This window comes from Citrobacter sp. CFNIH10, from assembly GCF_002934585.1.
Taxonomy (GTDB): domain Bacteria; phylum Pseudomonadota; class Gammaproteobacteria; order Enterobacterales; family Enterobacteriaceae; genus Citrobacter_A; species Citrobacter_A amalonaticus.
Genome location: NZ_CP026216.1, coordinates 2651743 through 2709413, shown reverse-complemented (window position 1 = coordinate 2709413; position 57671 = coordinate 2651743). Strand labels below are relative to the sequence as shown.

The 57671-nt window shown below is 52.6% G+C and carries 33 protein-coding genes, 1 tRNA gene and 4 pseudogenes (2 of these 38 only partly in view); 24 read left to right on the top strand and 14 right to left on the bottom strand.

Annotated features, from left to right (window positions below; translation table 11 throughout):
- Positions 1-81, top strand: the end of a protein-coding gene (locus C2U53_RS16390) for a DUF1158 domain-containing protein (protein ID WP_043001486.1). Its footprint begins 168 nt before the window's first position; only the last 81 of its 249 coding nucleotides appear in the window; its start codon lies beyond the left edge, outside the window; it ends in the stop codon at positions 79-81.
- Positions 82-416: 335 nt separating this feature from the next.
- Positions 417-854 carry a fimbrial protein gene (locus C2U53_RS16385; RefSeq protein WP_104446127.1) on the top strand — a complete coding sequence of 146 codons (438 nt, stop codon included), beginning with the start codon at positions 417-419 and terminating at the stop codon, positions 852-854.
- A gap of 122 nt (positions 855-976) precedes the next feature.
- Here the strand turns inward: C2U53_RS16385 and C2U53_RS16380 are convergent, their stop codons facing one another.
- Both C2U53_RS16380 and C2U53_RS16375 read right to left on the bottom strand, forming a co-directional pair.
- On the bottom strand, positions 977-1318 hold the full coding sequence (locus C2U53_RS16380) for a RamA family antibiotic efflux transcriptional regulator (protein ID WP_043001487.1): 342 nt from the start codon (positions 1316-1318) through the stop codon (positions 977-979).
- Entirely contained in the window at positions 1315-2448 is a 1134-nt protein-coding gene (locus tag C2U53_RS16375; RefSeq protein ID WP_104446126.1) for an MBL fold metallo-hydrolase, read from the bottom strand. The genes C2U53_RS16380 and C2U53_RS16375 overlap by 4 nt, the downstream gene beginning before the upstream one ends.
- Before the next feature lie 191 nt (positions 2449-2639).
- On the opposite strand from C2U53_RS16375, the pseudogene C2U53_RS16370 reads away from it, so the two are divergent.
- The 6 genes and pseudogenes from C2U53_RS16370 to C2U53_RS16345 all read left to right on the top strand — a co-directional run bounded on the left by C2U53_RS16370 (position 2640) and on the right by C2U53_RS16345 (position 10951).
- Positions 2640-3220 (top strand): annotated as a pseudogene (locus tag C2U53_RS16370) (TetR/AcrR family transcriptional regulator).
- Positions 3220-3588, top strand: a complete 369-nt coding sequence (locus C2U53_RS16365) for an MmcQ/YjbR family DNA-binding protein (RefSeq protein ID WP_043001490.1) — start codon at positions 3220-3222, stop codon at positions 3586-3588. The pseudogene C2U53_RS16370 and the gene C2U53_RS16365 overlap by 1 nt, the downstream one beginning before the upstream one ends.
- A 98-nt stretch (positions 3589-3686) precedes the next feature.
- Positions 3687-4340, top strand: a complete 654-nt coding sequence (gene nfsB / locus C2U53_RS16360; protein ID WP_043001491.1) for an oxygen-insensitive NAD(P)H nitroreductase — start codon at positions 3687-3689, stop codon at positions 4338-4340.
- 397 nt (positions 4341-4737) lie between these two features.
- Positions 4738-7353, top strand: a complete 2616-nt coding sequence (locus C2U53_RS16355) for a filamentous hemagglutinin N-terminal domain-containing protein (RefSeq protein WP_044269035.1) — start codon at positions 4738-4740, stop codon at positions 7351-7353.
- Between the two features lie 99 nt (positions 7354-7452).
- On the top strand, positions 7453-9132 hold the full coding sequence (locus tag C2U53_RS16350; RefSeq protein WP_044256669.1) for a ShlB/FhaC/HecB family hemolysin secretion/activation protein: 1680 nt from the start codon (positions 7453-7455) through the stop codon (positions 9130-9132).
- 241 nt (positions 9133-9373) lie between these two features.
- A complete protein-coding gene (locus C2U53_RS16345; protein ID WP_172740575.1) occupies positions 9374-10951 on the top strand; it encodes a PglL family O-oligosaccharyltransferase in 1578 nt (525 codons plus the stop codon).
- Positions 10952-11589: 638 nt separating this feature from the next.
- On the opposite strand, the pseudogene C2U53_RS16340 reads toward C2U53_RS16345, so the two are convergent.
- Positions 11590-12530, bottom strand: a pseudogene (locus tag C2U53_RS16340) (IS481 family transposase).
- A gap of 476 nt (positions 12531-13006) precedes the next feature.
- Here C2U53_RS16340 and C2U53_RS16335 point away from each other — a divergent pair.
- Entirely contained in the window at positions 13007-13615 is a 609-nt protein-coding gene (locus tag C2U53_RS16335; RefSeq protein WP_104446124.1) for a helix-turn-helix domain-containing protein, read from the top strand.
- 66 nt (positions 13616-13681) lie between these two features.
- Positions 13682-14929, top strand: a complete 1248-nt coding sequence (locus C2U53_RS16330; protein WP_043001497.1) for a mechanosensitive ion channel family protein — start codon at positions 13682-13684, stop codon at positions 14927-14929.
- Positions 14930-14973: 44 nt separating this feature from the next.
- Here C2U53_RS16330 and pheP read toward each other — a convergent pair whose 3' ends face one another.
- From pheP to C2U53_RS16315, 3 genes are all read right to left on the bottom strand, one after another.
- Positions 14974-16365, bottom strand: a complete 1392-nt coding sequence (gene pheP / locus C2U53_RS16325) for a phenylalanine transporter (protein WP_043001498.1) — start codon at positions 16363-16365, stop codon at positions 14974-14976.
- A gap of 116 nt (positions 16366-16481) precedes the next feature.
- Positions 16482-18665, bottom strand: coding sequence for a TonB-dependent siderophore receptor (locus C2U53_RS16320; RefSeq protein WP_104446123.1), 2184 nt, complete (start codon positions 18663-18665; stop codon positions 16482-16484).
- A gap of 63 nt (positions 18666-18728) precedes the next feature.
- Complete coding sequence (locus C2U53_RS16315) at positions 18729-19814, bottom strand: YncE family protein (protein ID WP_054176104.1); 1086 nt, start codon at positions 19812-19814, stop codon at positions 18729-18731.
- 296 nt (positions 19815-20110) lie between these two features.
- Here C2U53_RS16315 and C2U53_RS16310 point away from each other — a divergent pair, with 296 nt between their 5' ends.
- The 3 genes from C2U53_RS16310 (at position 20111) to C2U53_RS16300 (ending at position 31929) form a co-directional block, all read left to right on the top strand.
- Positions 20111-21286, top strand: coding sequence for a DnaJ family molecular chaperone (locus tag C2U53_RS16310; RefSeq protein ID WP_104446122.1), 1176 nt, complete (start codon positions 20111-20113; stop codon positions 21284-21286).
- A gap of 555 nt (positions 21287-21841) precedes the next feature.
- Entirely contained in the window at positions 21842-22414 is a 573-nt protein-coding gene (locus tag C2U53_RS16305; RefSeq protein WP_044269022.1) for a LuxR C-terminal-related transcriptional regulator, read from the top strand.
- A gap of 194 nt (positions 22415-22608) precedes the next feature.
- Positions 22609-31929 (top strand): autotransporter outer membrane beta-barrel domain-containing protein, encoded by a 9321-nt coding sequence (locus C2U53_RS16300; protein ID WP_104446121.1) that lies wholly within the window; start codon positions 22609-22611, stop codon positions 31927-31929.
- Between the two features lie 108 nt (positions 31930-32037).
- On the opposite strand, the gene C2U53_RS16295 is transcribed toward C2U53_RS16300, so the two are convergent.
- The 6 genes from C2U53_RS16295 to C2U53_RS16270 form a co-directional block, all read right to left on the bottom strand.
- Positions 32038-32625, bottom strand: coding sequence for a LuxR family transcriptional regulator (locus tag C2U53_RS16295; RefSeq protein WP_044269019.1), 588 nt, complete (start codon positions 32623-32625; stop codon positions 32038-32040).
- Between the two features lie 15 nt (positions 32626-32640).
- Positions 32641-33336 carry a flagellar brake protein gene (locus C2U53_RS16290; protein ID WP_104446120.1) on the bottom strand — a complete coding sequence of 232 codons (696 nt, stop codon included), beginning with the start codon at positions 33334-33336 and terminating at the stop codon, positions 32641-32643.
- 535 nt (positions 33337-33871) lie between these two features.
- Positions 33872-37018 (bottom strand): CusA/CzcA family heavy metal efflux RND transporter, encoded by a 3147-nt coding sequence (locus C2U53_RS16285; RefSeq protein WP_104446119.1) that lies wholly within the window; start codon positions 37016-37018, stop codon positions 33872-33874.
- A gap of 11 nt (positions 37019-37029) precedes the next feature.
- On the bottom strand, positions 37030-38292 hold the full coding sequence (locus C2U53_RS16280) for an efflux RND transporter periplasmic adaptor subunit (protein WP_104446118.1): 1263 nt from the start codon (positions 38290-38292) through the stop codon (positions 37030-37032).
- A gap of 32 nt (positions 38293-38324) precedes the next feature.
- On the bottom strand, positions 38325-38669 hold the full coding sequence (gene cusF / locus C2U53_RS16275) for a cation efflux system protein CusF (RefSeq protein WP_104446117.1): 345 nt from the start codon (positions 38667-38669) through the stop codon (positions 38325-38327).
- A 26-nt stretch (positions 38670-38695) separates the two neighbouring features.
- Complete coding sequence (locus tag C2U53_RS16270; protein ID WP_104446116.1) at positions 38696-40078, bottom strand: efflux transporter outer membrane subunit; 1383 nt, start codon at positions 40076-40078, stop codon at positions 38696-38698.
- Positions 40079-40248: 170 nt separating this feature from the next.
- Between C2U53_RS16270 and cusR the strand changes: the two genes are divergently transcribed.
- Together cusR and C2U53_RS16260 are read left to right on the top strand one after the other, a co-directional pair.
- Entirely contained in the window at positions 40249-40932 is a 684-nt protein-coding gene (gene cusR / locus C2U53_RS16265; RefSeq protein WP_044256698.1) for a copper response regulator transcription factor CusR, read from the top strand.
- Positions 40922-42361, top strand: a complete 1440-nt coding sequence (locus tag C2U53_RS16260) for a Cu(+)/Ag(+) sensor histidine kinase (RefSeq protein ID WP_104446115.1) — start codon at positions 40922-40924, stop codon at positions 42359-42361. The genes cusR and C2U53_RS16260 overlap by 11 nt, the downstream gene beginning before the upstream one ends.
- A gap of 235 nt (positions 42362-42596) precedes the next feature.
- Here C2U53_RS16260 and C2U53_RS30340 read toward each other — a convergent pair.
- Positions 42597-42752: pseudogene (locus C2U53_RS30340) on the bottom strand (restriction endonuclease subunit M); the annotation flags it as partial.
- Positions 42753-42768: 16 nt separating this feature from the next.
- On the opposite strand from C2U53_RS30340, the gene C2U53_RS16245 reads away from it, so the two are divergent.
- The 4 genes and pseudogenes from C2U53_RS16245 to hha all read left to right on the top strand — a co-directional run bounded on the left by C2U53_RS16245 (position 42769) and on the right by hha (position 52746).
- Positions 42769-43116 carry an HAD family hydrolase gene (locus C2U53_RS16245; protein ID WP_224267574.1) on the top strand — a complete coding sequence of 116 codons (348 nt, stop codon included), beginning with the start codon at positions 42769-42771 and terminating at the stop codon, positions 43114-43116.
- A gap of 1396 nt (positions 43117-44512) precedes the next feature.
- Positions 44513-44638: pseudogene (locus tag C2U53_RS30755) on the top strand (ESPR domain-containing protein); the annotation flags it as partial.
- A 1290-nt stretch (positions 44639-45928) separates the two neighbouring features.
- Complete coding sequence (locus C2U53_RS16240) at positions 45929-52435, top strand: autotransporter outer membrane beta-barrel domain-containing protein (protein WP_246876123.1); 6507 nt, start codon at positions 45929-45931, stop codon at positions 52433-52435.
- 101 nt (positions 52436-52536) lie between these two features.
- Entirely contained in the window at positions 52537-52746 is a 210-nt protein-coding gene (gene hha / locus C2U53_RS16235; RefSeq protein WP_043001997.1) for a hemolysin expression modulator Hha, read from the top strand.
- Between the two features lie 158 nt (positions 52747-52904).
- Here hha and C2U53_RS16230 read toward each other — a convergent pair.
- A tRNA-Arg gene (locus tag C2U53_RS16230) sits at positions 52905-52981 on the bottom strand.
- Positions 52982-53223: 242 nt separating this feature from the next.
- Between C2U53_RS16230 and folD the strand changes: the two genes are divergently transcribed.
- From folD to C2U53_RS16205, 5 genes are all read left to right on the top strand, one after another.
- Positions 53224-54090, top strand: coding sequence for a bifunctional methylenetetrahydrofolate dehydrogenase/methenyltetrahydrofolate cyclohydrolase FolD (gene folD / locus C2U53_RS16225; protein WP_043001513.1), 867 nt, complete (start codon positions 53224-53226; stop codon positions 54088-54090).
- 1 nt (position 54091) lies between these two features.
- Complete coding sequence (gene ybcJ, locus C2U53_RS16220) at positions 54092-54304, top strand: ribosome-associated protein YbcJ (RefSeq protein WP_043001514.1); 213 nt, start codon at positions 54092-54094, stop codon at positions 54302-54304.
- A 250-nt stretch (positions 54305-54554) separates the two neighbouring features.
- Positions 54555-56054 (top strand): PTS transporter subunit EIIC, encoded by a 1500-nt coding sequence (locus tag C2U53_RS16215; RefSeq protein WP_043001515.1) that lies wholly within the window; start codon positions 54555-54557, stop codon positions 56052-56054.
- Positions 56055-56138: 84 nt separating this feature from the next.
- Positions 56139-57155 carry a Mal regulon transcriptional regulator MalI gene (gene malI / locus C2U53_RS16210; protein ID WP_043001516.1) on the top strand — a complete coding sequence of 339 codons (1017 nt, stop codon included), beginning with the start codon at positions 56139-56141 and terminating at the stop codon, positions 57153-57155.
- Between the two features lie 72 nt (positions 57156-57227).
- On the top strand, positions 57228-57671 hold the 5' portion of the coding sequence (locus tag C2U53_RS16205) for a metal-dependent hydrolase (RefSeq protein ID WP_044328451.1). It continues 81 nt past the right edge of the window; only the first 444 of its 525 coding nucleotides appear in the window; its start codon is at positions 57228-57230; its stop codon lies beyond the right edge, outside the window.

Genomic DNA, 57671 nt, shown 5'->3' with positions numbered 1-57671 from the left:
CTGTGGTTCTTAGCGCTTGGCGCTGTTGAATATTTCGTGATTCGCTACGTGTGGCGTCGTTGGTTTTCGCTGGCTCACTAAGCCGGTGAATCAACCGGGCGCCACTTCTTTTGGCGCTCACTAACAGGAACCCGAGAGACTCACCACATTACCAATCAGGCGTGATTTGTTAATTTAAATATTAGAACAATAAATATTCTTATCTATGCGCCTTCCACACATTCCATCTTTCCGGCACAGAGATCATTTACTAATAAACCCGAAAGCAAGATACGCCTGCGGGCACCGTCCTGAAAGCCCATTATCTGACGTTCCCGGAAGTGAGCGCGTATTGTGATAACGGCATGATAATGAGCTGGGCAGTGGGCGATGGTCCCGGCTCTGCCTATACCCTGCCAATGGGGAAATGAAATCTTATCAATGGCAGTATCACTGTGCTCGCCTGCGCCATACCGTCCGGTACTAATCTCGCGTTCCCCATTGGGGATGTGCAGGCCGACCAGTTTACCCAGTTGGGTACCCATTCACAGCAAAGCAGCACGGCCAACCTGAAACTCGACTGTGACTCGGACGCCAATATCAATGTGACGTTAACCGGCGCACAAAACCCTGATACCACGGACGACAGCGTGCTCGAGCTCAGTAACCAGGGTGACGAAAGGGTTGCCGCGGGGATCGGCGTGCATTTACTGTACAACGATACGCCACTGGAACTGAATAAGATGCTTAATCTTAAACGCTCGGCTGGCGGCCAGGAGTCGTTCCCCATTACCGCCCGCTATATTCAGACCAAAGATAAAGTACGGGCCGGACAAGCAAATGCGACGGCGACACTCAATCTGACGTATCAATAAAACCCCACAGGCTATATATAGTAAATCGCCCATTATTGGCAAAAATCCTTCATACCCCTCACCTATGTTTTTTAATCCACAGTGAGGAGATGTTTTGCCAAAGAAAGCGTTTTTCCGGGAGATCAGTGTGCCCGACTGTGATTTTCTTTGCGGTAGGCGCCCGGCGGCTGGTTAAACGTGCGGGTGAAAATGCGAGTAAAGGTCTGTTGAGAGTCAAACCCGTAGCGCAGACAAATGTCATACACTTTTTCGTCGGACTCGCGCAGATCCCGCGCCGCGAGCAGCAGTTTACGCTCACGAATATAACGTCCCAGACTCTCCCCTTTGTACTGTAAAAACAGACGCTGCAGATGCCATTTGGAATACCCCGCGTGGCGCGCAATGTCGTCAATGCGCAGCGGCTGATTCAAATTATCATCTATCCACTCGACAATCGTGTCGATAACCTGAGCAGAAATGGTCATTCGGAACTCCTCTCCTGCAAATGTGAGGTCTGCTCCCACCAGACGGTGAACGGCTGCGCCAGATCGTCCAGTTTTACCGGTTCACCCTGCATTGGCGTGAGCAGACGGTACGCTTTATGTCGACTGGCCAGCGCCAGCCGTTTGTAAGGGTCATCCCAGGTATGTTTAGCCAGCACAAAGCGTCCGGCATGACCGGGCAATATCGCTTTTGCCCGCAAATCCTGAGCGGCCTGAGCGGTCTCTTCTGGCATCATATGGATGTACTTCCAGTCCTGGTCATATTGACCGTTCTCCATAATGGCAAGATCGATGCCGCCAAACTGCTCGCCGATGGCCCGGAAATGAGGCCCGTAGCCGGAGTCACCGCTGTAATAAATTTTCTGTTCCGGCGTTTCGAACAGAAAACTCGCCCACAGCGTCTGGTTGCGCTTAATGCCGCGGCCGGAAAAATGCCGCGCAGGCAGAACGTGAATCATCAGCGAATCGTCAATTCGCACGGACTGATTCCAGTCGCGCTCTTCAATGATGTCGCTATTCATTCCCCAATAACGCAGATGCGAACCGACACCCAGCGGTGTAAGCACGCGCTTCACTTTGGGCATTAACGACTTGATGGTGGCGTAGTCCAGATGGTCATAGTGGTCGTGCGAAATGATCAGCAGATCGATCGCCGGCATCGCCTGCGCCGTCCACGGATAATCGCCTGCGAAAGCCTTATTGAGGAAGGAAAACGGCGCGGCATAACTGCTGAGCACCGGGTCAATCAGAATACGTTTGCCGTCCAGTTGCAGATACCACGACGAATGCCCGAGCCAGATTAGGATGTCTTCAGTGACCGGCAGACTGGCAAGATCGGTCGCAACCAACGGCAGGGGCTGATCGGGGCGCGCATTCTCACGCTTCGCGACCAGAAACTCCCACCACGCCGCGAGCATACTTTTGTTTCCGGTATAGCCCGGCGTCGGTATCTGATTATGGAATTGCCCGTCCCGGTAGTTTGCAGATTGTTCAACCTGGCTAAGCTGAGCGCCCTGTGGCGCCTGGCCGAAGCCAGCATTGAGGACAAACGGTAACGTTGCTGCACTGGTAATGAGCATAATAACAACCACGCAAACTGTGAGACGCTTCATATCCTGACCTGAAAACGCGCGCCTGTCCGATGGTTTGCGCGACGCACCCTTGATTATGAGTGAGTAAGCACTCATTATAGAAATCAGACGTTTCTCGTCAAGATGATTTTCAATCTATGACATTCACCGTTGCGGCGCTGCATACGCCGTGTTTCAATCACATTTTTAGACCACATTAAGGGTAAAGTGTAGTGGCTCGTCCGAAGAGTGAAGACAAAAAAAAGGCATTACTGGAGGCAGCAACCACGGCGATTGCGCAGTCCGGGATCGCGGCGTCAACCGCAGTGATTGCCCGCAATGCTGGCGTGGCGGAAGGGACATTGTTTCGCTATTTCGCGACCAAAGACGAGTTAATCAACGAACTGTATCTTCATCTTAAACAGAGTCTCTGCCAGTCGATGATCGCCAATCTGGATCGTTCACTGACCGATGCCAAAGCGCTGACCTTTTATATCTGGCGCAGCTATATCAGTTGGGGGATAAACCACACGCAGGGGCATCGCGCGATACGCCAACTGGCCGTCAGCGAAAAAATCACCAAAGAGACGGAACAAAAAGCCGACGATATGTTTCCTGAACTGCGCGATCTCTGTCACCGCTCAGTGCTACCGGTCTTTATGTCCGATGAATATCGCGCCTTCGGCGATGCGCTGTTTTTAACGCTGGCAGAAACGACAATGGAATTTGCCGCCCGTGAACCGGCTCGCGCTGAAAGTTTATTTCTCTGGGTTTTGAAGCCATGTGGCGCGCCCTCACCCGCGAGGAAAAGTAATGGACGAAAAAACGCTGCACGAGTGCGCAAAACGCCTGGCATTAGCCTTCCCCTTTACTGAGCACTGCTGGCCGTTCGGCCCGGAGTACGACGTGTTTAAGGTCGAAGGAAAGATTTTTATGATCGTCACCGAATTTAACCGCCGTGCGGTAATAAACCTGAAAGCCGACCCGGAAAAATCCCTGTTAAATCAGCAGATTTACCCCAGCATAACCCCCGGTTATCACATGAACAAAAAGCACTGGATTTCCGTCTCGCCCGGTGACGATATTACCGAGTCGTTACTGGAAGAGCTGGTGAACGACTCGTGGAATTTAGTGGTCGATGGCCTGCCTAAACGCAGCCAGAAACGAATCCGCCCGGTCTGATTAGTCTCAAATAATGAAAACTGTGTTCGCCATTTCTCTCTTATCATCTCCGGGAGAACCCTGTAACCTGCGAAGATTAAAACCAACCGGGAGTCGTTATGGATATCGTTTCAGTTGCCTTAAAACGTCATTCAACCAAGGCATTCGACCCAGCTAAAAAGCTGACCGCTGAAGAAGCCGAAAAAATCAAAACACTGCTGCAGTTCAGCCCGTCCAGTACTAACTCTCAGCCGTGGCACTTTATCGTCGCCAGCACAGAGGAAGGCAAAGCGCGCGTGGCGAAATCTGCCGCCGGTAACTTTGTCTTCAACGAGCGAAAAATGCTTGATGCCTCGCATGTCGTGGTGTTCTGCGCCAAAACGGCAATGGATGATGCATGGCTGGAACGCGTGGTTGATCAGGAAGAGGCCGATGGGCGTTTTGCTTCCGCGGAGGCGAAAGCCGCTAATCACAAAGGCCGCACTTTTTTTGCCGACATGCACCGTAAGGAGCTGAAAGACGATGCACACTGGATGGCAAAGCAGGTGTATCTGAACGTGGGTAACTTCCTGTTAGGCGTCGCCGCACTGGGTCTGGACGCGGTGCCAATCGAAGGTTTCGACGCCGCCATTCTTGATGCAGAATTTGGCCTGAAAGAAAAGGGCTTCACCAGCGTGGTGGTGGTGCCTGTCGGTCATCACAGCGTGGAAGATTTTAATGCCTCGCTGCCAAAATCTCGCCTGCCGCTGAGCACGATTATTACTGAGTGCTAATGTCTTCAGGCACGTTGCTTCGCGACGTGCCTGTTCTCATTACCCTTCCACTCGTTAAGGTTTTTTCAAGTTTCTTACACATTGTGTAACACCTCAGAAATATCTTGAACAGAAATTATCCATATCATTTATCAATCGATTTTCCCATTTTCGACGACGCCTCTCTTTCATATTAATGAATTACCTAATAAACACATTTTTATAATAAATAATTGCGATATTTTTTTGTGCAATTATCAATGTGTTACTTTTCGCACCCAGCCAACAATTGCTGTTAAAAAAAACGAATCGTTACAAGTCCTTTTCTGGATTAAAGGGATTGCATGGTTTCATACCCCCCCCATTTTTCACCAATGAAATGGGGAATTTATATTCAAGGAAATACAAGGATCAGTAAATGAAAAGCAAAAATATTAATATCGTGCGCAATAATCGTCAGGTTTTACACGCAAAGCTGGCTCCAACCTGCTTTGCAACGATGCTTGCGCTTGGAATGATTATGCCAGCTCACGCTGCGGTTGTAGCAGGTAATACTAACCAACCGGGTATTCATACCAACGCAAATGGCACTACCGTTGTTGATATTAATAAAGCCAGTGCGGGTGGCGTTTCACATAACGTTTATTCTGAGTTCAACGTAGACAGTAACGGCGTTATTCTGAACAACAGTAGCAGCAATTCGAACACTCAGTTAGCCGGCCAGATTAATGGCAACGCTAATATGGCGAGCGGCAGTGCAAAAGTGATTCTTAACGAAGTGCGCTCCTCCGATCCGAGCCAGCTTAACGGCATGATCGAAGTCGCCGGTCAGTCCGCTCAGGTCATTATTGCTAACCCATCAGGCATTACCTGCGACGGTTGCGGTTTTATTAACACCAACCACGCAACGCTAACCACGGGGACGGCCACCTACGATAATCAGGGCAACGTAACCGGACTGGACGTCAGCAAAGGCCAGGTGTCTATTACCGGTAAAGGTATGGACACCCGCTCTACTCAGTACACCGACATTATCGCTCGCTCCGTGAAGGTCAATGCGAAACTGCAGGCGAATGAGCTGAACATCATTACCGGTAATAACCGTATTGATAAGAATGGTCGCGTACAGAAAAAATATGACGACAGCACCAGCCCGGAAGTCGCGCTGGATGTATCTGCGCTGGGTTCCATGTATGCCAATAAAATTTACATGGAAGGGACAGACAGTGGCGTCGGCGTGCGTATTGATCACGCAGACCTGACCGCGACGGATACCTTGTCTCTCAATGTTGATGGCGTGATTGAAAACAACGGCGGCCATATTAGCGGTAAAAACTCCACTGCTGTAATGGGATCATCTGTTCTGAACCATAATGGCCAGATCACGTCTGATGGGATGGTCTCCGTTTCTGCCGACGAATTACTGGACAACAGCAATGGTCAAATCAAAGGCAATTATGTTGATTTGTCTGGCAAAAACACAGTAAACACCCATGGCAAGATTCAGGGAAACCAGCAGACCACCATCATGGCGGATTCGCTGAATAACACCCAAGGTGAAATCACCAGCGAAGGCGCCCTGAGCATCGCTCGCTCTTCTAACAGCTATAACTCCTGGGGAGCGACCGGCGTCAATAATACAAACGGTCGTATCAATGCTAAAGGCTCGCTGACCGTGGACTCAGCAAATCTGGACAACACGTCTGGCAGCCTGACAAGCAACGGCTCGATGAGTGTTAACGTCGATACGCTGACCAACAATAACGGGGTTATTTCCGCAGGTAATGGCTGGAATATGATTAACGCCTCCATGTTGAATAATGATAACGGCGTTATTCAGACTCAGGGACGTGACAGCCAGTTGCAGGTAAGCGGCAATAACATGCTCTCTAACCATAACGGCACAATTCATAGCGACGGTTCCGTTTCTATCAATGGCGCACTGGATAACATGTCCGGCACGATTTCAGCCGGCAATGATATCTTCATGTATGGTTCGTCTTATTATTCTGATCTTGCCAGCAAGCTGGAAGCGGGTCACAACATTGATATGACGGTGACAAATACTTTCCAGAACGCAGGGACTCTCGCTGCGGGACAGGATATGTCTTTAACCATCGGTTCCAATGGTTGGGGCAGCTACGGTGGCCCAGCCCAGAACAGTGGTTCTATTACCGCCGACGGTAATCTGAATCTGCAGATGAATAGCAGCGTGTTTAATAACAGCGGTGCAATCCACGCTAATCAAATGAATCTGCAACTGTCCGATCTTGCTAACAGCGGTACGATCTCCAGTAACAATGACATCAACGTTAACGCCAACAATGTCTATAACCTGATGTATGGCAACATGAATGCTGGCCATAACATCTACATCACAACCTCTTCTCTGATGACTGACGCAGGAAGCGCTATTCAGGCAGGGGAAGATGCTAGCCTGTCTGTGATGAGCAACCTGAACAATACCGGTGATATCCGTGCCGCGCATGATATCAACCTCAATGTGATGGGAAGTTACGGTTATTCACAGAGCACCTCTTATAACAACGGTACCATTGCCGCTGGTAATAAATTGAATGCCCAGATGGATCGCGTAACGTTGATGAATAGCGGTACGCTGAGCGCGGAAAACGGTATTACGCTGACCACTAATTACCTGAACAACAGCGGCAACATCTCCAGCACCGGTGATGTTAAGCTGAATACGTCTAACGGTATGTTCAACGAAAGCACCGGTACGATTACGGGCGATCACGTTTATACCACGGGTTATGTCACTAACATGGGCGTTATTAATGAAACGGGTTCGGCTAATCAGGATGATGGCGCGAATACCCCTGACAACAATAATACCGATAATGGTGGTTCAACCAATAACGATGATAACACCGTGGTACAGCCTAATGGAACACCTGCAGGTAACGGTGTCTGGGAAAATGGCGTCGTTTATAAACCAGGTGACATGTATTACGGCTACGTCGTGGTAGATATCATCTATTATCCTGGCGGTTATGTTATCTGTACTGGGATTTAATATATTTTAGTTCCAAAGCCCCATGAAGTTATGGGGCTTTATTAATTTATTTTAGAAATGCTTCTGAGGTTCAGTACCTACAGGGAAGAGTTAAATATCATGATTGTTTATCGTACCAGCCTCAGTCTCATTCTTTTCTCACTGTTCGCGATACGCCCTGGCATCGTGGAAGCTGAGCCCGTCTCAGGCCAAGGTGCCACCAGTCAACAACAGGATCAGGCAAGGCATAATCAGCTTGCTCCTCAAAGTAAGACATTGCTCACGGCAGAAAATGTACAGGATAGCGATACACTGATCCTGCCCAAAGAATCCGTCTGCTATGACATGAAACACGTAGTTATCGATAAAACGGTCGCCCTCCCCCACTGGCTGACCTTTAACGATCTTATTCGCCAGGTTGAAAAGCATTGTATCGGAATACAGGGGATCACGGCTCTACATAAAGCCGTCCAGAATCGGTTAATCTCCCATGGATATATTACCAGTCGGGTGTTAGTTCCAGACCAAAATTTAAAAGAGGGAACATTAACCCTGCGAATTTTGCCCGGTCGTATCAGTGAATGGCTGTTACAAAATCAGGAAGGCCGCACCGTTCATCGCTGGAATAACTTCCCGGAAGCTGAAGGCGACGTTCTTGATTTACGCGGTCTGGAACAGGGACTGGAAAATTTGCAGCGTATTCCCGGATCGCAGGCAAGTATTCATCTTGTTCCCGGTGAACATCCTGGCGATACTCGCGTAGAAGTCAGTCGCAGCCAGAATAAAGCATGGCGTCTGGGGACGTGGATGGATGACGCCGGAAGTAAAAAAACGGGGCGTTATGAAGGCGGTCTGGCCTTTTACCTTAATAACCCCACGACGCTGAATGACATTTTTTATGTTGCTTATGGCGGCGGTTTTAAAAATGAGTATGGACGTCGCAACGACAACACTTCCGCCTTCTACTCCGTCCCGTGGGGCTACTGGCTGCTTGAACTCTATGGCAGTAAATATCGCACGGTTCAGACAATCCATAGCGGTGATTACCACTATCAGTACAGCAGCAGTGAAAAATTACTGACTGCAGAAATCAAACGCGTTATCTACCGCAGCGCCAGCCAAAAAACAACGCTGGGTTTTAAAGGCATTAAACGTGATTCACACTATGAGCTCAACGATGTTGAAGTGGAAGTACAGCGCCGGGACACCAGCAGCTGGCAACTCAACCTGGAACATTTAGCTTATCTGCCCTTTGGGCAACTCACCTCCCGACTGGGCTATCAACATGCCGCGCACTGGTTTGGCGAACAAGCCGATGCCGAAGAAATGGTAGGTAGTGCCGATCCCCTGGCACGCATTATTACCCTGAGCGTCGACGGCACATTTCCGTTTAAGGCAGGCGATCTGTCGATGAGCTATGAGCCGCATTTCATGCAGCAAACGTCACCGGATAAACTGACGCAGCCGGATAAATTTACTATCGGTAACCGCTGGACGGTACGTGGCTTCGACGGTGAATCTTCCATTTATGCTGATAAGGGTTGGTATCTGCGTAACGACATTAACCTGAATCTCCCCAGGTGGGGGATGCAGCCCTATCTTGGCTTTGATTACGGGGAAGTCAGCGGTTCGAAAAATGACTACTGGAGCGGCACACGCATCGCCGGTGCGGTTGCCGGTGTGCGAGGTGTTAAAGGCAACGTTGGCTATGATCTTTTCGCCGGCGTTCCGGTGATGAAACCTGATGATATGCAGACCAGTCCGTTTACACTTGGTTTTTCAGTGCAATGGCAATATTAAATCGATGCCTGAATGGATCAGTCTTAGAATGGACAGGACTTAAATAGCGCCATCTTGAGTGGGTAAATACAACATCGATTTACCCACTCAAGAATATTATGCCCGCCCGAATGCTCGCGTTTTGCAAATCTGGGGAAACCTTCACGTCTTCCCGCCTTATGCCGCTTTTTTATACTTCCTGCTCAGTTTTTACTGGTTAGTGCTGATACATATTCCCTGGCCAAACAGCGGCGATTACGGCATGAATTTACCGATGAACCTGCTGTCGTGGGCTGCGATTTTGCTTCAGGCGCTGATCGTCTGGCTATCGCTGCAAGCGGATAAAATACGTCTGACACCCACGTTTTTATGCCTGCTATTCAGTGCGATAGCATTTACGTTACCCGTCTTCTGGTCGCCTGATCAGGGACTCGCCATCGCTCTTCCTCGACTAACAGGGATCTGGGGAGGCGTGTTTACCTATCTCACCTTACTTCAGTACCCACCGCGGGAAAAAGAAATTGTTGCTCTGAGCTATATGATCGCTGCGGCAGCTTGCATTGAAACCGTTTATTCTCTGATGGGTTTCTGGTGCCCACAATGGCTTCCCTTCCCGCTTAACGCACTGGCTGAAAATTATTCCGGTGGCGCACCGGGTATTTTTCAACAGCGTAATGTCACCGCCACATTTCTGGCGACAGGTTTATCTCTTCTGCTGGTGTTGATGGCGGACAGGCAGCGAACGCTTAAATCGTTTCGTGCGGAAACTGCGCGGAGGTTCGCAATCTGTTTTGCAATTATCCTCATCTCTGCGACGCTAGTATTATGTCGTTCCCGAATTGGCTGGCTGGGCGGTCTGTGTGGAATTGCCTGCGCGTCGCTTCTTTTCTGTCAACAATGTTGGCGAGATAGAACCACGGCTTGCCAACGCCTTGCGATTATTTTCTTACCGTTCATCGGTGGTCTGTTGGGTTCGGTTTTACTCCAGGGTTCCGTATTAAATTCGTTGGCTCATGAAGGGTCAAATCAACAACGACTCCTGACGCTGGAATACACCGTGCGCCTTATCATGACGCATCCCTGGAGAGGGATTGGTTTAGGCATGTTTGAATCGGTGTATCAAAATTTTATGGCCGATCTTCCTTTCGCGAATCCTGGCCGGGAAATGATGCAGCATCCACATAATGAGACGTTATTTATTCAGGCGGAAGGCGGAATTGTCGCCTTCCTGGGCGGGCTGATTCTTTTATGGGGTTGGATTATTTTATTTCGCCGCCCAAAAAGCTTGTGGCAGTGGGTGACGCTGTTAACCACCCTACCGATTTTGTTACACACTCAGGTCGAGTTTCCTCTTTATTACTCCGTTGCGCACTTTTTTCTCATCCTGCTACTGATGAGTGCAACTGAAAGCCGTAAATCCACGTTCACCTTGCCGGTAAAATATCTGCGTCCAGCCCTGGCCGCGACCGCACTGTACGGTATTGTGCTGTCAATGCAGCTCTTTCGCGCCAGTGTGACACTGGGAGAATTCGAAACGAGCCGACTTGAACCACCGGAAAGTATTCGTCAATTATCCGTTCCCTGGCTGATGCAAATACGCTGGCAGCGGGATCTCTCCCGCTTACATCTGATGCATTTTAATCAAAGCGGTAATATTAATGAGCTAGATTTATTTGCTCAGGAGAATGCCAAGTGGATCACAATGCATATGGAAGAAGATGCCTGGAGCGACCAGATTAATATTCTGATGTTTCTGCAAAAGCGGGAAGAGGCACTGGCGCTAAGGCTGCGGGCTCATCGCTTAATGCCATGGGATGAGCGCTTTAATCCGGGTGAGTAAAAATAAAAGAAGCTGGCATCATAGTCGGCTTCCTGCATCATTTCACTGATAAGTCAGGTTTAGCATTGCCGTGGCGTTGGCAGTAGCGGCTTTCACTTTATCTTTAGTCTGAATATCACTGACCGCAACTGTCGCCATCATCGTCGTTGATACAGTTGATTAAGAGTGACAATCTACGCTGGATTCATACACTGTCAGCGCCTGTCAGATAGGTTGATCGCGCTGTACAATTATCTGGGAGCGTTTATCTGTAACGAAGAATGGAATAAGTGCAGGTTATCGATATGGTCGCATAACAGTTTGTGGCACCCAAAAAGAGCATGTCCAACAGAAGGTTCATTCTTCGCCCCCAAACTGATTTTAAAATTGTGTACACACCGAACCTATCTACACACAGTTTTTATCAGGCATAGTTCACCACAAAGGTCACAGAAACATTTGCCCTTCCTGGCGTCACATCATCAACTACAGACTGATAACTCGCTGAAAATTTAAGTTCAACGGAGTCCTCACCTCCTTTTAAGGGGATGCCTTCAGAAGGTTTATCGGGGGGGAGTAATTTCCCCTTACTGTCATAAATTGTATTAGCTCAGACCTGATCTGACAGTTACCGGTTATTTATACAGGTATCTGTCAGATTACATCTGGTTTAAGTTTTTCTCAGCCCAGATGCGTTTTCCATCAAGTAATGTTTCCACTGGCGTCCGGCCACAGCACATTTTCCCTGATGAGTTCGCTCATTATTATAGTGAGCCAGCCATTCATCAAGATCCGATTGTAATGAAGCAAGATCACCATATAACTTTTTGCGGAACGTTACCTGATAAAACTCGTTCAGGATCGTTTTATGGAACCGCTCGCAGATACCATTGGTTTGCGGTGACATTGCCTCCGTTTTCGTATGCTCAATGTCATTTATCGCCAGATAAAGCTGGTAATCGTGCTGCTCCACTTTACCGCAGTATTCGGTGCCTCTGTCAGTATCCTCAGCATCGGCAGGCCATGAGACTCATAAAACGGCAGTACACGATCATTCAGTAAATCAGCCGCTGTAATCGGCGTTTTAGTGACATAGAGCTTGCAGTGAGCCACTTTCGAGTACGTATCAACGGACGTCTGCTGATAGATACGCCCGACGCCTTTCAGATTGCCCACATAGAACGTGTCCTGTGACCCCAAATAACCCGGATGAGCGGTTTCAATCTCACCACAGGCCTCGTCATCGCTGGCTTTACGTTCCAGCGCGGCGATCTGGCTGTCGGTCAGTTCAATACCATCGCGGGCCATTTTCTCTTCCAGCGCATGCAGGCGTTTTTTGAAGTTCTCAAGGTTATGGCGTAACCAGACGGAACGGACACCACTGCCGGAGATAAAACGCCCTGTTTACGTAACTCGTTACTGGTCCGGTGCTGACCGTGAGCCAGGAATTCGACAGCATAATCAACAACGCTCGCTCAGTGGCCTCATCGGTACGGTTCTTTAGGTTAGGAGCACGACGGCTACGATTTAGCAGTGCATCTACGCCACCTTCATCGGCCAGTTCGCGATAACGGTAAAATGCATCGCGCGAGACGCCCATGATTTTTCAGGCTTTCGACACGTTACTGAGTTCTTCAGCCAGATTGAGCAAACCGGCTTTGTGTTTGATGACGGGATTGGTAGTATGAAGCATGAGAGTTACCTCGTGTTTTGTATAAGGATTCGACACCCATATCAAAACCGGTAACTCTCAACCTTTCAAGGCCATGTGTCAGATCAAGTCGCGACTAATACAACTTACTTTTGTGAGAACTGATACTATTGAGTCAGCGCTGTCGGTTGCTTAAGTCTGCAGCAAGAATACTGAGGTCAGTTATTTGCGACCTTTTAGACACATAATCCGTACGTACAGCACGTACTACGATCTGTGCAACTTTATCAATTTTAATTAGTTTCATGAATTATTCGCAGTCGTAAACTTTAACGCCAAATAAGCTCTTACACTTTCCTCATATAATATTCACCTTATAATATAATATAATCTTCAGATACCTTAATTAGAATTGCTATGCCATTATGAAGCCAGACACTCATGTCATCAATATAATCAATGCCGTTTCCGACACTTCTCGCATTTTGCATGCCCGGGAGCGGCAAATCATATCTCTCGGACACCATGCCGAATCGATGACTTTTGTATTACATAAAGGCACGGTAAGTGTTTACCGTAGCCACGACCAACTGCTACTTAAGCATCTTAAAGCACCTATGATTGTTGGCATGAACTCGTTAATGAATACGAATGCTGATTTCTTCTACAAAGCCAACGGGGAAATCCTTTTCGAAATCATTCCGACATTACACGTAATGAGTGTCATTGCGGAGAAAAACCTTTGGCTGGACGCATCCTATACCTATATGTATGCCATAGATAAACTTCTCGAAGCACATCGTACCTCTGCTGGCCTCTCAACCTACGAACTGATCCGCACCAATCTTATTGCATTGATAGCAGAGAAAGAAGAACTGCGTCTTGCGGTTAACGCGAGTGACTACATCCAGGAAAAAACGCATCTTTCGCGTAGCCGCGTGATGAAGATTTTGAGCGACTTGCGGCTGGGTGGCCATATCGAGATGGCGCGCGGTATTCTTACTAAGATCAATCGTCTTCCCGAACAGTACTGACCTGGCTCATTTGCATAATTTCCTTACAGCAGTCATCATAGGTCACTGTTTTGTAAAGGAGAGGTTATGCAGGAATTAATTACTCAGGTCGAGGATTTAGCGGGTATTGAAATGAATCACACCACCTCGCTGGTGATGATTTTCGGTATTATTTTTCTCACAGCCATCATTGTGCATATTATTTTGCACTGGGTGGTATTGCGCACCTTTGAAAGGCGCGCCGTTGCCAGCTCCCGTCTGTGGCTACAAATTATTACGCAGAATAAGTTATTTCACCGTCTGGCATTCACCCTGCAGGGTATTATCGTCAATATTCAGTCCGCACTGTGGTTGCAAAAAGGCAGCGAAGCCGCAGAGATTCTTACTGTCTGCGCACAATTGTGGATCATGATATATGCCCTGCTTTCATTATTTTCGTTACTCGATGTCATATTAAATCTGGCGCAAAAGTTCCCCTCTGCCTCTCAGCTTCCTCTCAAGGGGATATTTCAGGGTATAAAACTCATTGGCGCGATTATTGTCGGTATATTAATGATATCGCTATTAATCGGCCAATCGCCCGCGATTCTGATTAGCGGCCTGGGCGCGATGGCCGCCGTGCTGATGTTGGTATTTAAAGACCCGATTCTGGGGCTGGTTGCGGGCATTCAGCTTTCTGCTAACGACATGCTGAAACTGGGTGACTGGCTGGAGATGCCGAAATACGGTGCTGATGGCGCGGTCATTGATATTGGTCTGACGACGGTGAAAGTCCGCAACTGGGACAATACTATCACTACGATTCCGACCTGGTCGCTGGTCTCTGATTCGTTTAAAAACTGGAGCGGCATGTCGGCATCAGGTGGTCGGCGCATTAAACGCAGTATCAATATTGACGCCACCAGTATTCATTTTCTGGATGATGATGAAAAGCAGCAACTGTATAAAGCGCGCCTGCTGAAACCTTATCTGGAGACGCGCCATCAGGAGATAGATGAATGGAATCAACAACTGGATGCGCCGGAATCGGTATTGAACCATCGGCGGATGACCAATATTGGGACTTTTCGCGCCTACCTGAATGAATATCTGCGCAACCATCCACGCATTCGCAAAGATATGACCTTAATGGTACGTCAGCTGGCGCCAGACGATCACGGTCTCCCCCTCGAAATTTATGCTTTTACCAACACCGTCGTCTGGCTGGAATATGAAAGCATTCAGGCCGATATTTTTGACCATATTTTTGCTGTCGTAGACGAGTTTGGATTGCGCATTCACCAGTCACCTACGGGCAACGATATTCGCTCGCTGGCGGGAGTATTTCAACGATAACGCAAAAGCGCCGATCTCATTACGCGAATGAGATCGGCTTCCTCTCAGCGTACTTTGCGAGAAAGTTTAAACGCAACAAACAGGAAGATGACCCATACCGGCAGCAACATGGCTGACAAACGCATGTCGTCGATGGTGCACATCAGCACAAGGATCATCGCCAGGAAGGCGATGCAGATATAGTTTCCTGCCGGGTAGAGCAACGCTTTGAACTGGGTATCACGCCCTTTGCGACGCATCGCGGCACGAAAACGCAGATGCGCCAGACAAATCATGATCCAGTTCAACAGCAGCGTCGCCACCACCAATGCCATCAGCAGACCGAAGGCCTCTTTCGGCAGCAGGTAGTTGATGAGCACCACCAGCGAAGTGATCGCACCAGAGAGCAGTAATGAATTCACCGGCACGCCACGACGGCTGACACGGGTCAGAAACTTCGGTGCATTGCCCTGGACTGATAGACCAAACAGCATACGGCTGTTGGAGTAAACGCCGCTGTTATAAACCGACAAAGATGCCACCAGAATCACGAAGTTCAGCGCTGAAGCCACGACGTTACTGTTCAGATCGTGGAAAATCATCACGAACGGGCTGCTGTCGGATTTCACTTCCACCCACGGGTAGAGCGCCAGCAAAACCACCAGCGAACCGATGTAGAACAGCAGGATACGGTACACCACCTGATTAACCGCTTTCGGAATGCTTTTGTGCGGGTCACGCGCTTCCGCTGCGGTGATGCCGATAAGTTCCAGCCCACCGAAGGAGAACATGATCACCGCCAGCGACAGAATCAGCCCTTTCCAGCCCGTCGCCAGAAAACCACCATGCTGCCACAGGTTATCGATGGTCGCCCGCTCACCGCCGTTCCCCGAGAACAGCAGCCATAAACCAAAGCCGATCATGCCGATGATCGCCAGCACTTTGATGAGCGCAAACCAGAATTCGGTTTCACCGTACAGACGGACGTTCACCAGGTTGACGGCGTTAATGATGATAAAGAAGGACGCGGCCCAGACCCAGGTGGGAACCTCGGGTAACCAGTACTGCATGTAGATACCGGCGGCCGTCAGTTCAGCCATCCCGACCAGCACAAACATGACCCAGTAGTTCCAGCCTGACAGGAAGCCCGCAAACGGTCCCCAGTATTTATAGGCAAAGTGAGCGAAGGAACCCGATACCGGCTCTTCGACAACCATTTCGCCGAGCTGGCGCATGATCAGAAAGGCAATAACCCCGGCGATGCCGTAACCCAGCAGCACCGCTGGACCCGCCATCTGAATCGCGGGCCCGATGCCGAGAAACAGCCCGGTACCAATCGCGCCACCCAGGGCGATTAATTGAATATGTCGATTTTGCAAACCACGTTGCAGCGTCGGACTCTGTTCCGACGACGCTTCAAAACGGCCGTTGTCTGAAGCGGATGACGCGTCTTTCACGCCCTACCCCTGTCTCTTTTTTAGAAGGGGCACGTTTTAACACTTCATGCTGGAGGTAGCAAGTTAAAGGCACTGGAATGGAGGGGGCATCCTTGCCCCTGATAACGAGGTGGAACTCAGAACTCGTAACCAACGGACACTTTAAAGGTGCGCGCTTCTCCCTGGGTGACGTACGTGCCGGAATCATCAACACTGGCCCAGTAGTTTTCGTTGGTAATGTTGTCGATGCCCGCGCGAACGGTCATCTGATTTTGGTTCTGGTTAAGCGCGAAGCGATAGCGCATACCCAGATCCAGAGTAGTGTAGCTGTCGAGCTTTTTGCTATTAGCCAGATCCGCATACTGAGAACCGGAATGGTTCACGCGCGCGGTAGCGGTCAGACCTTCAATCGGCTTGATGTCGTACTCGGCACCCAGCACGGCGTAAAAATTCGGCACGCCGATCGCATCATTGCCCTGGTTCAAACCGTTGTTGGTTTTGGTCATCTCGGCTTGCAGCCAGGTGGCGCTGGCGTTCAGACGCATGCCCAGCATCGGTTCGCCGAAGATGTTCAGCTCAACGCCACGATTACGCTGCTCGGCATCCAGACCATAATGTTTGGTTTCACTGTCAAGAATTGCCGATGGCATTTTGATTTCAAACAGCGCCAGCGAACCGCCAACACGCCCGAAGTCCGCCTTCACGCCCACTTCATTCTGCTTAGAATGGACGATACCGGTGCTCTGACCATAGTTGGTTGCCGTGTTGGGCGCTGCTTTACCCGGCTGTAACGCTTCGGTGTGGTTGGCGTAGAAAGATATCTCTTCCCAAGGCTTGTAGACGACGCCGTAAGTCGGCATCCAGCGGCTACCGTCAAAACCGTCGGCGGCGTTTTCTGCGCCGGTAATTTTGTCATAACTCCGAATCACCACTTTCTGATGGCGTGCCCCGACGGTAAATAGCAGTTTGTCATCCAGCACGCCCAACGTATCGCTTAGCAACCAGCCCTGAGTCCGGGTGCGCCCGCTGGTCAACGGATCGCTGTAGTTACCGCCTTTACCGTTCGAGCTAGTACTGGCCGGCGCGTCAACGCCGCGGTTGTGATAGATGTTGGTATACGGGTTATCCGCCGCTTTAGACATTTTCCACGCGATTTTTTCGTTTTTGCTTTGTGCCGAGTAGCCAACGTTCACCTTGTGCGAGACAAAGCCCGTAGCGAAATTGCCGCGAATTCCCGCCATGCCGCTGACCGTGTCGCTGATACGGTTGGTATCAAGACGACTGGCGGTGGCCGTCCCGCTCTTATCCAGCAGTTTCGGCGCGCTGTAGAGACCTTCCTCGTGCGCGTGCTGAGCGCCAAGTGCTGTGTAGGCAGTCCAGTTGTCAGTGATGTCATATTCGCTACGCCACATGCCGAACTCGTTTTCAATGTCGCTATACGCCCATTTCTGCGAGAAGTTACGGTCATTTTTTGGCGGCGCGGGAACGAAATCGACCAGAGAAATGTTGACGCTGGTTGGGCTGCCGTGGAAGGTTTTTTTCTGATAACCCACGTCCAGTGAGGTGCGGAAGTTATCGCCTCTGTAGTCCAGACCGGTGGAAAGCAGCGTAGTACGACGGCGATCGTCCTGAATCCGGGTTTCGCCTTCACGGTGGACCAGATTCACCCGCGCACCAAACTGATCGTTGTCGCCAAAGCGACGACCCGCATCCAGCGTGGTGCCAATCTGTGAATCCGACGTGTAGTCCACGCCGACTTTAGCCTGCGGGATGTCGCCTGCATGTTTCGGTTCAAGGTTGATCATCCCGCCGACGGCAGAACTCGCGGCGCCGTTCATCAGGGCGTTTGCCCCTTTGAAGATTTCGATGCGATCCACCATCTGCGCATCCACCACCTGACGCGGCAGAACACCAGACAGCCCGCCAAAGGTCATATCATCGCCGTCAAATTTCAAACCACGAATGCGAAAGCTTTCCGCGCTGTTGCCGTAGCCCTGGACATACTGCACACCCGCATCGTTTGCCACGACGTCGGCGATGGTTTTCGCCTGTTGATCTTCAACCAGTTTAGAGGTGTAGCTGATGACATTGAACGGTACGTCCATCGCACTTTGTTGACCAAGCATGCCGAGTCTGCCGCCGTTGGCGACTTGTCCATCAAGAAACGCCGCCAGCGGCGTGTCGCCACCCGGTTTGAAATCATTTTGGGTTGTCGCCTGGACCACAATGGTGTCCTCCGCTTTTTTCGCGGTGTCTGCCGCCCAGGCCGAGCCAGAGATTGCGCCCATCGTCAGCGCCAGAATAGTTTTGGTGTTGTTCATGTGAATGCCATCAAAAAGAGTCAATGTGGCGGGGGACAACATCCGTCCCCCGACTGATTTTTATTATTTATTCAGCTCAATACGTACAACGCTGTCCGGCGCATTGGTTGAGTGGTCTTTATTAAATTTCTGTTTCACAGTGACATACAGCGTCTGGCCGTCAGCAGAGAGCAACAGGCTGTTTGGATTCGGCGGCAGGTCCCAGCTTTTTTTCACGCTGTAATCGCTCGCGTTGAGACTGAGCAGCTTCCCGGAATCACGCTGGGTGATGTAAATTTCGTTGCGTTTGGCGTTGAATGTCACCGCCAGAGAATCCCCAACGTCCAGTTGCTTCAGCACCTTGCCGGTGTGGATATCGAGCACCAGCGTGGTTTTCGCTTTGGCGTTATCGGTCACGAACAGACGTCCGGTTTGTGGGTCTTCCGCCATATTCAGCAGCAGCGCCGGCTTGTCGCCCAGCGGCTTCCAGCGTTTCTCAACGTGCTGGTTACGCGGGTTGATTACCAGGATTTCACCACCGCCATTCACGGCGTAGATGCGCTGGGTCGTTTCGGAGTAGTGCAGACCGGTCATCCATTTGCCCGTATTTTTAATGCGCGTTTTCAGCTTCAGCGTTTCGGCATCAACCACCCAGATCACCGCAGGATCGGCGACCGCGCCGATATACAGCAGGCCGTTATGCAGCAACACCTGACGAGCGCCATACGGGAAACCTTCCGCGTTCCGCTCAGGAAACAGGACGCGATTTTTAACTTTGCCATCCGCAGTGTTCAACGCGCTCAGGCCACCGTCCAGCGAGTTGGTGACGTACACCGTTTTGCCATCAGGCGAAATCGCCATACCAAAGTTTTTCAGATCCGTGTGGCTGCGACCGATCGTCTTAAGGGTTTTGGCATCCAGTTTGTAGATCACCCCGCCCTGAACATCTTTAAAGCCTTCGGCACTGGCGACATACAACGCGTCCCCGGCAGGATTTAATGCCATCTCATACAGGCCATCCGCCAGATCGCGTTTTAACGTATCGGTCGCCACCGCGGGCGTCGCCGCTTTTTCAACGGTATTTGACGGTGTAGTAGCGGGCGTAGTGGTCGCGCAACCGCTTAATGCCGCGGCGATCAGCACGGCCAGCGCCGTAATATTTTTTTTCATCCTGGGTTCCTTACCAAAAAAGACACGCATTAAATAATAAAGAGAATGAGAACTATACTTATTCTCTTTTTCGAAGCAAGCGTCTTTCGCGCAAAAAATACCCTTAATGAAACAGAGGTTCGAATTGTGAGAGCGCAAACGAAAATGGCGAGTGAATGATAATTTCTGCGAATTATTCTGGACGAACAGGCTCCGCAGGCCACAGAATGCGATTTGCACTTTTTTTATATTTTTCAAACGAATGACTTAACCTAAATATCGTCATTCATGTGTCGGTCACGCCAGGCAACGGTGTCATGAATAAAATCATCAAACGACTCGAAATCATTAAAAGCGCCATCGAACTTGAGGATGAGGAGATCATCCAGCAGCAGCTTGTGCATCTGCAGCGGGAATCTGGCGATCCTGTAATAACGGCAATTGCCCAGGCTATCGAGACGCGCCGCTTCAGTGATGCAATGCGTGAAATTGCTACCTGGCTACAAAATCAGCGCGCCATAACCAACTGGCAGGATCCGGCGATTGCCGCCAGCAAGCTGGAACTTAAGGCGCTGGAAAATCAGTTGCGTGAGCTGATTGACACCCGTAATACCCGCATTCAGATTCTGGATGAGTTTAACGACCAGTATCATCTGCGCCTCGGGCCATTAATGAGCCGTATTCTCGAGCTGCGTAAACAGCTCGCAGCCAGCGCCCTGCGTCGGCAGGAAGCGGAACGCAGACGTCGCGAGAAAGATTACCTCTCCTGTCAGCAGTACATCTCACTGGCGGTCGATCGGTTAGCCCAGCTTAAACAGCAGTGGATGGGCATGGATTCAGCCTCTCGTGCCGCAGTCGACATCCGTCAGCGCATCCAACAGCAAACGGAGCTGATTACCGACCTGCTCGCCGAGATCCGTGAACTGGAAGCAGATTTTTCCCGCCAGGATGACAGCGACACGCGGCAGGCACAGGAAGAGGCAGCGCATGAATATGAGGAGTATCAGGAACAGCAGCAGGATGCTCAGCACCGTTTCGCACGCGATCAGCGCCTTTCACCGGATGAGCGTAATGAGCTTAAGCGCCTGTGGCGTCAGGCCAGCCGTTTGTGTCACCCGGACGTTGTCGCTGATGAACTGAAAGAGAAAGCGCACCAGATGATGGTGCAGCTCAATCTGGCGCGGCAAAACGCCGATCTGGCGGCCATTCGCGCCCTGCTCACTCAGTTGCAAAGCGGTCTGGAGCCAATGATGGCCAGCGACCGGTTGAACAATCTCGACCATCTGCGGCAGAAAATCCAGCAGTTGCGGATCCAGATTGACGCGCTGATGAAAGAGATCGCCGGGCTGGAAGCAGAAAATGCCTGGCGTCTGGCGACCTCGGTTCGCGATAAAGAAGCGTACTTTGCAGAACAAGAACGCGCGCTGGCTGAGCTTCGCGATACGCTGGAGACCCAGGTTAAACACGTTGAACAGGATCTGCTGGCAGGTTAAGTTTTTTTGTAACAAAAGGGTGGCGAAGGAGTGCTGGCCAGTTGACCGGTCCACAAACAGCACAAAAAAACAAAAACAACATTTAATCATGTTAATTTAAAAAATTATAGAGCTTAATTCTGCGAAACCATCAACAAACCAGTTTTATTCACTTAAATCACGTTAACCTAAAGAGTATTACGCAGAGGGAGTGTTTTTACGGTGACATTACCCAGGAATATTCTTAACTCCCGATTCCGCACATCATCACGTTTATCCCCTACCTCCATACTGCACGCCTTTACCTCCGATTGTCTCCGCTATTTTTTAAGACTTTCCCGCAAACGTTCCATTATTTTCCTACCTGTTTTCATCAATCCATAAGTGAAATCTATCAATCATTCTTCAGGAGGTGAAATAAACGATTTATCTTAAATTTTAACAAAGCGTAATATTTCAATTGAGAATAATCCCAATACAGGTTGTGGATTTAAACAGATTCCCAGGCTGGGAAAGAACCCTTTTTTAAAATGTTAAAGAGGGGCAGGATGCTATTGCCGACTCAAGGAGAATTTAATGTCAAAAGCTATTTTTATGGGTGATGATTATTACACCTGGCTTGGCATGAAAAATATTCTGCGCGGCACATCACTCTATTATGGCATGCAATATTATGCAGCCAGTTCACCGCCCTCTTCTCTCCCGGTTGTTCAGAATAATGATTACCTCATTATTCATCCCGAAGAGACGGATATTCTGAAATACGCCAGCATCATTCGCCGTCTCTCCTCGCGTGCGTCATTGATGCTTTTTGTGCTGACGAATGTCGAAACCTTTGCGGTATTCCAGACCATTTGCGGCATGCAGATGCACTTTCTTGACCGCACATTGAGCCTTGACGCACTACACGGCCGGGTGATTCAACTCATCAACTGCAAGAACACAAGTGTGAACCGACCGCTGGATAATGCCATGAGCGTTAATGAATTTAACGTCATGATGATGTATTCCCGTGGCTGGTCACTGTCCAGAATTGCCACTATTGCGCATAAAAGCGAAAAAACTATCGGTACCTATAAAAGCAATATTGCCAAAAAACTGGGGCACAACAATACCCATCTGAAATATATATTCTCCCATTATCGCTAACAACCACTAAGGAAATACAACACGGACGACTGAGCATTAATTAAGACGTTATCAATCACTAAAAATTATTCCGCCCTGCGGAAGGGACTCCTGTTTTCGAAATTTGACAACCCAGGCCAACTCATCGTGAGCCACCCCTAACCACAAACGCAACGTGTCAACCAACTAAAAACAGAAATGCAGACGAGGTTATTATGAATAAGGTTTACAACATCATATGGAATGCGACACTCGGGCTTTGGGTTGTCGCCTCCGAATTATCAAAAGGGAAGAAAAAAAGCAGCTCGCGTAAAACAGGACTGCGTGTTGTTTCCGGTTTAGTTGCTGGCGTTTCTTTCACGGCCGCCGCCATACCGATCGTGACCGATGGCACACGCGATATTACCGTGGATTACCCGAATGTCATCTCCGCCGGCGTCCATCAGGACGTATTCAACTACGGTTTTTTATATGAAAACAAAAACAACGCCAGTGAACTGAATATCACCGGCGCGATCCCCAACATCGCCTACGGACAGACCGGCATTGTGGAATCGTCTACCATCCGGGATCTGTTGGAAAACGGCAAAATTATTATTACCGCGACCAACCTCGACCACGAACCAAAACCTATCACCACCATTGAAGAACTGGCGGAATACCTGAGCCATACACAGTCGTCTACGCCGCAGCAAAGCGTGGAATTTCAGGTGATTGACCCGGCCGATCCCGAAACAACCTCCACACTGAAGGTGTTTGATACCACAAGCCTGGCAAACTTTATTAGCGTTTCGCAGATTGGCGATGCAGTGCTTAACACGTTTGATGCCAATGTGTCGCAAATCTATAAGCAGTTTGGCTTTGCCCTTGCCAAAGATGGCGCAACCGCCAATCTCAATATTGGCGATCATTCACTGAACGTAAGAGAAAATGCTATTCGTCTGCTGGCAAAAGACTCTTCTCTGCTCAAAGCGCAAGACCCGAACAGCAAGGTTAACTGGCAATCCGATAACTATATCCAGTTTGGTGCTGCACCAGTCGTTCCGAGCAAAACCTTTGCGGGTTCGAAACAGACCACCGTATTTGGCAAAGACATTACCTTAATGACCTACGGCTACGACGAAGAGGGGAATGTCGTTGAAACGGGTAACCGCACCTTTTCCATCAAAAACACGGCGGATCTGGCGAATTTCAACAACTGGCTGATTGGCGCCGGCAGTGAGAGCGCCAAAACACCCGACGGGCAAGATATCAGCCAGATCCAGCTATGGCTGGATTCTGGCGCTATCAGTAAAGTTTCTGACGCACAGAGCTACTACGCGAGCCTGATCAACCAACTGCTGACCTCCAGCACCAATGCCGACCTGCTGACCTGGGATTACGATGTCTGGACTGACGGACAGGCGCACACCAATAACACCACAGCGGCCACTGGGGAACTGCATGCCATCTATGCTAACGGACAAGGCACCACCGGTACATTGGTTGCGGGCGCGACTCTGGCTGTCGATGGCAGTATCAATGGGGCAATGAAGGCCGATGGCGGTGGTTCTGTCGTCAATGAAGGCGCCCTGAACGTGCTGCGAACGTCTACCGGACAGGGGCTGGCGATTGGCATGTTGGCCAGTGATGCCAGCGCCATTAACCACGGCACGATCAACTCCGGTTTGTTTATCGATAAGGATGGGAATCGGAAGGTCAACAGTTACGGTGCCTACGGTATGCAGGGGCTGGGAAACAGCACCGTCGTGAACGAAGGGACCATTAACCAGGCCATCACGACCAACAACTACGGTACGGCGGCGGCGGCCGATCCGTGGTCAACGGATAAACCGGACAGTTCTCTGACGCTCGCTATCGGTATGCAGTTGTCCGATCAAACCAGCGGGATCAACAGGGGTGAGATTAACGTCGTGGACGGACGCAGTAACGACGACTCATTTGGTAAGGGAACGGCTTACGGCGTTGAAGTGTCCGGTGAGGCCACCTTCACAAACACCCTTGATGCCGCCATCTATCTTGGGCGTAACGCTAACGATCTCACACAGGATGTCGATATGGCAGGTGGTGCCAGCCCCAGCGCCGGGATCCTGACCCGCAGTTCAGGTGATGTCACCAATGACGGGGCAATCACCCTTGGAACAGGCGTACGTAACGCGGCGGGGATCCTGGTCGGTAACGCCACCGGGAATGTGACCAACACCGGTAAAATCACCCTCAACGGCGACTCGTCATCCGGCACCAGCCATAACTTCGGTATTTCCGTGCGCGACAGCGGCAGCGAAAACGGCCAGCAGATCCGTAACGACGGTGAGATTAACGTCAACGGCCACAACAACATCGGGATCCATCTGACCGCCAGTTCGAAGAACGCGCATGTGACATCCAGCAATACAGGGGCAATCACGGTCGCGGGCGACGGTGGCACGTCGAACCGTAACTATGCAATCTGGGCAGAAGGGAGTAACACTGCTCAGGCCACCGTTGACGTGTCTTCTTCGATCACACTCAAAGAAGTCGGCAATATTGGCGTTCATGTCCGCGATAATGCGGTGGCTAACGTTAACAGTACCAGCAGTCCGCTATTCAAAAATAGCGATCAAATTGGCTACTATCTGTACGGCAAAGGTGCGACCGCCAATATCGGCGAAGCCGTGATGAACGATAACGGTCAGGCGCGCACCACGTTGTTCCGCATTGCTAATGGCGCAAACTTTGCCGGCAATACGTTCGACCCGCTGACGCTCCAGCCATCTAAACTCGAGATGACCTTAACGGGCGAAAAATCGATTGGCGTCTTTGCGACCGGTAAAGGCAGCACCGTGGATACGGGTGAAGCGACATTTACGGTAAGCGGCGACGGCGCGGCGGCGCTGCTGCTCGAAGGGGGTGCAGAAGGCACCATCAGCGATAAGACTCTTATTGAACTGACCGGATCAAATACCACCGCCGGGATTGTCGATGGTCAGGCGCACCAGTTGAACGGTAATAAACAGGGCACCCCTGTCGAAACCATTCTTAACTCCAGCGCCATCATTAAATCCCTGGATACCGGGCTGAACGTCATCGCCTATGTGGCGAAGAATCTTGGCAACATTGTTCTGCAACAGGACGCGGTTATCGATCTCGCCAGTAAAGACAGTATCGGTGTCGACGTGCAGGAAGGAGGACGGTTAACCAACAACGCATCCCAGGCATTGCATGTCAGCAATGGGATTGGCGTTCGCGCCTCTGGCAAAGATGCGCAGATCAAAAAGCTGGGCACCATTGTGGTCGATGACGGTACCGCAGGCGTGCTGCTGACCAATGGCGCAACGCTGAATATCACGACGGGAACCGGTGGAGTAGCCGATACCATTACGACCAACGGCACGGCGGATGGAATTCGCCTTGCCGCCGGTGCGGGGTCGCTGACCGCCAAAGGCGTCACTATTAGCGCATTGGGCAGCGGCGCAGGGATTCAAAACCATGCCGAAAGTTCGGATATCACGCTGAACAACGTAACGATTAACGCCAACGACGGTCCGGGGATCCGCACCAGCGTGGCGCTGAATGTGAAAAACGGCGCCAATAATCTACTCAACGTCACCGGTGCGGGTTCAGGTTTTGCCTTCATGAAAGAGAACGGCGACAACGCGACCGGCGATTTGGTTATCGGCACGGGTTACACCGTGCTGGTACACAACAATACCGGAAACGCCACGGGGAACGGGATTGATGCCCGCACTAACGGCAAACTGACCACCCGCGCCGATATTACCATTCAGGACGCGACGGGCGGCTCAGCGATCCTGGCAAAAGACGTTTCCGCCATCACCAACAGTGGCAAAGTCACCTCCAATAGCGTGAACGGTCCGGTGGTGGATGCCAGTGGCGACAGTAGCAAAACCATCAGCAACACCGGGACGATCCTCGCCGCTACCGACAAGGATGTCGCGATTCAGTCTGGTAAAGGCAATGACACTATCAACATCAGCGGCGGCAATATGCGGGGCGTCATCAATACTGGCGCCGGTAGCGATCGTTTTATCTGGAACAGCGGAACGTTCGCCGGGGAGGTGAACTTCGCCGGGACAACCAACAACAAGGCCAACATCGGCAACGTATCGCTGGCGAACACGCGTCACATCACCACGCTCGCTGGTACGGGTAACGCCCTCACCTTCACAAACACCCGGGGTAATATCGGTACACTGCTGGCGGATGATCTCAGTCTGGGAACCCACATCGGCAGCGGCTGGAATACCTTAACGCTGACGGGCGCACAGGCGGATATGCGCATTGTGGATAGCCTGACGCTGGCTGACGGCACCCTCGCTGTTAACGACGGTGCGACGCTGCGCACGGGCGACCATCGCGATGCCAGCAATACCGGCGCGACCATTGGCAACTACAGCATTACCACCAGCGGTATAGCCAGCAATATCATCTTTGATACGCAGAGCAATGACGCTGACAGCCAGATTTATCAGGGCACCATCAGCGGTAGCGGCAACTTTGTCCGCGCAACGGGTGGCACGACGGTGTTCACCACCGACAATAGCTACAGCGGTTCTACGACGATCAAACAGGGCGGGATTTTACATCTTGGTCAGGGCGGTACAACGGGCGGTATCAACCCGGTTTCGCAGATCATTGATGACGGTATTCTGACCGTGAATCGCAGCAATAACGTCCTGCTTAACGGGGTGATTTCCGGTATCGGCGCGCTGGAGCAAATCGGTAAAGGTATTACCCGTTTAACCGGCGCCAACAGTTATAAAGGAGTGACTACCGTCGACAACGGCACACTGCTGGTCAATGGCGATCAGTCTGCCGCGACGGGCATGACAACCGTGAACGGCATTGCAACCCTGGGCGGCACCGGCACCCTCGGCGGTGACGTCGTGATGAATGACGCCACCACCCTTAGCGCAGGCGACGGCGGCGCGGGGACGCTGAAGATCAACGGAAGTCTGCAACTGGGCAGCAAAACCACCTCCGCGTTTGAACTGGGAGAAGCCTTCGTGCCCGGTGGCGCACAAAACGATCTAGTCGATGTCACCGGCAATCTACTGCTCGATGGCACGCTGAACGTCAGCCAAAGCACAGGCGGCACGTTTGGCCCAGGCGTCTACCGTCTCTATAACTACGGCGGCACCCTCGACAACCAGACGCTGGAATTAGGCGACGTTCCGACGGGTCAGGATAAGCGCAATATTTTCGTCCAGACGGTGCTGGATAAGCAGGTCAACCTGGTTAACGCCAACGGCGTCACGCTGCAGTTCTGGGACGGCGCGCAGACGGGTGAAAACCACGGTAAAACCGGGATTGAAGGCAACGGTAAAATCGATGGTGGCGATGGCAAATGGATGGCTATCGGCAGCCTGGGCGATAACAACTGGACGCAGCAGGACGGTATCGGCAACGCGCCGTGGGCGCAAAAAGCCTTCGCGGTCTTTACCAGCAACGCCGGTACGGTCGAGGTCGATCAGAGCGCGGGCAACGTTCAGTTTTCCGGCGCGCAGTTTGACGCGGACGGCTATGTCATCAAAGGCGATGCGCTGAACGCATGGGAGACCACCGCAGGCAGCAATGAGCTGATGCTCCGCGTCGGTGCTGGTGGCGCAGGCGAAAACTTCACCGCAACGATCGAATCGACGATCCGCGAAGGTGACAGTACGGATAGCCTGACGCTGGTCAAGACTGACCAGGGGCGTCTGATCCTGAGCGGTGATAATACCTATCATGGCGGCACGCGCATTGACGGCGGTACGCTGCAAATCTCGGCGGATAACAACCTGGGCCAGTCCGGAACCGGCGTCACTATCAACAACGGCTCAACGTTCCAGCTGGGCGCGGATTTCACCACTCAGCGCACCCTCACCCTGGGGACGTCTGGCGCGGATGCGGTGTTCGATCTGAATTCACACCACTTCTCCCCTGTCGGCGATATCACGGGCGCGGGTAACCTGAAAGTCACCAGCAGTACCCATGATGCGGCCAGCACGCTGTCGCTCGATCGGGCAAACCGCTATCAGGGTACGACGCTGATTGAAGGTACCGGACAAGCTCACAACGTTACGGTCAATGCCAGCCAGACGGGAACATTTGGTAGCAATGCCAGCAGCACGGTGAGCGTAACGAAAGGCGCGGCGCTGAACGTCAGCGGCGCGGCAACCAGTCTGCAATCCCTGACGATGGAGATTACCGACAGCCTGTTAACGCTAAAAGACACGGTCACTGCCGCCGACGCGACGCTGAATCTGAACGGCACCGCAAAGGCGCTGATTGCAGGCAATGCAACAGCCGGACAATCCACGATTAACGTTTCAGAAACGAGCACACTGGCGCTGGAAGAGGATGCCAGCGGCGGCAGCGCAACGGTCACCAACAGCGGGCTGATGTCCTTTGCCGATCGCGCACTGGCGGAAATGACCACGGTGAAAAACCTCTCCACCGGTAGAGTGGATATCAGCCATGTCGACAGCGCGACATCCGTCGGTTCGCTGTCCGGCGCGGGTAACGTTGAGCTGGGCGATAAAACCCTCTCCCTCGGTAATCTGGGTCTCAACGACACCATCAGCGGCATCATCAGCGGTGACAGCGGTAATCTGGTGAAAATCGGCGACGGCATACTGACCTTAACCGGCGACAACACCTGGACCGGCACCACATCGGTCGATGAGGGCGTACTGCTGGTCAACGGCAATCAGGCGGCGGCGACCGGTGACGTAACGGTCAAGGCAGGCGCGACGCTGGGCGGCAACGGCATTATTGGCGGCGCGGTAAATGTTGCGGATAACGGCCATATTACCGCCGGTTCCACACTGAACAGCGTCGGCAAACTGACCACCGGCGCTCTGACGCTGAATGACCTGTCGCAACTGGATTATCAGTTTGGCCAGGCATATACCCCGGGCGGTGCCTTCAACGACCTGATTAACGTCAACGGCGATCTGGTACTCGACGGCAAGCTCAACATTGAAACCTCACCCGGCGGCAGCTTTGATGTTGGCGTCTATCGCGTCATTAACTACTCCGGCACGCTGACCAACAACGTGATGGACATTGCCAACGCCCCAACGGCGGCAGACAGTCTGTACGTGCAGACATCGGTTAACAATCAGGTCAATCTGGTGAACCACGGCGGTCTGACCCTGCGCTTCTGGGACGGCACCGGCGGTGAAAATGGCGAACTGAAAAACAACGGCGTGATCAACGGCGGCGATGGTATCTGGCAATCCAGCCACGGCAACGATAACTGGACCACCGATGAATCCACGCCAGAAGGCGCGCTGAACGCCCCGTTCACCGATGCCGCGTTCGCCGTTTTCCAGGGGGTGGCAGGCAATGTCACCGTGGATAACAGTCTGGGCGATGTGATCATCAGCGGCGCGCAGTTTGCCACCGATGGCTACCGCGTAGCGGGCGATGCCATCACCACCAACACCGCCAATACGCTGATTCGCGTCGGCGACGGCACCATCGATGGCGCAGGGTATATCGCCACCATCGACAGTGAGATCCGCGGCGCCGGTGGCATCAATAAGAGCGACCTCGGCACGCTGATCCTGACCGGCGAGAACAGCTACAGCGGCGGTACAACGATTACGGCAGGGACACTAGAGGTTTCCGGCGATAAAAACCTCGGAGCAGCCAATACCGGGATCACCTTTAACGGCGGCACGCTGAAGTATGGCGATGCGTTTAATACCGCCCGCCAGGTGACGCTGGAATCCGGCGGCGGGACCTTCGACACCAACGGCTTCAACGTCGAACTATTGACCGACGTTGAAGGCAGCGGACAGTTAACGAAAACCGGTCAGGGTACGCTCATGCTCACGCTCGACACCTCCTACACTGGCGGCACCCACGTCGTGCAGGGCACGTTGCAGTTGGGTAATGGCGGTGAGATCGGCAGCGTACAGGGCGATATCATCGCTGACGGCATACTGGATGTGAAACGCTGCAACAGCTACACCCTGAGCGGCAATATCAGCGGCGAAGGACAGCTCCACCACACCGGTAGCGGCATCACCACGCTGGAAGGCGCGAACAGCTACAAAGGCGCAACGCTTGTCGCCAACGGGGTTCTGCAGGCCGGTGGCGCCAATATGTTGAGCGCAGCGTCCCATCACATTGTGGCGAGCGAAACCACGCTGAAAACGCAAGGTTACGACCAGACGATCGCCGGATTAACCAACGGCGGCAATGTGTCGCTGACGGGGGCGGCGATCGGTTCCGCGTTGACGGTGAAAGGCGATTACAGCGGCAAAAACGGGACGCTTGAATTAGCCGCAGCGCAGAACAGCGGCGGTCAGGGCATTGCGGACCGTCTGGTGATCGATGGCGGTAAGGTCAGCGGTAACACGCTGCTGAAAGTAGACGGTTCAGGGCTGGGTGCGCCGACGGTGGGAGACGGGATCGAAGTGGTGACGGCGAAAAACGGCGCCACCACCACGGCACAATCCACGCGTGACGGCTTCTATCTGGCGAATAACCGGATGTCTGCCGGGGCGTTTGAATACCAGTTGTATGCCGGCAACGCGAAAGGCCTGGGCGAAAACTGGTACCTGCGCAGTGAATACCGCCCGGAAACCATGCTCTATTCCGGTCTCGCCAGCGTAGTGCGTCAGGGCGACCTGAGCCTGTTAGGCAATATGCACCAGCGAATGGGGGATGACGTACGACCGGGTCTCGATGAAGACCACCGTGCATGGGCGAGAATGATTGGCTACTCCGCTAAAACCAAACTGGACGATATCACCGGCACGCAGACCACCAGCCACACGATGGGGATTCAGGCAGGGGTTGACCTTTACGCGGATACCAGCTGGAAAGCCGGTGTCTACACCAGCATTCTGGATATCGACAGCAGCGTCAAAGGCAGCCATGCGGGTAGCGCGGGTAAAGGCGGTAACATCGATGACAACGCGTTTTACCTGGGCGGTTATGCTACCTGGTTCTCCACCGATGGCATGTATGTGGATAACGTCCTGCAATACGGTAACCATGACGCTCGCCTGTCGGCATCCGGAAACAAGGGTTCCCATACCGTGAAAGGCCATACGCTGACCGCCTCGACGGAGATCGGCAAAGCGTTCCGCTTAGGAGCAAGCGCATGGAGTCTGGAACCCCAGGCACAGCTGATCTATCAGTACAGCGATTTTGATGACAGCACGCTGGGCGGCGCGACGAAGACGAAGACGAAGGTCATACTCGATACTGCCGATGCCTTTATCGCCCGTTTCGGGCTGCGACTGAAAGCTGACTATGACACCCGTCACGGTAAGATTCAGCCATATGGTCGCGTCAACCTTTGGCAGGGACTGGGGTCAAAAGACAAAACCCACTTCAGCAATGCGGTTGCCACCACAACGCTGGAATCTTCGCAGCAGTACTCCAGTACCGAAGTGGCCGCAGGTCTGAGCTTGAGCATCGACCGCGATCTGCAGGTGTACGGCGAACTGGGAACGCAGTTCAACAACGGCGGGCATAAATCGCAGGTGGAAGCGCCAGTGAATGCCTCCATTGGCTTTAAAAAGTCATTCTGACAACCGCTGAGGGGATCAGGCCGGGTGAAGGCAATGCCTCACCTGGCCTACGTTGTTCAGGACAGCTGTAGGCCTGATAAGCGAAGCGCCATCAGGCTGATGACAAACTCAGGATAAAAAAGAGAACGGATGGTTGAATCTGACAATCAGTTTATTCAGTTCAGTCGAATGGGCCAGACCCAGCTTCGTGATGATTCGCATTTTATGCGTCTGTATCGTTTTATAGCTCACACTGATCAGATCCGAGATTTCATTTGGTGAATATCCACTCACCAGCAAACTGAGGATTTGCTGTTCACGATCGCTCAGCCGTTTTTGTGAACGGAATAAGCGGGGATTCCAGCACTCCCCCGTCAGGGTCGTCAGTCGGCCAAAATCACGCAGCGGTGATTTATCGGTCAGCACAATCACTTTTTCGACATACAGTAACTCAATGCACAATTTCGCCAGACGGTCATCGGCAATCACCACCACGGCATTATCGTAAACTTTAAAGCGATTCTTATTTAAATAGCTGACAAAATCAGCGTAGGACTGTTCGTGGCTGATGATATTAAAAATCATCATCCGATGGCGATAGCGTGCAGAGTAATCTACCATCACCTGCCAGGGGACATCCGTCACCTCAGCATTTTTACTTTTTAAATACGTTGAGACACTGCTACCGACAAAATCTTCATTTCCACACATCAACATAAAGTTCACCTTCCTTTATAAACTTTTTAATTTATTACTCATCAAAAAATGAATAATGACCTTTTCGACATCCAACGCGTCGCGTGGATGTTTGAATTCGAACTTGCAGGAGATCTGCTGACAGGAATAAAGCTGATTGTTTTCATCAAATTCGTTGATAGCAACAACGTTGACGACCCGGAGATCGCAATGCAAACGACCAAACTGTTCAAAATCCAGAGATGCCCCTTTAATCAGCGCATTTTTATAAAGAAAGCGGGTGTTTATTTTCTGTGAGATCAGCGCGCAACCGCCGCGAGAGATATTCTTAATCTGCAGCAAGTAATTCTCACCATTTTTATAGCGTCCAGAACAGTAGAAATGATACCCCTTTAAAAAGGAGAAACGCTGATGCTGGCGGCGCTGAACCAATAAGATCACTTCAGGTATGCGATACGCCAGTCCGCACTCCAGTTTATCGGTCAGCGACTGACTGAACCGGGCATTGAACCGGATAATGCCGCTGTCGCTGTGCAAGATAAAAGACTGGATTGAAGTGAGTGGGATGTTGCTGTTGTTGGTAATCACGAAGTAGTCGAAGTCAACCTTTTCTAATTGAGTGACCACGCTGGCGTCTTTAAATTTCAGTTCTACCTTCGTTTTTCTGAGAAGCTCTTCGCGAATAATGGCCACGATCTCAAATTTATTGTCCTTTGCCATCCCAAATCCCATAGTAAAATCCTTATTTTATATTTCAGATACTTCTCATTCGTGTTTAATGATAAAAGGCTAAAACTGGCTCCCGCAGATGGTTTTTTGATTACCATAAGGGATTACCTTTCAGATATTTCGCATGATATTAAGTTTTTGACTATTTTTATTGATTAATTGATATGTAAAAACATTCAGTGCAGTGTAAAAGTGGCCCGCATTATGCGTAAAAGAGAATGAACTTAACGAAAACTTGATAACAAAAATGAATAAAATGCGATTAACTGCACGATTCTGAAATATAAAACTGATGTTTACACTATTTACAACACAAGGATGCGGGCTGTGCTTTTTATGCACAACCCGCTGAGAGGTAACGGCAAAATTAAATATCAGAGGGAACGAATAGCAATAACGGGAGATTCATAAAGGGATAACGCTTATCATCAGAAAAAGCATTTTACAGTATTGCAGAATATGTCAGAAAGAATGAAAAATCACCGTTAAAATGATTTTTCCGGCCCGCTTCATTTCAGCAGGCCGAATGATGAAGATGTTAACGGGATATTTTACGGTGACGATGTATCCACATCAACTTATAAGCCGCAGGGATAATAAACAGTGATAGTAGCGGCGCCGTAATCATACCGCCGATCATGGGCGCAGCAATCCGGCTCATCACTTCCGAACCGGCCCCTGTCCCCCACAAAATCGGCAGAAGACCGGCAATGATCACCGCTACGGTCATCGCTTTGGGTCGTACCCGTAGCACCGCCCCGTGATATAACGCGTCATCCAGTTTCTCTGCGCTGAACGTCTGCGGGTTGTCCAGTGAAGGATCGGCCTCAATGGCATGGCGCAGGTACATCAGCATGACCACGCCAAATTCCGCAGCGACCCCCGCCAGAGCGATAAACCCGGTTCCCGTCGCCACCGACAGATGAAATCCCATCCAGTACAGGAACCAAATCCCGCCCACCAGCGCAAACGGCACGCTGGTGATGATCAGCAGCGCTTCTCCGACCCGGCGGAACGCCAGATACAACAAGACGAAGATGATCATCAGCGTCATGGGCACCATCAGCTTCAGCTTATGGTTCGCCCGCTCCAGCAATTCAAACTGACCAGAAAACGCGACGCTGGTACCGGGCTTCAACTGAACGTTATCGGCAATCGCCTGTTTCAGATCGTTAACCACAGAGACCATATCCCTGTCGCGCGCATCAATGTAGATCCAACTGGTGGGCCGTGCGTTCTCCGTTTTTAGCATCGAGGGCCCCGGCGTGATGTTGATTGTGGCGACATCCCCCAGCGTAATTTGTTGCTTCATCGGCGTCAGGATTGGTAACTGGCGCAGCGCCTGCGGGCTGTCCCGGAAGCTCTGCGGATAACGCAGATTGATCGGATAACGGGCAATCCCCTCAACGGTCTCCCCAACCATCGCCCCACCGACGGCAGAGGTAATAAACAACTGCACGTCCCCCACCGTCATGCCGTAGCGGGCTGCTTTCTCACGGTTGATATCGATGTTGAGATAGCGACCACCTTGCAGACGCTCAGCGAGCGCAGATGTTACGCCAGGGACAGTGCGGGCAACCTCTTCAATCTGCTCGGCCATCGCGTCGATATCGGCCAGTACGTTACCAGAGACTTTAATCCCAATCGGACTCTTAATCCCGGTAGAGAGCATATCAATACGGTTACGAATCGGCGGCACCCACAGGTTTGCCAGCCCTGGCAGACGAACGGTGTTGTCCAGTTCCTCGATGATTTTTTCCATCGTCATTCCCGGACGCCACTGATCCTGCGGTTTGAGCTGAATCGTGGTTTCCACCATCTCCAGCGGTGCCGAATCCGTGGCGGTTTCCGCTTTCCCGGTTTTGCCAAAGACCCTGGCGACTTCTGGTACGGTCATGATCAGCTTATCGGTTTTCTGTAACATGCTTGCCGCTTCTGCCGCCGAAATCCCCGGCAGCGTGGACGGCATGTACAACAGATCGCCTTCGTTAATCTGCGGTAAGAACTCGCCCCCCACTTTACTCAGCGGCCAGGCCACCGTCAGGATCGAGAGCCCCGCCACCAACAGCGTAACTTTCGGCCAGTGCAATACTTTCAGCAGTAGCGGATGGTAAATACGGATCAAAAAGCGGTTAAGCGGGTTGCTGCTTTCCGCCGGAATTTTCCCGCGGATCCACAACCCCATCAGGATCGGGATCACCACGATCGCCAGAAACGCCGCCCCCGCCATCGCATACGTTTTGGTGAACGCCAGCGGCCCGAACAGGCGTCCTTCCTGCCCTTCCAGAGTAAAGATGGGAATAAAAGAGAGCGTGATGATCAGCAAACTGATGAACAGCGCCGGACCAACCTCTACAGAGGCATTGGTGATCACCGTCCAGCGCGTTTCGTTATCCGGCACTTCGCCAGGATGCTGGTGTTCCCACTCTTCCAGCCGTTTATGCGCATTTTCGATCATCACAATGGCGGCATCCACCATCGCCCCCACGGCGATAGCGATCCCGCCAAGCGACATAATGTTGGCGTTCAGCCCCTGAAAATGCATCACGATAAAGGCGATACACAATCCCAGCGGCAGCGAGATGATCGCCACCAGTGCGGAACGCACGTGCCAGAGAAACAGTGCGCAGACCAGCGCCACGACGATAAACTCTTCCAGTAGCTTATAGCTGAGGTTATCGATGGCGCGGTCAATCAACTGACTGCGATCGTAGGTGGTCACCACTTCCACGCCTTCCGGCAGACTATTTTTCAGCGTCTCGAGTTTATTTTTAACCGCCGAGATCACCTCACGCGCGTTTTTACCGGAGCGCAAGATAACCACCCCGCCGGCCACTTCTCCCTCGCCGTTAAGTTCGGCAATCCCCCGGCGCATTTCCGGGCCTGTCTGCACTCTTGCCACATCTCGCAGGTACACGGGTACCCCGTTTTCCCCTGACTTCAGAACGATGTGATTGAAGTCATCCAGCGTTTGCAGATACCCGCTGGCGCGGACCATGTATTCTGCTTCCGACAGTTCCACCGATGAGCCACCCGCCTCCTGGTTAGAGGCATCCAACGCACCTTTCACCTCCGACAGGTTGATGCCGTACTGAGCGAGTTTCATTGGGTCGATCACCACCTGATACTCTTTCACCACGCCGCCCACGGAGGCCACTTCCGACACATTCGGGATAGTTTTTAACTCATATTTCAGAAACCAGTCCTGCAACGAACGCAGTTCCGCCAGGTCGTGCTTACCGCTGCGATCGACCAACGCATACTCGAAGATCCAGCCCACGCCGGTGGCGTCTGGCCCCATTTCCGCGCTGACGCCCGCCGGGAGCTTACCCTGTACCTGGTTGAGATATTCCAGCACGCGAGAACGCGCCCAGTACGGATCGGTGCCATCTTCAAAAATGACATAGACATACGAGTCGCCAAACTGCGAGAAACCGCGCACAGTCTTTGCGCCGGGTACGGACAGCATGGTGGTGGTCAGCGGATAGGTCACCTGATTCTCGACAATCTGCGGCGCCTGCCCCGGGTAGCTGGTTTTGACGATCACCTGCACGTCGGACAGGTCGGGCAGCGCATCCACCGGCGTGTTAACGATGGTCCAGGTCCCCCAGACGCTGAGAAAGAGCGCGCCAATGATCACCAGAAAACGGTTGGCGACCGAGCGGCGAATAATCCATTCAATCATCTGCGTTCTCCTCAGTGCGCATGGGCCGCAGGATCGGGCATCGCCGACGGTTGCTGCGTGCGCATCCGGTCTAACGCCCCCGAGATGTTGGCTTCTGAATCAATCAGGAACAGGCCGCTGGCAACCACCTTCTCGCCTTCAGCCAGCCCGGAACGGATCGCCGTTACCCCCTGCGAGGCCTGGAAGACAGAAACGGGTTTAGGGACAAAACGCCCTTCACCGTCCACCGTGATCACCCGCTGCTCGCTGCCGGTATCGATCAGCGCTTTAGACGGGATCAGCAACATCGGCTCACTTTCCGTTTTCAGATTAAGATAAGCGTTCATCCCCGGTTTCAGCGCTTCGTCGGGGTTATCGACTTCCAGGCGCAGTTGCAGCGTTCGGGTGGTGGCGTCGGCGCTGGGCAACAGCGTCCACTTGCGCACGGTGAAGGACTTGTCCGGACGCGCCGGAACGGTCAGCGAAAACGGCGACGCGTCTTTAATCAGCCACGCGATGGATTCAGGCACCGCAGCGGTTACCCACACTGGATCCATCCCCTGAATTTTCGCGACCACGTTATCTTTGGCGATGTTCATGCCAGCACGTAAATCAAAGGCGGTAATTACTCCGTCAATGGGTGCAGTAAGGATAAAGCGGGTCTGAATTTTGCGCGTTGCGGTCAAACGTCGAATATCCGTTTCCGGCATTCCGGCCAGGCGCAGCCGCTCCAGAATCCCCTCAACCTGGGTTGCCGTGCCGCCAGTTTCTTTCAGCAGCAGATATTCACTCTGCGCTTCCACCCAGTCAGGGATCGTGAGTTCAAGCAGCGGTGCGCCTTTTTTCACCTTATCACCCACGGTGAGCGGCCAGACTTTCTCGACAAATCCGGCGGCACGCGCCTGCATAATGACAAACTGGTACTCGTTATAGCTGACGTTGGCCGGGAACATCTGGGCAAAAGTGAGGGGTCCGCGACGCACAGCCTCAGTTTTCACACCGAGGTTTTGCGTTTGCGTCGGATCGATACGGACGCCCGGCGCAGTAGCGCTGGCAGACTCTTCATCGGCATATTTCGGCACCAGATCCATATCCATAAAGGGCGATTTGCCGGGTTTATCGAAGCGGGTATTCGGGTACATCGGGTCGTACCAGAACAGCACCTTGCGGGCTTCTTTTTCCGTGACTGGCGGTGTATTCGCCGACGGGTGCGCCGCGGCGAAATACGCGTAGCCGCCCACGGCGATAATGCCGCCCGCCATCATGCTGCCGATAATCAGCGCGATATTTTTCATGAGGTCATGCTCAACGTTAAAATAAGAGAGAATTACTGGCTTTTAATATCCTGCAATAAAGAGAGATTGCCCTGCTGGATAAATGTAAACGCCACGTTGTCACCGGGTTTAATATCGTTGAGCTGCGTTTGCGATGTGATGGTAAAACGCATGGTCATTGCCGGCCAGTTCAGCGCGGGGATCGGCCCATGTTCAATGGTGACTTTTTTGCTTTGCGTATCAACGCTTTTTACTACGCCAGTGGCGCTGATCGCCGGGCTTTGTTCGGCGGCAGGCATGGCGCTCATCATATCGCCGTGATGGTGTTCATTGGCCTGAGCGTTAATTGCCAGCGTAGAGAAAATGGCGAATACCACAGCTTTACATACTGTGTTCATGTCAATCTCCTGTGATGTGTTTCGGTTTATTCCAGCCAACCACCGCCAAGCGCGGTATAGAGCGTAATTTCGTTAATCTGTCGGGCGTAATTAAGGTCAAGCAGGGTTTGTTGCGTCGCAAATAGCGAACGTTCAGCGTCCAGTACGTTGATATAGCTCACCGCTCCGTTGCGATAGAGCGCTCTCGCACGCTGAAGCGTGATTTGTAGCGAAGTCAGGTATCGCTGCTGACCGCGAATCTGATCGGTAAGGCTCTGGCGTAGCGCCAGCGCGTCGGCAACCTCTTTGAACGCGTTCTGGATCTTCTGCTCATAATTGACCACCGACTGCTGCTGGCGGATTTCAGCCAGATCGAGGTTGGCCTGATTACGTCCGGCATTGAAGATCGGTAGCTCCACTTTCGGAATGAAATTCCACATCCCGCTTGCCGTCGAAAACAGACTGGAGAGATCGCTGCTGCTGCCGGAGATCCCGCTGGTCAGCGTGATGGAGGGGAAAAACGCCGCCCGTGCCGCGCCGATATTGGCGTTTGCCGCCATCAGCGCATGTTCGGCTTCCATGATGTCCGGACGCTGCAACAGGATTTGCGATGACAGCGATGGCGGTAACGTCACGCCGTTGATATCGCCGACATTCTGTCGCGCATCGTCCGGCAGCTTAGCGTAGCTCCCCAGTAACAGCTGCAACGCGTTATTCGCCTGCGCCAGTTCCCCCTGACGTTTCGCAATATCACTGCGGGTACTTTCAATCACGCCACGCGCCTGTTCCAGCGCCAGCACGTTAGTACTGCCGGTAACCAGTTGTTTTTCCACCAGCGCATATGCACGCTCATAATTGCTCAGCGTTTCTTGTGCCACCTGAAGCTGCGCGAAGGCCAGACGCTGATTGAACCAGCTCTGTGCAACGTTGGACACCAACAGGATATGCACCGCCCGGCGCGCCTCTTCGCTGGCGAAAAAGGTCTGTCGATCGGCTTCGCTCATGTTTTTCAGCCGCCCAAAGAAATCCAGATCAACGCTCAGGTTCAGCCCGGCCTCATATTCACGCGTACTGCGGGTGTCGCCTTTCAGTTTCCCGCTCCAGTTTCCGCTGCTTTCAGCATTCAACTGCGGATAGCGATCGGCATCAGTCACCCGATATTGCGCCCTCACCTCCTGTACTTTCAGCGTCGCCATACGTAAATCGCGATTGTTACGCAGCGCCTCGTCAATCAGCACTTTCACCTGCGGATCGACAAAAAACTGCCGCCAGCCGCTGTCCTGATAGCCTGTCGGTGATGTCACCAGTTGGTTCTGACTGAGAGAAAACTGCTGCGGTACCGGAAGCGCCGGGCGCTGATAGTCCGGGGCGAGTGAACATCCTGCCAGCAGTAACGCCATTGAGAGCGTGAGACGCTTAAAATTACGCATAAGCCTGATTTACATGTGGGTTGATATCAGCCACTTTACCTGGCGCTCTCTGTTCAACCCGTGACAGCAAAATGACAAAGCTGTCATTTTCCCAGAATGCGATTGCTATCCGATCTGGCTTCTCTAGAATTGAGAGGCCCCATGACCGTCGCGTGGCGAAGGAGAATGTGTTGAAAATTTTGATCGTCGAAGATGAGAAAAAAACCGGTGAATACCTGACCAAAGGGCTGACGGAAGCGGGCTTTGTTGTCGATCTTGCTGACAACGGTCTGAACGGCTATCACCTGGCGATGACCGGTGATTACGACCTGCTCGTTCTTGATATCATGCTGCCCGACGTCAACGGCTGGGATATCGTCCGGATGCTGCGTGCCGCGAATAAAGGCATGCCGATTCTGCTGCTTACCGCGTTGGGAACCATTGAACATCGGGTAAAAGGGCTGGAATTAGGGGCGGATGATTATCTGGTTAAGCCGTTTGCCTTTGCCGAACTGCTGGCGCGCGTCAGAACCCTGCTACGCCGGGGGGCGGCGGTAATCGTCGAAAGCCAGTTTCAGGTGGCCGATCTGATCGTTGACCTGGTGAGCCGCAAAGTGAGTCGTAGCGGTACCCGCATCACGCTCACCAGCAAAGAATTTACCCTGCTGGAGTTTTTCCTGCGCCACCAGGGAGAAGTATTACCCCGCTCGCTGATTGCCTCTCAGGTGTGGGACATGAATTTTGACAGCGATACCAACGCCATTGACGTGGCCGTGAAGCGCCTGCGCGGCAAAATTGATAACGACTTTGAGCCTAAGCTGATTCAGACCGTGCGTGGCGTGGGATATGTGCTTGAGGTGCCGGATGGTCAGTAAGCGGTTACCCCGCCCTTTTTCGCTGGCGACGCGCCTGACCTTTTTTATCAGCCTCGTGACCATTGCCTCCTTTTTTGCCTTTGCCTGGATCATGATTCAGTCGGTAAAAGTGCATTTTGCCGAACAGGACATCAACGACTTAAGCGAAATCAGCGCCACCCTCGAACGTATCCTTAGCCCCTCCGACGAGCCAGAATCCCGCCGTCTGGAGATCCTGAAAAACGTGGTAGCCGGTTACTCAAACGTCATTATTTCGCTGGAAGATGCCAACCAGCAGGCGCTCTTTCATTCCCCTCATATGCCGGATATCCGCCAGTTTCTTGCCCGCGCCACGGTGGATAAAACCGTTCCGGGCGGCAACGTCTATTTGATTAATGGTCCGTCGATGCAGATGGCTGGCCACGGCACCCATTCCAGCTGGCGCATGATCCGCCTGCCGGTCGGGCCGCTGATCGACGGAAAACCGGCCTATACCCTGTATCTGGCGCTGTCGATCGATTTTCACCTGCATTACATTAACGATTTGAAAAACAAGCTGATCATGACCGCCTCGATCATCAGCATGTTGATCATTTTTATCGTGCTGTTTGCCGTGTATAAAGGCCACGAACCGATCCGTAGCGTCAGCCGACAGATTCAGAACATCACCTCGAAAGATCTCGACGTCCGACTGGATCCCCGGTCGGTGCCTATTGAACTGGAACGGCTGGTGCTCTCGTTTAATCACATGATCGAGCGTATCGAAGACGTTTTTACCCGCCAGTCCAATTTTTCAGCTGATATTGCCCATGAGATCCGTACCCCTATCACCAACCTGGTGACGCAAACAGAAATTGTCCTCAGCCAGCCCCGTAGCCAGAAGGAGCTGGAAGAGGTGCTCTATTCCAACCTCGAAGAATTTAGCCATATGGCGAAAATGGTCAGCGATATGCTGTTTCTGGCGCAGGCCGATAACAACCAGCTGATCCCGGAGAAAAAAACGATCAATCTGGCGGATGAAGTCAGTAAAGTATTCGACTTTTTTGAGGCGCTGGCGGAAGAACGGGAAGTCGGGTTGCAATTTGAAGGGCGTCCATGCCTGGTATCCGGCGATTCAGGTATGCTGCGCCGGGCGATCAGCAATCTCCTCTCCAACGCGATGCGCTACACGCCATTGGGCCAGAGCATTACCGTCCGGCTGACAGAGGCGGACGAACAGGTGCACATCATCATTGAAAACCCGGGAACACCTATCCCTGCCGAACATTTACCACGGTTGTTTGATCGCTTTTATCGCGTGGATCCATCCCGCCAGCGTAAAGGCGAAGGCAGCGGCATCGGACTGGCGATCGTGAAATCGATTGTGACCGCACACCACGGAAAAGTGTCGGTGACGTCGGATACAAACATGACCCGGTTTACGTTGAGTTTACCGAAAGAGTGGGTCTGAGATCCTACCGGATTCGAATACAGGCCATATAACCATTGTTATTAGAGCATTTTTAGCAGTTCGAAAAACGCCGAAGCCCACAATCGTATTTCGCTAAAAACACCCGTGATTTCGAGCCTGGTTATGGTAACGATGAACTATCGCGCTACCAGTATCCCCGGATAATGCTTAGTGAAAATGTCATTCAGTTTTTCTACAAGTTCTGACCGCTTAAAGGTAATGTGCGCAGTCGTCATTCATTCGCGTTGCCCCCGCCAATGCTGTCGGTGAGTGCAAAAATATCACTGAGCTGATGAATAAGGATTTCTGTCAGGCTCAGCGCAGCATTACGTCCGGTGATGATGCGTTCAATGCTGGTGGAGCAAATCACGTCAGTGTAATCGGTTAACAGGGTCTATTCTGAGCTGATGGGATTAAGTGTGGTCACTAACTGTTCGGCGCGCCTCAGGCGCATTGCTGCGGATCTTGTCGGCGTTCCCTTCGATGTCGTCGTGACTTCCGAACAGGCTGATTTTTACAAGCCGCATCCTGAGCCGTATCGTCTGGCGTTGTGTAATACAGGCTTTGTTCCTGCCGAGGCTATATTTGTCGCAGGCTCTGCTTATGACATGCTTGGGACGCAAAAAGTGGGAGTGCCCACGTACTGGCATAACAGGGTTGGGCTGACAGCACCTGAAGGTGCGCCAGAACCTTTCACAGAGCGCGCCACGATCGACACGCTGTTGCAGGATATCGAATCCCTTGGCCGTTCTTAGGCTTCACCCTTTCTGATTGCAATAGGGATTGTCTCCCTCTCGCGCGGATCCGGACGTGTGCTGCTGGCCTGCAAAGAACGGGATCCGGTGAACCGCACCGGCTTTTTTGTCCGAGGTTTCTGACTTGATGATCCATCCATTTATCTAACGGGATGGAAATGTTCTGGGTTGCAGCGACACGAAACAATGAGAAACGCTTAAGACACAAAAAATGGGCATGGCATAAGGCTAATTTACTGATACCGTCCCCCTTTATCAGGTTATTGTTCAGAAAGAAAAATCTGAATTTTATAAAATTTACCCGGTCAGATTACGAATTACGGCTGCTACCCTCTCGTAACACTGTTTTTTTAACAAATTTTCATATCTAACGAAAAAACAAAAAAAGAATAATACAATCATAACGTTGTGTTTTTTACATGATATAAAAATGGAGATTATTAATTCATAACAACAACTTAGAAAAATATCATTATATACAATCACTTAAATTAAAATTACAAACCACGCCCATTACTTTTTAGCAAATTGTGCTCTCGGGTGACTACTTCCAGCCTCATCTAATGTTTGTAATATTCTTATTGTCAGATGCAAATATCTCAACCTCAAAAGAGCAAGTGAGTGATATTTCCTGAAAAGACGCCCCTCATTTAAAACGACCACCAGGAATTATATAACTGGTTTGTCCAGCTGCGTTAATATTACTTTTTTAACATTTTAGCGCTGCTTGACTCTCTTTTAACACAGTGCAAAACTGCTATTGGGGAATAGCAAAAGGACAGATCCATAAAACCATTTCAACTGGTAGTGTGTCGATATCATAAACAGAAAAAGAAAATGTCTTTATGATACTTTCTTATTTGTTCCCTTGTTGTTTTATTTTACAGAGGTCGTAGAAATGTAGACCATTCTCCGAGAATGCAGTTTGTCAGCAGACTGCAATACGTAATGAGTAGTTATATTTGCCGACCAGGCACCGTTCAGGTGCCTGTAAGGGCAGTAATGTCATTTCATTACCCCTTATATAAAACCTTAATGTAGGTAATAGGAAATATAACTACCCTCTCTAAGATTATTTTTTTCGTGCTTCAGATATTGAGAGGCACCGGAAGTCTTTTATCGCTCTTACGGAAAAGAAAGCATTCGCTTGAACAACAAAAAAAACATAAAAAATCACCAACGAGTATATAGCATGGAACAACTTAAAATTCGCAATATCAATAATTCTTGGGGGCTGATTTCAGTACCGGAGAATGACTCTGGAAGAGGCAATAATCTCATCCGGACAAATAAAAAGACTGCGCCAATGATGCGTAGTGGTACAGGGAAGGCACAGTACAGTGACAGAGCCGACACCTGTGTAGTCAGTATTGGCACGGTATAAGAGGTGTCTACTATGAACAAAATCTATCGCGTAATCTGGAACAGCACCTTGATGCAGTGGGTTGTCACCTCTGAATTCGGACGAGCCAGAATCAAAAGAGCAGTCAGTAAGTCTGTGAAGGCGGCTGGTTTGATGGTTGCAATGTCGGCCGGAGCTTTAGCCACCACCTGTGATGTTGCTACCTTTAGCTGTCAATTAGATGATGCCTGGACACCTGTCGCAAACAGCAACCAAAACGGTGCTGCAGTTATTTCTGACGGGAATACATGGTCGGTTTCTGGGTTGTCTTCGTGGACCAGAGGGGGGGCAACATATACAGCTTTGAGCACCCTTCAGGAGGCCCTTGATGAAGGGTATAGCGTAACGCAAAACGGCAATGTTGTTACATCCTTGCCCGCGGCAGGTAGCAAGATAATTTATCCGGGCCTGACCCAGGCTATTACCGTCTACGACCCCATCACAGCGAGTAACAAAACCGTGATGGTCTACAGTTCAAATGCATTTACTGAACGCGATGCCTATAAATTTAATTCTGGCCTTGCGTTTGTTCTTCCTGCGGCCACTCCATATATTGACACCCGTCTGGCTACTGTTAATAGTGGTACTGCCAATTTATCCCTTAACGAGAATCAATACAATATTGGAGAGACAAGAAATACATCCATAGTTTATGTTGATGGTACTACGGAGAATAATGCGAGAGCTAACTGGAATTCGAAGCAAATAATCTCATCCTCTTCTCCGGCTGACTTGTCACCATATACATCTCCAAGTAGTTTTGATGTTCAGACTGACAGTTATTCCGGAACATTCACTGCATTTGATGGTTCAACACACACAGTCAATTCCTTAAGCGATTTTAAAATCTGGAATGACTGGGTCATCAATAAGCTGTCTTCTGGCGATTTGAACTATTCCAGTTATGATGCTGAACTGAAGAAAGCGTACACATCTTCCAGTCAGGCTTATCAGTTTTCTCAAATTCCTGACGGATTTGATGTTTCTGTTTATGGTGATGGCGAAACGTCATTTTTTCACGCCAATGGGAGTAATGCAATCGTTAATGTTACCAGCGAGGGCTCAATTTCTTTAAACGTTGGTAGTTCCACAACATTTATATTATTCCAACTGGATAATGGGGCGACAGGAATTATCGATGGCAAAGCTGCTTCAACTGGCAGAGTTGCACATGTTAATAGCGGTTCCACACTTATAAATAATGGGTGGCTCGGATTAGGCAGCGACGAAATTGATGGAGCTTACGGCAATCTGGGCGTGTTAGTAGATGGTAACAATAGTACATTCGCAAATAATGAGAACGGTATATATAGTCTGTCACCACGTTTTGTCTATACAAATAAAAGTCAGAACGGAACTGTTCAGGGTGTGGTAATACAAAATGGAGCTGATGCAGAAAACACAGGAGCAATGAACACTGGTTACTGGGATAATGCTGTCGATAAATTTCAGACAGGAAGTGTTTTTGTAGCCCGAGTTTACAACGGTTCTAATTTCGTTAACGAGGCTGGAGGTAATATCAATTTAGGTTACACCCAGGACGGTAGCGACGAAGCATATCTGAATACTGACAGCACAGCGATTCGTACTGAATCTGGAGCCCGCGGAGATAACCAGGGGACAATCACGCTGAGCACTATGGCTAATGGTGTCTATGGCCTTTGGGCTATCAACGGAACAACGTCTCTGACCAATAGTGGTGTTATCAACGTCAACAGCAACGGCAGTGATGGTGATTTTGTTCCCTCTGAAAGTATTGGTATTTACTCTCTCAGCAGAACAGCCGGTACCGTAACCAGTTCAGGCACCATTAACCTTAATGGCGTGAATAACACCGGGATCAAAGCTGTTTCCGGCGGCAAGGCGTCATTATCCGGTTCGCTGAATATTAACGGAGGTGCAGAACTGGCCACCGGGCTGCGTAACTATGGTGTCTGGTCTGAAGGAACGGGATCACAGGTTGACATTTCCGGCCAGGTTAACCTTGGTGGTGATGGGGCCATCGGTGTTCATGCCCGTGCTGGCGGTAATGTGACCATTTCCGGAGCCGGAGATGTGAACTTCAGTAACGGCACCAACCAGCTTGGCTACTACGTCTACGGACCGACCGCCTCCATCACCAACAATGGCACCGGCACGCAGGATGTGAGCACTGAAGACTCCGTGCTGTTCCGTGTTGACGGTGGGGCCGACTTTACCGGCGGTGCCGGTGCCGCCTCGGTACTGACGGCCTCCGGTCAGGGTTCAACCGCGGTGGTCGCGAACGGCAAGGACTCTGCCTCAGGCAATGTGTCGGCCTTCAACTCCGGCGGCATGACCCTTAACCTGTCCGGGCAGGATGCCACCGGTGTACTCATCCAGGGCGGCGCGCAGGGCAAGATCACGTCGAATGCCACCCTCAACATGACCGCCAACGGCGCGGTGGCGGGGATTGCGGACGGCCAGGGCTATGACATTAATGGTAAGGCGCTGGGAACCCCGGTTGCGGGCGTGCTGGCGAATGCCGCGCTGGCGGCAGGGGCGACCGGTTTTGGTACAGGCACCCTTCTGGTTGCTGAAGCGGCGCTGAACTCGGCGCTGGATGCGGTCACTGGCTACATTGCCCGTAACGGGGCGGAAGTCAGCAACGCCGGGAACATTGTGTTCACCGGTGAAGACACCACCGGTCTGCTGGTTGAAGCCGGTGCCCGCGGGGACAACACCGGCAGTATCACCGTCGGGGCAGGCGGCACCGGTATCGTGGCGCAGGATGCGACCGGCGCGAATACCACCGTGGTTAACAACTCAGGGAATATCGTGCTCAATGGCGGTAGTGTGTCTGAGCGTACCACCGGCATTATTGCCAGTGGCGCGAATACCACTGTCAACATGACCGGCGGTACCGTGACCCTGAACGGTACCGGTGCCACCGGGGTACGCGCCACTGACGGGGCGACAGTGAACCTTTCCGGTACCGCCACCCCTGATTTCTCTGACACCGCCACCGACCAGATACTGTTTGCACTGTCCGGTACGGGCTCCACCATCAATACCGACGTCCCGGCCGGTACCGTGCTGGATGCGTCCGGCATCCGTTCCACCCTGTTCCGTCTGGAAGACGGGGCGACAATGGACGGCGATATCCAGGTTGCCGCCAGCGGCCAGGAAGCGACGGCGCTCTATGCCACCGGCCCCGGAACCCACGCCACGATCGGCAGCGGCAGTGCGCTGGATATCAGCGGCGCAGGCGCCACGGGGGTGATTGCCTCCGGCGAGGCCACCATTGACATCGAAAGCGGTGCCTCGCTTGCCCTGACCGGCACCGGCGCACGCGCCGGGATTGTGGACGGCAACACCTACGGTTCTGACGGTTCGCTGATTTCCACCAACAGTGGGGCAGTACTGAACAACGCGGCCACCATCACCTCTTCGGTCAACGGTGCCACTGCCTTTACCGCGCAGAACAGCGGTACCCTTGATAACAGCGGCGACATTGTCCTCACTGGTACCGAATCAACGGCGGTGAAGGTGCTGGGCGGTGAAGTCGGTAACAGGGGCAATATCACCGCTAACGGTACCGCACTGTATGTCGGTGCCGGTGACCAGGGGCAGGCCTCTTCGGTGACCAACAGCGGCACCGTGCTGGCAACGGACGGGACTGCGGCCATCAACCTGGCCGCCGGGGCGCTGAACCTGGTCGGCAGCGGCGTGGGCACGGTTGAAGCCCGCGGCACGGCTGATGGTGTGCTGGTAAGCACCGGTGCCACCGGGCTTGATGTGAACGGGGCACACATTATCGTTAACGCGGCAGGCGCCACGGGGAACGGTATTGAGAACGCCGCGAACCTGACCGACCTGCAACTGACGAACACCACCATTGACGTGGCGAACGGTGCCGGGGTACGTACCGCGGTCACCATCGACAAAACCAACAGCGGTCTCATCACCGTCAGCGGTAACGGTGAGGGGATTGCGTTCGAAAATGCCGACGGCAGCGCCACCACCGGTAACCTCGACCTGTCCGGCTCCTCCGGCCTGACCATTAACGTCACCGGCGCGGGCGGTACCGGCATTTATGCCAACACCACCGGCACTGTGGACACGGCGGCGTACGTCACCGTGGGCAACGCGGCGGGCGGCCCTGCCCTGAAACTGGGCAGCGGCGTCACGTCTGCCACCAACCGCGGCATACTGGAATCGGCCAGTGCCACGGCCTCCACGGTTGATACGGCGAATGCCACCACCTTCACCAACGCGGACACCGGGGTGATTACCGCCTCCGCCGCCGGCACACCGACGCTGGCGATGAGCGCGGCAAATGCCACGATGAACAACGCCGGGCTGATTAACGGTGACGTGGTGATGAACGGGGCGAATGCCACGGTGAACAACACCGGCACCGTCAGTAACAACATCACCACAAGCAGCGGCAATAACGCGGTGACGGTGGACGACGGTATCGTGGGCGGCAACATTGCGCTCAACGGCAACGGCACCAACACTGTCCTGCTGACAAACGGCGCGGATGTGAACACCGTCAGCGGCTCTGCGGGTGTGGATATGGTCACCGTACTGGGCAACGGCAACACCTTTAACGCCCTGAACGGCGGTAGCGGTAACGCCACTGTGTTCTTTAAGGGGGTGACTGAAGGCTTCACCATGGACGGCACCGGTACGCAAATCAACAACTACAACCTGGTGAACCTGCGTGAGGCGTCCCTGTTCACGCTGAATAGTGGTTATGCGCTGGGCGGTAAACCCACCGGTGGCGCAGCGTTTGATATCGATGCCACCTCGGTTCTGGCGGTGAACAGTCCCGTTGACCGCACCTTCACCAACAGACTGACCGGCACCGGAACCATGGCGGTGAATGCCAGCGGGGCGGCGTTTAACTTTGCCACCACCACCGGCAGCACCTTCGCCGGGACCGTGGACCTGAGCAACGCGACCCTGTCGCTTGACGGTGTGAACACCACGGCCATGACGAATGCCACCCTGAACGTGAATACCGGCAGCTTCACCACGGTGGGTGACGGTGAACAGGCGATTGGCGGGCTCAGCTTTGAGGGCGGCTATATGGCCTTTAACGCCACCGCGCCGCATGACATCGTGGCCGCCAGCCATGTGACGGTGAACACGCTGGATGCCTCAGGCAGCGGCACGGTACAGGTGAACATTCCCGACCCGTATGTACCGGAAATAGCGACGGACACCACCTCGTCCCTGATGACCCAGGATGACGCCAACGTTGGTGTACAACTGGTCAGCGCAGCGAACGTCACCGGCAGCGGGGGTAACCTGACACTTGTGGACCAGTACGGCCTCGACATCCCGGCTGCGATGCAGGTCGATATTGCCCAGGGCGGGAACACCGTGGCGAAAGGTACCTACGATTACCGCCTGACCACCGCACCAGGTGACGGCCTGTACGTGAACTACGGCCTGACAGAGCTTGAGTTGCTGCAGGACCAGACCCTGACCCTTGACGGAACCCCGGGGGCCACCGGCGCGGCAGCAGACCAGTCTGCCCGCATCACCGGCAGCGGTAATCTGACTGTCATCACCTCCGACAGCGACGTGCTGTCGCTGTCGAACAGCAGCAACGATTACACCGGCAGCACCACCGTGGTGGGCGGCACCCTACGTACCGACGTGGACGGCGCGCTGGGCGACACCGCAAAACTGGCGATTAACAGCGACGCGAAAGCGGACCTGAACGGCACCGCCCAGACCGCAGGCGAGCTGGCCGGCGATGTCAGTTCAGTCCTTGATGTTAACGGCGGCTCGCTGAGCCTGGCAAACGGCGGCTACAGCAATGGCAGCCTGACCGGCAGCGGTAAGCTGAACGTGGACGGCGGCGTGCTGGCCATCGACGGTGCCAACAGCAACCTGAGCGCCACCACCACCATCAGCAGCGGTGCGGAAGTCGTCATCAACGATGCTCAGGGTGCGGGTACCGGGGCCATCGCCGATGAAGGGACCCTGACGCTGGACGGTGCAACCGGCACACTGGCAAATAATATCAGCGGTACTGGTCATGTTGACGCGACTAACACCACAAACGCCGCCGTCACCGGTGACAACAGCGGCTTCAGCGGCCTGTTTAACATTGATGACGGCAGCAACCTGACCGTCAACAAACAGAACCACCTCGGTACCGCATCCGTCAACGATAACGGTCTGCTGACCGTGAACACCGGCAGCGACTGGACACTCAGTAACAGTGTCAGCGGCAGCGGTGACCTGACCAAAGCCGGTACCGGCACCCTGACCCTAACACAGGACGCTGCGGCGTACACTGGCACCACCGGCATTAACGCCGGTGAACTGGCGCTGGGCAGTGACGCGGACTCCGCCGTGGATATGGCGAGTGGTCTGGTGAACGTGCACAACGGAGGCACCTTCACCGGTTACGGCAGCACCGCCGGGGATGTGAACGTCATGCAGGGCGGTACCATGCAGATGACCGATTTTCTGGTCGGCGGCAGCCTGACCAACAGCGGCTCAGTCCTGCTGACCCGTGAAGACGGAACGCCGGGTAACACCCTGACGGTGAACGGCAACTACACCGGGAACAACGGTCTGCTGGCGCTCAACACCGTACTTGGCGATGACAGCTCAGTGACGGACAAACTGACGGTAGAGGGCGACACGGCTGGCAATACCCGTGTCAGCGTGACCAATACCGGCGGGACCGGTGCACAGACGGTGAACGGTATCGAGGTCATCCAGGTCGACGGCAACTCAGCGGGGAGCTTCGCCCTGACCACCGGGACCGTGGAAGCCGGGGCCTACGTCTATACCCTGGCGAAAGGGGCCGGAGCAGCGGCGAAGAACTGGTACCTGACCAGTAAATGGAAAGACAGCACACCGCCGCAGGATGAGCCAGATCCGATTGACGTTGACCCGTCGGAACCGACACCACCGGTAGTCGATCCGACCGCCCCGGACGCGCTGCGCCCGGAAGCCGGCAGCTATATCAGCAATATCGCGGCAGCCAACACGCTGTTTCACCACCGCCTGCACGACCGTCTCGGTGAACCGCAGTACACCGATGCGCTGTATAACGGTGAGGAGAACGTCAGCAGCATGTGGATGCGCCACGTCGGCGGTCACGAACGTTCATCTTCCGGTGACGGCCAGCTGCAAACACAGAGCAACCGCTATGTGCTGCAGATTGGTGGCGACATCGCGCAGTGGAGTTCTGACGGACTGGACCGCTGGCACCTGGGCGTGATGGGCGGCTATGCGAACGAGCACAGCAACACCCGCAGCGACCGTGTTGGCTACGGCTCTGACGGACGCGTCAGCGGCTACAGCGCCGGTCTGTACGGCACCTGGTACCAGAACGATGCGGACAAAACCGGCATGTATGTGGACAGTTGGATGCTGTACAACTGGTTTGACAGCAGCGTGGAATCAGACCACCGGGACAGCGACAGCTACAAATCGAAAGGTCTGACCGCATCCGTCGAAGCGGGTTATACCCTGAAAGCCGGAGAGTTTTACGGCAGCGAGGGCACACTGAACACCTGGTATGTGCAGCCGCAGGCGCAGGTCACCTGGATGGGCGTGAAGGATGATGCGCATCGCCGTAAAGACGGAACCCGCATCGAAACGCAGGGCGACGGCAATATTCAGACTCGCCTCGGGGTGAGAACGTATCTGAGCAGTCACCACAAAATGGATGACGGTAAACAGCGTACCTTCCAGCCATTCGTGGAAGTGAACTGGATCCACAATACGGAAACCTGGGGCGTGAAGATGGACGGGACAAAAGTCAGCCGCGATGGCGCGCGTAATCTGGGCGAAGTCCGCACCGGGGTGGAAGGCAAGCTGAACGACCATCTGAGCGTGTGGGGCAACGTGGGTGTGCAGATGGGCGATAAAGGCTACAGTGATACCCAGGGCATGGTGGGGGTAAAATACAGCTGGTAAGTCATGTGTCTGAAATAGGCGGAGCCGGGAAACCCGGCTCCGTTTTTCGTGAAATCACCGGAGCCGTAATCAGGAATATGCATTTATCAGGAAGAGAGATGATGTCAAAAACAAAGCAGGAATGGCTTTTCCAGTTAAGGAAATGTACCTGTCAGGCAACGCTGGATAAAGTCATCGAAAAAAATAACGATGAACTGACAGAAGATGAACTGGCGAATTTTTACGCAGCAGCCGACCACCGACTGGCGGAGATAATAACGAACACCCTGTATGACAAAGTGCCGGCAGCCGTATGGTCGCTGGTTCGTTAAAAAAGAGGTGGTTTTTTTATATCTTCCGGGCATCCTCTCGCTTCAAGCGAGCCTCATCCAGAGATATATCAGGATTAACACCGACAGGGAATTTTTTCTCATTTCAGGGAATATAACGGATAAAAAGCGAATTCAGTAGAGGTGTATTGACTTCGAAATGGCGCCCCCTACAGGATTCGAACCTGTGACCGACGGCTTAGAAGGCCGTTGCTCTATCCAGCTGAGCTAAGGGAGCATTGAACAGCAATGCGGGTGATACAAAACTGGTCGGTATTATACGTTCACAACCTTAGCGGTCAATGGCTTTCCTCTCAACTGCTTGAGTTATGAGCATCCCGTCTGTTTGCAGGGCAAATACCCTTCAGATAACCCTCTAAAACAACGCCAATAGTAAGCGGTAACTGACAACCGCCTTCACTTCTGACAAAATAGCGCCATCCCCTTTGACGTGAAGTAACAGATGGAATCCTCTCTCTGATGGCAGCAAAGATTATTGACGGTAAAACGATTGCGCAGCAGGTGCGCTCTGAGGTTGCTCAAAAAGTTCAGGCGCGTATTGAGGCCGGGCGTCGAGCCCCTGGCCTGGCGGTAGTGCTGGTAGGCAGCAACCCGGCTTCGCAGATTTATGTGGCAAGCAAGCGTAAAGCCTGTGACGAAGTGGGATTCGTCTCCCGCTCGTATGACCTGCCGGAAACCACCAGCGAGGCGGAACTGCTTGAGCTGATTGATACGCTCAACGCCGACAACACTATCGACGGTATTCTGGTGCAGTTGCCACTTCCGGCAGGCATCGATAATGTCAAAGTGCTGGAACGAATTGATCCGGATAAAGACGTGGACGGTTTCCATCCTTACAACGTCGGTCGCCTGTGCCAGCGCGCCCCGCGTTTGCGCCCCTGCACGCCGCGCGGGATTGTCACCCTGCTCGAACGTTACAACATCGATCTCTATGGTCTGAATGCGGTCGTGATCGGTGCCTCTAACATCGTGGGTCGTCCCATGAGTATGGAACTGCTACTGGCCGGTTGTACCACTACGGTGACCCACCGTTTCACCAAAAATCTGCGTCATCACGTTGAGCATGCCGATCTGCTGATCGTTGCCGTCGGGAAACCGGGCTTTATTCCAGGTGAGTGGATCAAAGAAGGCGCGATCGTGGTTGATGTCGGCATCAACCGTCTGGAAAATGGCAAAGTCGTCGGCGACGTGGTATTTGAAGACGCTGCCGCACGTGCCTCGTACATTACGCCCGTACCGGGCGGCGTGGGGCCAATGACGGTCGCCACACTTATCGAAAACACGCTACAGGCGTGCGTTGAATATCACGATCCTCAGGACAATTAATATGGCAACCTTTTCTTTAGGCAAGCATCCTCACGTTGAACTGTGCGATTTGCTGAAACTGGAAGGCTGGAGTGAAAGCGGCGCCCAGGCGAAAATGGCGATTGCCGAAGGTCAGGTAAAAGTTGACGGCGCGGTAGAAACCCGCAAGCGCTGTAAAATCGTGGCCGGCCAAACCGTGAGTTTTGCCGGACAGACCATCACCGTAACAGCCTGAGCGGTCTGACACCTCAACCCGATCTCTCTTTCGGAGATGTCGGGTTGAGGCTCCCCTTCTCCTCCCCTATCACCCTAGGACCATAGCGGTTAATTATCGATCAACTTCAAAGAATCACGATTTCATTTGATGAAGCGTGAAATTTCAGTTGCGCAAAATCCACGCCTTCATCACGATAAGTAGAACGTTCTACTATAACGTTCTACTTACAATAACAGCGTCAATAAAAACGCTACTCGGGGGAATCAGCATGAGTCTGATATCAGGGTTTGTTAAATCGTTGTCTAAATTATCAATGATTGGTCGCGCTTTAATGCTGCCAATTTCACTACTTCCTGCTGCGGGCCTGCTGCTGGCCTTCGGAGATAAATTCCATCTGCCGCTGATGATGAACGCAGGCGGCGTTATCTTTGATAACCTGCCGATGTTGTTTGCTATCGGCTCTGCCGTCGGTCTCGCTTCAGAATCGGGTATTGCCGCGCTGTCGGCGGCGGTCTCCGTGTTTGTCACCAATATCACCATCAGTACGGTGCTGAGCATCACGCCGGAGATGGCCTCCCAGGGCGGCAAATACGCGATGGTGGTCGGAATCCCGACCCTGCAGATGGGCGTCTTTGGCGGTCTGATCTGCGGTATTCTCGCCGCCTGGTGTTACAACCGCTTTCACACCATGCAGTTGCCGGAATTCCTCGGTTTCTTCTCTGGTAAACGTTTTGTGGCCATCGCCACCGCGTTTCTCTCCTTCGTACTCGGTCTGCTGCTGCCCTACGTCTGGCAACATATTCAGTCCGGTATCGATGCGCTCTCGGTGGTGGTTAACGGCGATAATCAGGCGGTCTCAACCTTTATCTTTGGCCTGGTTGAACGCGCGCTGATCCCGCTCGGTTTACATCACATCTGGTATCCCTCTTTCTGGTATTCCTTTGGGGATTACACCACTCAGGCCGGCCAGGTGATCCACGGCGATCAGACCATCTGGTTCAAAATGCTGGAGGAAGGGGTCAAATCCTTCAGTAGCGATACCTATCAAAACGCCGGTAAGTTTATGCAGGGCGAGTTCCCGCTGATGCTGTTCGCGCTGCCTGCGGCATGTCTGGCGATGTATCACGAAGCACACACGAAGAATAAGAAAATTGCCGCCGGTATTCTGTTCTCGGCGGCGCTCACCTGCTTCCTGACAGGGATCACCGAGCCGGTTGAGTTCACCTTTATCTTCGTGGCACCGATTCTGTACGTCTTCAACGCCGTGATGGCGGGTCTGGCCTATATGACCATGTACCTGCTGCATGCGCATATTGCCAAATCGTTCTCCGCCGGTTTCATCGACTACCTGTCGTTTGGCATTCTGCCGTCCTTCAATGGTTATCAGACCAACTTCCTGAACGCCATTATCATCGGTGTGCCGATGGCGCTGATTTACTACTTTACCTTCCGCTTTGTCATTCGCCGTTTCGATATCAAAACGCCAGGTCGAACCGAAGTGACCGCCAATGCCAACGACAAGACGGATACGGAAATTGCCACTGAAATCATCGGCCTGCTGGGCGGTGCGCAAAATATCGACTCCGTCGGCTCCTGCATCACCCGTCTGCGTCTGGAAGTGGCGAAAAGCGACGTGGTCGATAAAGACGGTCTCAACGGCCTCGGCGCGCGCGGCGTGGTCTTTGTCGGCGACAACGGTATCCAGGTGATTTTCGGTGCCAGAGCACAGTTTATCGCCCAGACCATGTCCACGATGATCGGCAAATAATAAGATGTCTGAGTGACACGTCTCCTGTACGCTGGGAGACGTTGTTGCATCAGGCTGATAACCGGTAATTTTCAGGGAGCGATTTTGAAGAAAGTCAGCATTATTGATGTGGCAAAGCTGGCAGGCGTTTCGGTCTCAACCGTTTCGCTGGTGCTACGCCAGAAAGGGAAAATCTCAGAGGCAACCATTGAGAAGGTTCATGCCGCCATCAATACGCTTGGCTATGTCCATAACATCGCCGCGGCGAATCTTCGCGCTAACACCTCTAATTTGATCGGCCTGATCCTGCGCGATTTTAGCGACAGCTTTTCCATCAAGGTAATGGCAAGCATTGTTCAGGAACTGGAAAAAAACGGTTTTATGGTTTTTCTCGGCCAACCGCTTAACGATGGCGATCACCTGGAGCGCTGTCTGCTGTCGTTTAAGCAGCAGGGCGTCGCCGGGGTGATTTACCTCGCCTCTGATAATCGCGCCTCAACATTGCCAGAGAAAATCCGCCACTGCCCGCTACCGCTGGTGGTGGTGTCTCAGTCGCTACTGGAAGACAAATGCGATCTGGTGATGCGCGATAATCGCCAGGCCGCGAATCTGGCGACCCGCTACCTCATCGAGCGCGGGCACCGTAATATCGCCTATATCGGCGGTCAGGAAGGCTGCCACATTCGTGAGCAACGACTGCTGGGTTTTCGCAGCGCGATGACGCAGAACGGCCTGGTGTATCGCGAAGAGTCCGCACCAGCCTGTAGTGACGACACTCAGGCGGCGGGGCTCGCCACACGCCAGTTACTGGAAAAAAACAACACCTTCACCGCCCTGCTTTGCCATTCTCCCGCCGCGATGATTGGCTCGTTCTCCGGCATTCATCAGGTTGGGCGCACGGTCGGGAAAGATGTTTTCCTCACGCAACAGGTTGCCCTGATTGGGTTCGAAGACATGCTCCACGTGAATCTGACCTCGCCGTCATTGACCTATGTTTCATCCGCCAGTGAAGAGACCGGACGCCAGGCGGCAGTCCTTATGATGCGCAAACTGAAAGAGCCGGCGCTACAAATCCAGCGCATTACCCTTTCCGGTCAACTGGTCGTGCGCGAATCGGCATAAATTCGGAATTCACCCGCCTCCTCTCCCCGCTTGCCACTGCTATATTGCTATGATTTGCCAGGGATAATGACAATGCCTACCGTTATCACGCACGCCGCCGTCCCGATTTGCCTTGGGCTGGGTCTGGGACTGAAAGTCATTCCTCCACGTTTACTGTTTGCCGGGATCGCGCTGGCAATGCTACCGGATGCCGACGTCCTTTCATTCAAACTCGGCGTGTCCTACGGGAACGTGTTCGGACACCGAGGGTTTACCCATTCTCTACTGTTTGCGTTGGTGGTTCCGCTGCTCTGCGTGTGGATGGGGCGGCGATGGTTTAAAGCCGGGTTAATGCGCTGCTGGTTGTTTTTGACGGTTTCGCTGCTGTCGCACAGTCTGCTGGACGCAATCACTACCGGCGGCAAAGGAGTTGGCTGGCTGTGGCCGTGGTCGGACGAGCGCTTTTTCGCACCATGGCAGGTGATAAAAGTCGCGCCGTTTGCCCTGTCGCGCTACACCACGCCGTATGGGCATCAG

Bases quoted from the DNA above. Each gene is read 5' to 3' on its own strand.
- C2U53_RS16380 (WP_043001487.1), bottom strand. From the start codon at position 1,318: ATGACCATTTCTGCTCAGGTTATCGACACGATTGTCGAGTGGATAGAT.
- C2U53_RS16375 (WP_104446126.1), bottom strand. From the start codon at position 2,448: ATGAAGCGTCTCACAGTTTGCGTGGTTGTTATTATGCTCATTACCAGT.
- C2U53_RS16365 (WP_043001490.1), top strand. From the start codon at position 3,220: ATGGACGAAAAAACGCTGCACGAGTGCGCAAAACGCCTGGCATTAGCC.
- nfsB (WP_043001491.1), top strand. From the start codon at position 3,687: ATGGATATCGTTTCAGTTGCCTTAAAACGTCATTCAACCAAGGCATTC.
- C2U53_RS16355 (WP_044269035.1), top strand. From the start codon at position 4,738: ATGAAAAGCAAAAATATTAATATCGTGCGCAATAATCGTCAGGTTTTA.
- C2U53_RS16350 (WP_044256669.1), top strand. From the start codon at position 7,453: ATGATTGTTTATCGTACCAGCCTCAGTCTCATTCTTTTCTCACTGTTC.
- C2U53_RS16345 (WP_172740575.1), top strand. From the start codon at position 9,374: ATGAATTTACCGATGAACCTGCTGTCGTGGGCTGCGATTTTGCTTCAG.
- C2U53_RS16335 (WP_104446124.1), top strand. From the start codon at position 13,007: ATGAAGCCAGACACTCATGTCATCAATATAATCAATGCCGTTTCCGAC.
- C2U53_RS16330 (WP_043001497.1), top strand. From the start codon at position 13,682: ATGCAGGAATTAATTACTCAGGTCGAGGATTTAGCGGGTATTGAAATG.
- C2U53_RS16320 (WP_104446123.1), bottom strand. From the start codon at position 18,665: ATGAACAACACCAAAACTATTCTGGCGCTGACGATGGGCGCAATCTCT.
- C2U53_RS16315 (WP_054176104.1), bottom strand. From the start codon at position 19,814: ATGAAAAAAAATATTACGGCGCTGGCCGTGCTGATCGCCGCGGCATTA.
- C2U53_RS16310 (WP_104446122.1), top strand. From the start codon at position 20,111: ATGAATAAAATCATCAAACGACTCGAAATCATTAAAAGCGCCATCGAA.
- C2U53_RS16305 (WP_044269022.1), top strand. From the start codon at position 21,842: ATGTCAAAAGCTATTTTTATGGGTGATGATTATTACACCTGGCTTGGC.
- C2U53_RS16300 (WP_104446121.1), top strand. From the start codon at position 22,609: ATGAATAAGGTTTACAACATCATATGGAATGCGACACTCGGGCTTTGG.
- C2U53_RS16295 (WP_044269019.1), bottom strand. From the start codon at position 32,625: ATGTTGATGTGTGGAAATGAAGATTTTGTCGGTAGCAGTGTCTCAACG.
- C2U53_RS16290 (WP_104446120.1), bottom strand. From the start codon at position 33,336: ATGGGATTTGGGATGGCAAAGGACAATAAATTTGAGATCGTGGCCATT.
- C2U53_RS16285 (WP_104446119.1), bottom strand. From the start codon at position 37,018: ATGATTGAATGGATTATTCGCCGCTCGGTCGCCAACCGTTTTCTGGTG.
- C2U53_RS16280 (WP_104446118.1), bottom strand. From the start codon at position 38,292: ATGAAAAATATCGCGCTGATTATCGGCAGCATGATGGCGGGCGGCATT.
- cusF (WP_104446117.1), bottom strand. From the start codon at position 38,669: ATGAACACAGTATGTAAAGCTGTGGTATTCGCCATTTTCTCTACGCTG.
- C2U53_RS16270 (WP_104446116.1), bottom strand. From the start codon at position 40,078: ATGCGTAATTTTAAGCGTCTCACGCTCTCAATGGCGTTACTGCTGGCA.
- C2U53_RS16260 (WP_104446115.1), top strand. From the start codon at position 40,922: ATGGTCAGTAAGCGGTTACCCCGCCCTTTTTCGCTGGCGACGCGCCTG.
- C2U53_RS16245 (WP_224267574.1), top strand. From the start codon at position 42,769: ATGGGATTAAGTGTGGTCACTAACTGTTCGGCGCGCCTCAGGCGCATT.
- C2U53_RS16240 (WP_246876123.1), top strand. From the start codon at position 45,929: ATGAACACTGGTTACTGGGATAATGCTGTCGATAAATTTCAGACAGGA.
- hha (WP_043001997.1), top strand. From the start codon at position 52,537: ATGTCAAAAACAAAGCAGGAATGGCTTTTCCAGTTAAGGAAATGTACC.
- folD (WP_043001513.1), top strand. From the start codon at position 53,224: ATGGCAGCAAAGATTATTGACGGTAAAACGATTGCGCAGCAGGTGCGC.
- ybcJ (WP_043001514.1), top strand. From the start codon at position 54,092: ATGGCAACCTTTTCTTTAGGCAAGCATCCTCACGTTGAACTGTGCGAT.
- C2U53_RS16215 (WP_043001515.1), top strand. From the start codon at position 54,555: ATGAGTCTGATATCAGGGTTTGTTAAATCGTTGTCTAAATTATCAATG.